General features: G+C 36.7%; 40 protein-coding genes and 1 riboswitch (2 of these 41 running past the window's edge). Of the genes, 17 read left to right on the plus strand and 23 right to left on the minus strand.

The window, feature by feature from the left end:
- The 8 genes from ZPR_RS15015 to ZPR_RS15050 form a co-directional block, all read right to left on the minus strand.
- Positions 1-2005, minus strand: the 5' portion of a protein-coding gene (locus tag ZPR_RS15015) for a tetratricopeptide repeat-containing sensor histidine kinase (RefSeq protein ID WP_013072577.1). 20 nt of this gene lie to the left of the window's left edge; 2005 of the gene's 2025 nt are visible here — the first part of the coding sequence; the start codon lies at positions 2003-2005; its stop codon lies off the left edge, out of view.
- Between the two features lie 114 nt (positions 2006-2119).
- Positions 2120-2323, minus strand: coding sequence for a hypothetical protein (locus tag ZPR_RS15020; RefSeq protein WP_013072578.1), 204 nt, complete (start codon positions 2321-2323; stop codon positions 2120-2122).
- A 216-nt stretch (positions 2324-2539) separates the two neighbouring features.
- Positions 2540-3391, minus strand: a complete 852-nt coding sequence (locus ZPR_RS15025; protein ID WP_013072579.1) for a M57 family metalloprotease — start codon at positions 3389-3391, stop codon at positions 2540-2542.
- Positions 3392-3534: 143 nt separating this feature from the next.
- On the minus strand, positions 3535-5355 hold the full coding sequence (locus ZPR_RS22615) for a discoidin domain-containing protein (RefSeq protein ID WP_049771455.1): 1821 nt from the start codon (positions 5353-5355) through the stop codon (positions 3535-3537).
- A 29-nt stretch (positions 5356-5384) separates the two neighbouring features.
- On the minus strand, positions 5385-6806 hold the full coding sequence (locus ZPR_RS22620; RefSeq protein ID WP_013072581.1) for a discoidin domain-containing protein: 1422 nt from the start codon (positions 6804-6806) through the stop codon (positions 5385-5387).
- A 1-nt stretch (position 6807) separates the two neighbouring features.
- A complete protein-coding gene (locus ZPR_RS15040) occupies positions 6808-7473 on the minus strand; it encodes a basic secretory protein-like protein (RefSeq protein WP_041578973.1) in 666 nt (221 codons plus the stop codon).
- Positions 7474-7576: 103 nt separating this feature from the next.
- Positions 7577-9406, minus strand: a complete 1830-nt coding sequence (locus tag ZPR_RS15045) for a RagB/SusD family nutrient uptake outer membrane protein (RefSeq protein WP_013072583.1) — start codon at positions 9404-9406, stop codon at positions 7577-7579.
- Between the two features lie 18 nt (positions 9407-9424).
- Positions 9425-12637 carry a SusC/RagA family TonB-linked outer membrane protein gene (locus tag ZPR_RS15050; protein ID WP_013072584.1) on the minus strand — a complete coding sequence of 1071 codons (3213 nt, stop codon included), beginning with the start codon at positions 12635-12637 and terminating at the stop codon, positions 9425-9427.
- Between the two features lie 446 nt (positions 12638-13083).
- Between ZPR_RS15050 and ZPR_RS15055 the strand changes: the two genes are divergently transcribed.
- From ZPR_RS15055 to ZPR_RS15065, 3 genes are all read left to right on the plus strand, one after another.
- The gene (locus ZPR_RS15055) at positions 13084-14310 is read left to right on the plus strand and encodes an MFS transporter (RefSeq protein ID WP_013072585.1); all 1227 of its coding nucleotides are present in this window, start codon (positions 13084-13086) and stop codon (positions 14308-14310) included.
- A 238-nt stretch (positions 14311-14548) separates the two neighbouring features.
- Positions 14549-14983: a hypothetical protein gene (locus ZPR_RS15060; RefSeq protein ID WP_049771456.1), complete on the plus strand. Its 435-nt coding sequence runs from the start codon at positions 14549-14551 to the stop codon at positions 14981-14983.
- A gap of 34 nt (positions 14984-15017) precedes the next feature.
- Positions 15018-17420 (plus strand): WG repeat-containing protein, encoded by a 2403-nt coding sequence (locus ZPR_RS15065; protein ID WP_041578974.1) that lies wholly within the window; start codon positions 15018-15020, stop codon positions 17418-17420.
- A gap of 229 nt (positions 17421-17649) precedes the next feature.
- Here the strand turns inward: ZPR_RS15065 and ZPR_RS15070 are convergent, their stop codons facing one another.
- The 4 genes from ZPR_RS15070 to ZPR_RS15080 are packed head-to-tail and all read right to left on the minus strand — an operon-like array spanning position 17650 to position 23467.
- Positions 17650-19104 (minus strand): SusD/RagB family nutrient-binding outer membrane lipoprotein, encoded by a 1455-nt coding sequence (locus tag ZPR_RS15070; RefSeq protein ID WP_013072588.1) that lies wholly within the window; start codon positions 19102-19104, stop codon positions 17650-17652.
- Positions 19105-19107: 3 nt separating this feature from the next.
- A complete protein-coding gene (locus ZPR_RS23725; RefSeq protein WP_013072589.1) occupies positions 19108-20580 on the minus strand; it encodes a TonB-dependent receptor domain-containing protein in 1473 nt (490 codons plus the stop codon).
- Positions 20568-22205, minus strand: coding sequence for a carboxypeptidase-like regulatory domain-containing protein (locus tag ZPR_RS23730; protein ID WP_013072590.1), 1638 nt, complete (start codon positions 22203-22205; stop codon positions 20568-20570). Before ZPR_RS23730 ends, ZPR_RS23725 begins: the two co-directional genes overlap by 13 nt.
- 5 nt (positions 22206-22210) lie before the next feature.
- Positions 22211-23467: an alkaline phosphatase family protein gene (locus ZPR_RS15080; RefSeq protein ID WP_013072591.1), complete on the minus strand. Its 1257-nt coding sequence runs from the start codon at positions 23465-23467 to the stop codon at positions 22211-22213.
- A gap of 166 nt (positions 23468-23633) precedes the next feature.
- Here ZPR_RS15080 and ZPR_RS15085 point away from each other — a divergent pair, with 166 nt between their 5' ends.
- Positions 23634-24233: a TetR family transcriptional regulator gene (locus ZPR_RS15085; protein ID WP_013072592.1), complete on the plus strand. Its 600-nt coding sequence runs from the start codon at positions 23634-23636 to the stop codon at positions 24231-24233.
- On the opposite strand, the gene ZPR_RS24105 is transcribed toward ZPR_RS15085, so the two are convergent.
- Positions 24211-24468: a CBU_0592 family membrane protein gene (locus ZPR_RS24105; protein WP_041578975.1), complete on the minus strand. Its 258-nt coding sequence runs from the start codon at positions 24466-24468 to the stop codon at positions 24211-24213. The two genes, ZPR_RS15085 and ZPR_RS24105, sit on opposite strands and share 23 nt — an antisense overlap.
- A 352-nt stretch (positions 24469-24820) precedes the next feature.
- On the minus strand, positions 24821-25276 hold the full coding sequence (locus tag ZPR_RS15095) for a hypothetical protein (protein ID WP_013072594.1): 456 nt from the start codon (positions 25274-25276) through the stop codon (positions 24821-24823).
- A gap of 305 nt (positions 25277-25581) precedes the next feature.
- Here ZPR_RS15095 and ZPR_RS15100 point away from each other — a divergent pair, with 305 nt between their 5' ends.
- The 4 genes from ZPR_RS15100 (at position 25582) to ZPR_RS15115 (ending at position 29776) form a co-directional block, all read left to right on the plus strand.
- On the plus strand, positions 25582-26748 hold the full coding sequence (locus ZPR_RS15100; protein WP_013072595.1) for a hypothetical protein: 1167 nt from the start codon (positions 25582-25584) through the stop codon (positions 26746-26748).
- Positions 26749-27018: 270 nt separating this feature from the next.
- Positions 27019-27429, plus strand: a complete 411-nt coding sequence (locus ZPR_RS15105; RefSeq protein ID WP_013072596.1) for a Fur family transcriptional regulator — start codon at positions 27019-27021, stop codon at positions 27427-27429.
- A gap of 304 nt (positions 27430-27733) precedes the next feature.
- Positions 27734-28927, plus strand: a complete 1194-nt coding sequence (locus ZPR_RS15110) for a GTP-binding protein (protein WP_013072597.1) — start codon at positions 27734-27736, stop codon at positions 28925-28927.
- A gap of 39 nt (positions 28928-28966) precedes the next feature.
- Entirely contained in the window at positions 28967-29776 is an 810-nt protein-coding gene (locus ZPR_RS15115) for a hypothetical protein (protein ID WP_013072598.1), read from the plus strand.
- 305 nt (positions 29777-30081) lie between these two features.
- On the opposite strand, the gene ZPR_RS15120 is transcribed toward ZPR_RS15115, so the two are convergent.
- Together ZPR_RS15120 and ZPR_RS15125 are read right to left on the minus strand one after the other, a co-directional pair.
- Positions 30082-31494: an alkaline phosphatase gene (locus ZPR_RS15120; RefSeq protein ID WP_013072599.1), complete on the minus strand. Its 1413-nt coding sequence runs from the start codon at positions 31492-31494 to the stop codon at positions 30082-30084.
- Positions 31495-31781: 287 nt separating this feature from the next.
- Positions 31782-32930: a hypothetical protein gene (locus ZPR_RS15125; RefSeq protein ID WP_013072600.1), complete on the minus strand. Its 1149-nt coding sequence runs from the start codon at positions 32928-32930 to the stop codon at positions 31782-31784.
- Positions 32931-33037: 107 nt separating this feature from the next.
- Positions 33038-33249: riboswitch (cobalamin riboswitch) on the minus strand.
- A 30-nt stretch (positions 33250-33279) separates the two neighbouring features.
- Between ZPR_RS15125 and ZPR_RS23445 the strand changes: the two genes are divergently transcribed.
- From ZPR_RS23445 to ZPR_RS15145, 5 genes are all read left to right on the plus strand, one after another.
- Positions 33280-33444, plus strand: a complete 165-nt coding sequence (locus ZPR_RS23445) for a hypothetical protein (protein WP_013072601.1) — start codon at positions 33280-33282, stop codon at positions 33442-33444.
- Positions 33445-33944: 500 nt separating this feature from the next.
- Positions 33945-37019 (plus strand): SusC/RagA family TonB-linked outer membrane protein, encoded by a 3075-nt coding sequence (locus tag ZPR_RS15130; RefSeq protein ID WP_041580043.1) that lies wholly within the window; start codon positions 33945-33947, stop codon positions 37017-37019.
- 17 nt (positions 37020-37036) lie between these two features.
- Positions 37037-38539: a RagB/SusD family nutrient uptake outer membrane protein gene (locus ZPR_RS15135; protein ID WP_041578976.1), complete on the plus strand. Its 1503-nt coding sequence runs from the start codon at positions 37037-37039 to the stop codon at positions 38537-38539.
- Positions 38540-38551: 12 nt separating this feature from the next.
- Positions 38552-40276, plus strand: coding sequence for a GMC family oxidoreductase (locus tag ZPR_RS15140; protein WP_013072604.1), 1725 nt, complete (start codon positions 38552-38554; stop codon positions 40274-40276).
- A 3-nt stretch (positions 40277-40279) separates the two neighbouring features.
- Entirely contained in the window at positions 40280-40978 is a 699-nt protein-coding gene (locus ZPR_RS15145; protein WP_013072605.1) for a gluconate 2-dehydrogenase subunit 3 family protein, read from the plus strand.
- A 120-nt stretch (positions 40979-41098) separates the two neighbouring features.
- Here the strand turns inward: ZPR_RS15145 and ZPR_RS15150 are convergent, their stop codons facing one another.
- The 7 genes from ZPR_RS15150 to ZPR_RS15180 form a co-directional block, all read right to left on the minus strand.
- A complete protein-coding gene (locus ZPR_RS15150) occupies positions 41099-41995 on the minus strand; it encodes a carbohydrate kinase family protein (RefSeq protein ID WP_013072606.1) in 897 nt (298 codons plus the stop codon).
- Positions 41996-42166: 171 nt separating this feature from the next.
- Complete coding sequence (locus tag ZPR_RS15155; RefSeq protein ID WP_013072607.1) at positions 42167-43909, minus strand: RagB/SusD family nutrient uptake outer membrane protein; 1743 nt, start codon at positions 43907-43909, stop codon at positions 42167-42169.
- A gap of 12 nt (positions 43910-43921) precedes the next feature.
- Positions 43922-47074, minus strand: coding sequence for a SusC/RagA family TonB-linked outer membrane protein (locus ZPR_RS15160; RefSeq protein WP_013072608.1), 3153 nt, complete (start codon positions 47072-47074; stop codon positions 43922-43924).
- Positions 47075-47084: 10 nt separating this feature from the next.
- Positions 47085-48698 carry a glycoside hydrolase family 32 protein gene (locus ZPR_RS15165; RefSeq protein WP_041578977.1) on the minus strand — a complete coding sequence of 538 codons (1614 nt, stop codon included), beginning with the start codon at positions 48696-48698 and terminating at the stop codon, positions 47085-47087.
- 26 nt (positions 48699-48724) lie between these two features.
- Complete coding sequence (locus ZPR_RS15170; protein ID WP_013072611.1) at positions 48725-50044, minus strand: sugar porter family MFS transporter; 1320 nt, start codon at positions 50042-50044, stop codon at positions 48725-48727.
- A 240-nt stretch (positions 50045-50284) separates the two neighbouring features.
- Positions 50285-53014: a hybrid sensor histidine kinase/response regulator transcription factor gene (locus ZPR_RS15175; RefSeq protein WP_041578978.1), complete on the minus strand. Its 2730-nt coding sequence runs from the start codon at positions 53012-53014 to the stop codon at positions 50285-50287.
- Positions 53015-53838: 824 nt separating this feature from the next.
- Positions 53839-54261, minus strand: coding sequence for a DoxX family protein (locus ZPR_RS15180; RefSeq protein WP_041578979.1), 423 nt, complete (start codon positions 54259-54261; stop codon positions 53839-53841).
- A 752-nt stretch (positions 54262-55013) separates the two neighbouring features.
- Here ZPR_RS15180 and ZPR_RS15185 point away from each other — a divergent pair.
- The 4 genes in view from ZPR_RS15185 to ZPR_RS15200 are tightly spaced (at most 29 nt apart) and all read left to right on the plus strand, a layout consistent with a single transcriptional unit that may run on beyond the window.
- On the plus strand, positions 55014-55547 hold the full coding sequence (locus ZPR_RS15185; protein ID WP_013072616.1) for an RNA polymerase sigma factor: 534 nt from the start codon (positions 55014-55016) through the stop codon (positions 55545-55547).
- Positions 55544-56323: a HEAT repeat domain-containing protein gene (locus tag ZPR_RS15190; protein ID WP_013072617.1), complete on the plus strand. Its 780-nt coding sequence runs from the start codon at positions 55544-55546 to the stop codon at positions 56321-56323. The genes ZPR_RS15185 and ZPR_RS15190 overlap by 4 nt, the downstream gene beginning before the upstream one ends.
- A gap of 21 nt (positions 56324-56344) precedes the next feature.
- Positions 56345-57160: a DUF4097 family beta strand repeat-containing protein gene (locus tag ZPR_RS15195; protein WP_049771460.1), complete on the plus strand. Its 816-nt coding sequence runs from the start codon at positions 56345-56347 to the stop codon at positions 57158-57160.
- Between the two features lie 29 nt (positions 57161-57189).
- Positions 57190-57671, plus strand: partial view of a DUF4097 family beta strand repeat-containing protein gene (locus ZPR_RS15200; RefSeq protein ID WP_148211741.1) — the 5' portion only. Its footprint extends 214 nt past the window's final position; the window shows 482 of its 696 coding nt (coding positions 1-482); it begins with the start codon at positions 57190-57192; the stop codon falls past the right edge of the window.

Below are 57671 nucleotides of genomic sequence, written 5' to 3' on the forward strand. Positions count from 1 at the left end.
TCCTATTTTGGTTTATTGGTATCTCTATTTTAATAATAGTTCCTTCCCGGCCACTTTTAAAATTTATTTTACCATGAAGGTTTTGTACTCTGGATTGCATGTTCTTTAAACCAATACCTTTAACATTGGCCTTTACGTCAAAGCCATGCCCATCGTCTTTTATCATTGCCAAAAGCATATTTTCCTGTTTTCTAAAGATCACTACAACCTGTTTTGCATTGGCATATTTAGTCACATTATAGGTAGATTCCTGCATAATACGGAACAAATTAATTTTGATCTTGCTGCTTATTTTATCCCATTCTATAGCGCTGTCGTTGTTTAAAACGACTTCAAATTTACCTAAAATAGACTGCTCGTTTAACAGCTCGTTCACCAAGCTTATAAACCCAGATCGTGAATCAAAAATATTGGCGTCAAGATCATGAGAAATACTTCTTACTTCTTCCCCAAGTCGCTTTAACTCGTTTATATAATTATCACGAACTTTTATCGATTCCTTATCTATTTTATTGTTCAAACTACTTAAAATAAGACGAATACCAAATATTTTACCCAGTATACCATCGTGCAATTCGGCTGCAATACGTTTTTTTTCTTTTTGGCGACCTTCTTCCAGTTTATTTTGTTGATCAATTAATAAGTTATAGATCTCCTCGTTGGATTTTTGTTGCTGTTTTTCTAATTTCAGTTGTTTGTTTTTTATTTTTTGATGGCGAACCACAAATCCTAATATCAAAATGATTAATAAGAACGCTGAACCTAATATTATCCATTTTCGTTGCGCACTTAGATATTCATTTTGGGCAATAAATTCATCTGTTTCATATCTAATCCGGGCGAATTGATTACGGGCTGCCCTTTCTTCTTTTTGCAGGCTATCCTTAAGGGAAATATAGCGTTCCAGGTGATCATAACTACGACCTTTATCTAATCTTGCCTGTAATCGCAAAGATTCTAACAATCCATGTACATTTCCTTTTCGCTCTGCCAACATTCTTGCTTTTTCAGTATACTTCAGGGCTTTTTTCGGGTCTTTATCTTCATAGTATTCAGCAAGATGCATACTCGAAAAAATTAATCCGTTTTCATCATCAATCGACTCCCTAAGATGCGAGGCTTTAAAAAAGTCTTCGGGAAGATTTCCTTCTTTTCCTATCTTAAATTCTGCAAAAGCTTTATTATCAATAATCTTTGCATAAAGCTGTGGTTCTTTTTCAATTAGTTTAGAAAATTTTAAAGCTGCGGCATAGGCTTTTAACGCATCCTGATAACGCGCCATATTCTCATAAACTACTCCGATATTATTTAAGGTTGATGCCTTTTGATAAGTATTATCACCTAATTCCTGCTGAATTTCATAAGCTTTTGTATGGTAGGTAAGTGAATTTTCATAATCATTCATCTGATTATAAACCACGGCAAGGTTATTATAACAACGGTAAATATATTTCTTAGCACCTACAGGTTTAAGAACCTTAAGTGCTCGAATAGTGGTCACTTCGCTTCCCACATAATCTTTAACGTTTGTCTGAAGGATAGCCATATTAATTAGCAATCTTGCAGCATTAATAGGTTTATCTTTGGCAAGATAAAGATCACTTGCTTCTTGATAAGCATTATAACTTTCCCGATAACCGCCAATTTCAGAAAAAAAGAAGCCCCGATCCCAAAAAGCGCCTGCCAGTCCTATACTATCCTTTAAATTTCTAGCGTATTTAATCGCTTTCGTATTGGCCGTTAAAAACAAGGCCGAATCGATAGCCGCACCATAGTAGGACGCCTGGAGATAATTTTTCTTTTTTAGAGTATCGTTTTTTAATATTGCCGTTTGCTGTAAAAAGGTTGCGAGGTTCTTTTTACGTAATGTGATATCTAATGAATCATTTTTAAAATCATCTGATATCCTGACATCTTTAGCAGAAATTTTTTCATCTGTAGATTGATGTTGCCTACAGGATAATATCAATAAAACAATTACTATAAAAAATAAATTCTTCTTCAAAACTTGATGGTTTAAAGCCCAAATTATGAAGTGTGTTGCTTATAGTGAACGATTAAAATTTGGACGTTGATCAATTTAAGAATTTATTATCAATTATCAACGCCCTAACTTTGGCTATTCTTCTACATCTTCTTCCGGTGGGTCTCTTCTTTCCTGTTCATTTTCTTCGCGACCCGTAAAATCGTCAGAATAGGTTTCTTCAAGATCAATAATTTCAGTTTGTTGTGTAGCTTCTGGTTGAGGTAAGGATTCGGGTTCACAGGAATATGTAGTTGCCAGTAAAACCCCAAAGGTGAAAAGTGTAAATAAATTTTTCATGTGTGGTTTGTTTAAATTAGTTTATCTAATTCAGGTAACTCTCCCCCATAGGAGAAGTTATAAGAAGTCTTTGTGAGAAGAGAAAAGAGTATATAGAGCACCCGGCTTTAGGCTGCTTGCCTAATATTTAAAAGGTAGATATGGGTAATTGAATAGAAAATTGAGTTCCTACCGGGTGTTCTAGAACTAACTAAAAATTAACAATAATAAACATGTTTAGTAAAGATATTCGAGTGCAATAATATCATAGTATCCAAAGTTTCCGCTCTCGTTTGCACCAAAGCAGGCAAGCATAACTGAATCTGGATCATAACCTGTAGGTGTTCCTGGGATATGCACTGCTCCATCCGGATCAGCAGACTCTCCGCTTTGCCCACAACTTTGTCTGGAAAACCAGTCGGTATGTCTTAAACCAAGAGTATGACCGATTTCATGTGTCATCACATGCTCATTTGTTGCGGTACTGTAATTCTCCATTCCCGAAAAGATTTGCACCCATTTGTATGGATTTCCGCCTGAAGGGAATCCGGCAACACCACCGGCCTGTCCATTGGAATTTTTATATACTACAATATCATAAGCATCGTAATCAGTACCAAAGGTAAGTGTAAAAGTTAGCCCCATATCCAAAGCATTATAATTCGCTACAGCCCTTTGTAATGCCTCACGCATTTTAGAGGAAAGATTCTGACCATAGCCTGTACCGGTAAAGCCTATAATATTTATGGTTCTTGGGCTATTGACCAAATTATATGTACGATATTGTTTAGAGGTAATATCTGCTGAACTTAATTTATTCAATTGCTCTTCAGATATTGCAATATCATTTTCGATTAAAAAGGAAGCTTCCTTTTTACCTCCTGGTAAGACAAGCTCAAAGGGCTCTACGTAATCGGAATTAAGGTTTAGGTTGGCAACTTTCTCTATGATCTCTTTGGAAACTTGTTGTGAAGCCGGAGCTTCATTATTAAGCAGTTCCTGAGTTTCTGGAGTTGCATCTTCTTTTTGACATGAAGCAAACAGTAATCCAGTTGCCATCAAAACGAGTGGTAGTTTTTTTAATTTCATAAAAGTAGGTTTTTAATTATTACTCAAATTTAACCTACTATACTTCAGGTATTTGAAATTAAACCGTAGAATAATTACGGGAAACCCGTAAATAAAAATCCCCGGAAAAACTTCCGGGGATTCGAAAAATAAGCAGGACTAATTTACTCCAGACCGATAAGTCGCCATTCACTCATTTGGAAAATTGAGGAATCACCATATATATCTAATACAGTTAACTTATAATAGGTGTAAGCAGTATCGTTAGAGAAATTAAATTCTTTAGTTTTATTTCTGCTTTCGAATGACTGATCTGTACGGCTATCTAATTCATCCCAATTCTCTCCGTCATTAGATCCGGAAATCGTCCATGAAGCGGGATCCCGGGATGGAGCGTCATCACCAGAAGTTAGAGTATACCTCACCACTATTTTTGCTTCAGGCAATTCCTGTTGCATCCAAAGTCCAGATTCAAAATCAAAAGCTAAGTATTTTGAATTTGTATCACCGTCGATCAAGCTTGCAGAAGTCTCATCAGGATTACTGGTGTTTTCATTATTTACAGTAATCGTTGCATTTACGGTATAATCTACTGGCTCTGGGGCGGTAAGTGTTTCGAGTACTAATAATCTCCATTCACTTAACTGAAAATTATAATCCCCATTATATCCTGTAATATTCAATCTATAGTATAAATAGCTTATATCATTATCAAAATCGAATTCTCTTGTTTGATTTCTATCAGAGAAAGTTACGTTGGATTTTTCGTCCAATACCGTCCAGTTAGTACCGTCATTAGAGCCTAAAAGTTGCCAGGCATTAGGATCTCTAGAGGGCGCATCATTTCCAGAAGTTAAGGTATACTTATTAACGGGCTCTGGTGCGGTAAGTTGCTGTTGTAACCAAAAATCACTTTCCCCAATTATATTTTGAACATTTCCTGTAAGGTATTTAGAATTGGTATCATTATCAATCAATTTTGGAGATCCTTCATTTGCTCCTGCCCCGCTTCCATTTTCTTTACTTACGGTGATACTGGCTCCAACTGTAACATCGCGAAGTTGCGAGACAGCCTCAAAAGGATAGGCTAAATCAGGAAATGAAACACGAGCCTGCAATAATTCGTTCTCTACATCTTCTGTCCAGTTAAAAGCGCTCTCAGCTATAGGTTGAAGATCTTCTCCAGCCGCACCACTCATAAAGTGAACAAATTCTCCTAAATTCATGCTTCTTGCATAACGATCCCCATCTTTGGGAAAGTTTTGAGAAGTAATATTATAAAAATTATTCAAAAAAGAAGTTTTTCCATAAGTTTCGTAAACTGGCAGAAACCAATCCCTAAACCAGTATACACCGTTAATTTGGGTAGTTGAGTACCGATCTTTTACGGTGGTCGCTTCAGCTTCCATATCGATATTTAAGTAAGTATCGTATACAAAGATTTTATTGAATTCGTCCATCCATAAATCTTCTGCTGGAGAGCCTTCAACACCTTTAGCCGAATATTCAACCAGCTTTCCTATTTGTGAAATAATTAGCGTAGTCTTCTCTTCTTCCATTTCAGCATCATTTAAAGGAATATCAATAACTCCTCCATTTACATCAGATTCAAAGTCTGTTAAAAATTCTGCCCGATCTGTTACTCCTGTATGAAAAACAGCATATAAAATATTATTACCTACATTGTTGTAAGCACTTATAGCATTATCCCAAACATTCTGGGTAAATAGGAAAGGCCAATCTATAGCCCTATCTACGTAATCATCGTAATAAACGGCAACGTTTGTTTCATAATATTGTCGATTTAAAGACTCTTCATGGCCAAACCAGTTTTCATTAAATCCTCTGGCCGGAGCATTTGCCCCATCTGTATTTACAACAGCATCTGGCATTCCTTCAACGATACTACTATCATCTGTTTCACAGGAAGTGATCCCCACCATAAGTAAGGAACCAAGAAGTATTTTAAAAGTATTTTTTTTCATAACTCTATAGTAAAAAGTTAATTATCATTTTAGTCATTAATGTATAATAGGCTCCATTCACCTATTTGTAGATCGGTACTACCTGCATTCTCCGTTATTTTCAATTTGAAATAAGAATAGTTCATATCCTGATCGAATTGAAAAATTTTATTTTGAAAACGTTCCTCAAAAGCTATATCTGTTTGCACATCAATGCTCTCCCAGTTTTCTCCGTCTAAAGAACCTAACAACTCCCAGCTTTTAGGATCTCTTTCTGCAAAATCATTAGCAGATGAAATTGCATAAGCATTAACAGTAGTAGTCTCTTCAAAAGATAAAATCGCCTGGAAATCATCAGAATACGGTCTTAGAAAAAATTTAGTGCTTAGTAAACCATCCGTAAGTTTTAAAGATCCTTCCGGAGCATCTGCTCCATTTAAATTTTCAGCACTTACGTTTAAGGTACCTTCTAAAGCAAAATTTATCGGCTGATTCTCTTCTGGAGTTTCTGAATATTCATAATCCAATTCAGGGAAATCTTCACGAGCTTTGGTAAGTTGCTCTTCATAAATTGAGCTCCAGCCAAAAGCGATCGTTGCTTGTTCCTTAAGATTATGATTCGCAGCGCCACTCCAAAAATGAATAAACTCTCCCATATTCATTCTTCGTGAAAATCTGTTGTGAGCAGCATTTGTTGGAAAATGATCAGCTAGTAGATCATAAAAATTATTCAGCAATGCAGATTCTCCATAATTTGAGTAGATAGGATAAAACCAATTTCTAAACCACATCGTACCTGGACGAGGATAATCATCTACATTATTCATAAAATCATCATAGGTATGTTTGGCGAACTCTTCTTTTCCTATTCCTCTATAAACATCGTATACAAAAATCTCTGCCCATTTACTGTCCCCCCAAATATCCCATGCCGGATTATATTGAATGCCGTTGGTAGCACCTTCAACAATATGGCCTACTTCATGGATCATCATGCTTAAACCTAAATCTGGATCTTCTTCTTGCCATGTATAAGGCCCACAGTCTACAACATTTCTAAAGTCATGACTTTCGTCCATAAATGTTGAGGGATGCCCTCCAGAGTATTTATTGGTATGTAATATGGCATATAACTTTTTATCTTGGCCATAAGAACCGTATACGGTTTTCACATACTCCCATACATCTGAAAATGTAGTATTAGGCCATGTAATCGAACGGTCCACTTCACTATCATAATACAATGCAAGATCATCATCTTCGTAAACCAGTTGAACTAACTCTGTATGATCAAACCAATGCTCCTGCCACATAGCTGGAGCTGCATAATCGTCTTGTACTTCTTCAACTGTTTCTTCTGCTTCCTCGCGATCATCTTCAGGTGATACTTCATGCTCACTTGAGGAACATGAATTCATAAAGAAAAATAGCGTTAAAACAGAGAAAACAATATGGTATGGAAATTTGATCATATTAAATTTCAGGATTTTTTGAATATTGATCCCACAAAGAATCTATCCCTTTACCCGTAAGTTTTATCCAAGAATCCTCTGAGTATGTTTTAGATCTCATTTGTTCGTCTAGTTTATAAACAATAGCATCATCGTAATTTTCACTTAACCAAACTAAAAATCTGGCGGTAATCCGATAACTATTGGTATAACTTTGATTTTCATTAAAATCGGTTAAAGACCATCCGGCTCCCGGATTATCCACTCCATATTTAAATCGCACATAATCTGCTACACCTTCAGAAAGCCAAACTGGCCCACCACCCTGTGGGTATGACTGAATAAGATGCATCACCTCGTGCGTGATAAGATCAATATCAGTTGGTTTTTGTTTTAACCACCGGCTACTTACTGTTATTTCTCCGTTAAAAGCATAAGCCACACCTGTGTAAGAAGTATCGATATTAATGGTAATATGCTTTTGGGCACCTGGATTAAAATCTTTTAAAAGCTTTGGATAAACTGTAAATACGGTAGAAACAAATTTATCCTCGGTTCCCTCTTTTAATGTGGAATCAAAATTTTTAAAAGTAATCCTAAGATTGTCTTTAGAATATTCCTCAACTTCCTGAGCATTTACTTGGAAGTTGACAAAAAAAAGAACCATCACTAATTTTATTATTTTCATCTTTAAATATTTTAGTAGAGTTATCCGCACTTAAGTCTCCTCCCACGCAATACACGTGGGAAAGAGCCTTTGTGAATAAACTAACTCAATTCAAACTTAAAACTTACCATCCTGGATTTTGCATAATAGCAGGATTTGCATTGATTTCGTCCTGAGGAATAGGCCATAAATAATGTCTTTGATTAAATATCCTATTCTCAAAAACGACTTCATTATAAAAATTAGCTTCTTCTTCCGCGTTTATATCAAGACCATGAGCAGGTCCATCGAAATACAATTCACCATTTTTCCAGCGTCTTACATCAAAATATCTTACACTTTCAAAGGCTAGCTCTACTCTTCGCTCTTTATGAATGGCTTCGCGCATGGCATCCTGAGTACCAGGAACTGCTATACCTCCTTCACCATAACCAGGTATTCCTGCTCGTTCCCTAATCGCATTTAGATAAATAAGAATATCTGGGTTACCGGGATCTACTTCATTTAAAGCTTCGGCATAATCCAAATAGATTTCAGCCAGTCTTAACATAGGTATAGTTCGGTTTTGATTTGATCTCGCTCCCGTAATCATATTTTTACGCACAATATATCCAGTAGGAGGATAGTCGTTTCCTCCTGCTGCACGTCCAGAGTTACCATTATACCAAGTCTCTGTAATGATATTGCCCACAGAGGTAGTATTAAGCCATAAGCTATTGTTATAGGTTATCCCCACATAAAATCTAGGCTCCCTGTTTACCCACTGGTTATAGGTTGATCGTTGTGTAAAGTCATAAGGAGCTCTGAAATCAGAAAAACCAGTTTCCATAAAACCAGAATTGGGATCGTCGATTGATCGTCCATTACTCATAAAATAAGCATCGACCATCTCTTGCGTAGCACTTAATCCACCTGCACCCTTTACTTCACTATTACTAATTCCTGAATGTAAAGGCGTAACATCGTAATGATAATAAATTGTTCCTCGCGTTCTTGCATAAATAATTTCTTCATTCCAGTCTTCCAACATTACATCCCGGGTAGAAAGGTAAGGGCTAAATGATCCAGTATTATCATTTTTTCTGAATAACTGAAAGGTTCCTGGAACGAATTCGTCTATAAATGCTTTGGAAGCATTTGCAGCCTGCTGCCATTTAGAGGTTTGGACAGACTGATCTATTAATGAAGTTCCTTCTTCGTTTACTAATTCTGAATAATCGGTATTTCCATTAAATAATGGGCTTGCATTCAACAATAAAGTTTTCTCTTTTATGGCGAGTGCAAAAGGACGGCTCATCCTTCCTGCATTTTGTCCTTTAAAAGCGACACCATCAAGGCTATTGGCTGCTGCATCAAGTTCAGAAACAATATAGTCTACGCATTCCTGCATGGTATTCCTGTTTAAACCTTCAAGATCTGCATCCGGTGATATAGGTTGATCACCAATAAGTACAACTGGCCCCCACGAACGTATGAGATTATAATAGAAAAAAGCACGTAATATTCTAGCTTCAGCCACAAAACGCTCGACACGGTCTGGTGGACAATCCTGACATTTATCTATATTTTCGATAAAAGTAGAAGAGGCTCTGATTCCCCGATAGAAATTGGACCAAAGCGAGTTAACATTGCCTGTTGTGGCGTTCCAATCCCCTATATTTAAATAATTCCCCATGTGAAAGGACCAAACATATTCGGCTTCATCTGAGGCTCCTGTCCAGGGCCCAGAATGTTCTGTGGTAGTATATCGTTGAGCCATTTCATTAGGAATACGGCTATAAATATTCGCTAAATACGATTCTACATTCACTCGTTTTGCAAATGTTGCTTCAAATGTTAGGCGATCATCCGGCACCTGATCCAAAAAATCATCATTACAGGAGATCAATAACATAAATAGTAAAAGTCTTAATGTATATTTCATTTTAATAAGTTTAGATTTTGTTACGCTCATAATTCCTCGATTTTAGAATTAAAATCTAAAGTTTGTACCCAAGGATACTACCGATACGTTGGGATATTGGCCTCCGTTGTGTCCTGTACCATTATCAGTATTGAGTTCTGGATCCCATAAATCAAAATTAGTAAAGGTTAGCAGGTTAGTTCCTCTCAGATAAAATCTTACATTTCCCAGACCTATTCTTTCTGAAATAGTATTGGGTAAAGTATATCCAATTTCAGCAGTTTTAATTCTTAGAAAATTTTGATCTCTCTGCCACCAGGTACTTACCTGAGTATTATTACTTTGCCCCACTCCGGAAGATCCATAAGAAAGCCGGGGAAAAGTGGCGTATGGATTATCATTTTCTGGAGTCCATCGGTCTTCAGCAATTGCAAACAAATTACCACGACCACCATCTCCCGAGAATGGTTGTAATCCTATGCCTCTAATCTGAATATCCGCTGCATTTTGTCCCTGGAAAAACACACTTGCATCAAAACCTTTATACTGTGCACTTAAACCAAAACCGTAGGTGAGATAAGGAATATCCCCTTCACCGATTTGTTGTTGATCGTACGCATCTATACGACCATCACCATTAAGATCTTTATATTTTATATCTCCCGGCATAATTTGGCCGAACTGTTCCGAAATTCCTTCTCCATCATTAGGGGTAATAAATCCGTCTCCGTCAGTGTCATCTTCCAAAGTATATAAACGTTCGGCCACATATCCCCAACGCGCCAGTAACCCAGAACCTCTGCGATCGAGCCATGGATAGGGTTGTTGCGGTACTCCGTTTTCGATTACTTTATTTTTATTATAAGAGAAGGTTCCTCTAAAGCTCAGGCTTAATTCGTTAAAGGTTTTGTTATATTCTATTGTTCCATCAAAGCCTTTATTTTCACTATCACCTAAATTCCCGTAAGGATCACTAACAAGCCCTATATAACCAGGAACGTCGGAACGTTGTAGAAATGTTCCCTTATTGCGTTCTCTAAAGACATCAACTATTAATTTAAAGCTGTTTTCAAAAGCATTAATTTCAATCCCTAAATCTTGTTTTCTGGATTCTGCCCAGGTTACATTAACGCCTTGATAGGTTTCGGCTATTCCTCCAAAAGAAGTTCCTGCATTTTCTCCAAAACTATAGCCGTCCTCCCCGGTTTCTACCCGACTTAAATAAGCAAACCTTCCTGCTCCAGAAGCCGAACCCACCAAACCATCAGAATACCTTATTTTAAAATAATTAATAGTATTTGATATAGACTCAAAAAATTTCTCATTGGATAATACCCAACCAAAGGCTAATGAAGGAAAAAAACCGTAACGATCATTTGGACTAAAGTTTTCTGAACCGTTATAACCGGCATTAGCTTCCACGAAATATCGATTATCATAAGAATAAGTAGCCCTACCCGCAAGTCCCTGATTCCTATAAGGTATAGACCCTACAAAATCTCCAGCGAAAGCATCAACAAAGTCGGTTCTGTTAAATAATAATAAACCTGTTACCTGGTGTCTACCAAAATTGCGGTCGTAATTTAAACTCGCTTCCAGATAAAATCGGCGATTTCCTCCGTTTTCCCTGCTATAACCTAAAAAGTTCCCCCCTTCAAAAGTCTCATTAAGAATAATTTCACCATCTTCAGTATAAGGATATTCCTGATTAACATAATAAGTACTTTCTCGCTTACTCCTAATAATATAATGCTGATTAAACGCATCGAAGGAGAATAAGCCGCTTAAAGACAGGCCATCGGTTAAAAAATTTAAATCCTGGGTTAATCTTAAGTTAGAATATAACTGGTTTTTATTTTCAGAGCGATAACCACGTTTTGTAACATCAGCGTAAGGGTTTCGTAAATCTCCATTCGGACTTATTCCGGGAACATACCCTCCGGGATATAACACAGGATACTCAACAGGTGGAACGAGCATTGCCTGAGTAAAAACAGAATTCGCTCCTGTTCCAGACGGATTATTACCATTAAATGTAGGCCAGTAGGGATAGTTACCATCCGAGATATATCCTTGCACTCCCAAGTGTGCTTTTGTTGTGGACGTAATATCTACCGTAAGGTTAGAGGTGAAATTATATCTTTTATATTTTGTATTCGAATCATAATCTTCCAAGCCGTCAGTTGTAAACATTCCTTTTTCATCATAATAACCGATAGAAATATAATACTTGGCAGCTTCTGCCCCTCCGCTTACATTAGTGGAAATACGACGATTACGACCAAAATCATTGAATATTTCTTCAAACCAGTCCACATTAGGATACAATAACGGATCATAATTATTCGCTGTCCGTTCTATTGTTTCCTGAGTATATCTGGCCGGTTGGCCTCTAGTGGTTAAGGCCTCATTAGCAAGTTCCATATACATTACCCCATCAGCTAAATCTGGCATACGGGTAAAGGTGGAAATCCCTTCATTATAATCTACAGATATTTGAGGTTTTCCCAACTCGCCTTTCTTTGTTTCAATTAAGATCACTCCATTTGCTCCTCGTATACCATAAACAGCAGTGGCAGATGCATCTTTTAATACTGTAAAAGACTCGATATCCCGAGGATCGAGGTTATCTAAAGAACGTTGCACTCCGTCCACCAATATTAGTGGAGCATTACCACCGCTAATATTGCTAATTCCTCTAATCCAGATATCTGCTCCATCATAACCAGATAACCCCGAACGTTGTACACCGGTTAAACCGGCAACTCTTCCCGCCAGCATTGTGGACAAATTAGCGACCGGTTGTTGTAGTTCGGCCGGCTCTATAGTAGATTGTGCCCCTACTACACTAATTTTCTTTTGTTTACCATAGCCTACAAGAACCACCTCATCTAATGATTGTAGATCGTTTTTCATGGATACGTCCAGAACGGATCTTCCATCTACAGCTTGTTCCAGGGGATTCATACCTACATAAGTGAATACTAATGTCGCTCCTTCTTTCACCGTAATGGTATAATTACCATCGAAATCTGTTTGCGTTCCATTTTGTGTTCCCTTTTCCATTACCGAAACTGCCGGTAAAGGCATCGAATTGTTATCTGTCACCGTACCTGAAACAGTAATCGTTCCCTGTCCATAAAAATTCTGGACATTCAGAGTCATTAAAAAAAGAAGTAATAACGCGCTTTTAGGAATCTGCAGTAAAGCATTATCCTTAAAACCACAGATTTTGTTAAAACTTGCTTTCCACCCTTTTTGTAAGAGTAATTGTTTTTCCATGCTTAGTTAGTTTTAAAATTAACATAAAATCAACTAAAATATTTTAGTTAATCGTTTTAGCCAAGAAAATACAATAATTCCACACATTCAAGTAAAAAGTTAATTTTAACATAATTAATTATTAATATTATAAAAAGCTAAATACGTAATTACTGAAATTTTAAAATCAAGAACATCGTAAAATTAAACCCTCAATGAGGACTAATCACACTTCAGCTGCTATAAATAATAAAGAAACTCTGCTATTACGATTACCAAAACAACATTCTGCCGTAGCGACCTCTTAAAGTTCCCAAAGAATGATACCAACACAAAGATTTGGAATATTCAACATCTCAAATAAGCATGTAATTATATTTTTTAAAAGAACTGAAAGACCGCTCTATAAATTTCGACTCAAACCTCAAAAATTAAGCTTTTATTTGTTGCACTCTTAACCCCAACCAATGCATTTAAGACAAGCCTCAGAGAACCGAAAACAAATCGCTACAGTCATCACTTTTTTTACCATTCCCCTATCAGGATTCATGACCGATATTTATTTGCCTTCCTTTCCATCAATGGCACAAAACCTTTCGGTTTCTGAAAAAAGTATTCAGCTTACATTAACCTGTTTCTTTTTAAGCTACGGTTTTGCCCAATTAGTTGTAGGTAGTATTTTAGATAGTCTAGGCCGTTATAAACCAATATTATTTTCTTTAATTGCTTTAATCATTAGCAGTCTCGCGATTACCTGGACAGATCAGGTTTGGCTCATCTGCTTTTGGCGAATCGTACAGGGATTAGGAACTTCGTTTATCGTTGTGGCAAAAAGAGCCTATTTTGTAGATCTTTACGATGAAGAAAAACGGAAGTACTTTTTAAGCTTTTTTACTATCGTTTGGTCATGCGGACCTATAATTGCTCCCTTTCTTGGTGGCTATTTAGAGAGTTTATTTGCATGGCAGGCCAATTTTTATTTTCTCGCTATTTATGCAGGAGCTTTATTTATAGCTGAATTATTTTTTAGCGGAGAAACCATTAGAAATGTAAAGAAATTTAACCTGAAAAAAACTTCGATGCTTTATATGGTTATGCTTAAAAACAAAGCCTTTGTATTTGGGATTTTAATTTTGGGAATGGCCTACTCTACCGTTATGGTATTTAATATTGCCGGCCCATTTGTGGTAGAACATCACTTTGGTTTTAATGCTGTAACCACCGGCTACTGCACGCTTATTCTTGGAATTTCCTGGATGATAGGGGGAATTATAAGCAAGACGTTTTCTAAACAAAACTTTTCTAGAAAATTAAAAGTATCGGCTTTTACACAAATCATACTACTTGTTCTATTTGTGATCGCTGCTGCTCAATTAGACCAGTTATATCTTTTAATCATTTTTGCATTTTTGATCCATATTGTATCGGGCTTTATTTTCACCAATTACTTTACACAGAATATGATCTATTTCCCGAGCAATGCAGGGATAGCAGGAGGTTTAATTGGCGGATTGCTTTATATTATAACCTCTATCATAAGTTTTTTAATATCATCTTCAGGAGAGATCGCGAGTACCTTCGATATGTCCATACGCTATTTAGGTGTTGGCATTCCGCTGGTTTTGGTTATTTTTTATTCTACTTTTTTAATTCTGAAAAAACAACAGAAAAAAGCTAAAATCACAACAGTCTGATCTTTGAACTTTAAGCCAAATTGAACTATAAATTGAAGGTAATTTTTAATGCTACACATTACTACCGACTAATTGATAGACTTTTTATTAAAGGCTTAAAATAAGTTATGCCTGGAGATCCTTTCATTTTCACGGAATTCAGGGATGTGGCCCTTTATTTATTCCGCTACATTGCATAATATATACAAAGCATCATTGGCTATGATCATTTTCCGGATACTCTAAATTGATAATCAAATTGAAAAAACCAAGGTCTCTTTTGAACAGGCATGTCGTCATACTAAGTGCGGGGTTATTCATAGCTTCGCTATGCTTTAAAAGCTACTGTATAGAAGATAATTGTGCAGATGCTATAGGATCTTTTATTCTTGGAACAATAGGCTTTGTAATGGGTGGTGCCCTGATCTGCTGGTTAGCAAATCCCTTTATATTTTTGTCTTGGATTGTCATTAAAAAGTTTCCAGTACTCTCGTGGATACTAAGCGGAATTGCCTTATCAACAGGCCTTTTATTTATGACTTTTGACCGTATCATCATAAACGAAGCCGGACATTATAGTCCAATAACAGGTTATGCTTCAGGCTACTGGATCTGGATTATTAGCATAGCTATAATATTTTTATGGAATAGTTATAAACTTCTGTATAAGCGGTTTGGTATATTAAAAAAATGAAACTATAGAATTGATGGAAATTTGCTTCAACAAAATGTATAAACGCATCCTATTAAAACCAGTTCAAAGAATTCAGATTGTATTTTTTGTATTTCTTATAATTTGTTTTGAGTCCTGCTCTTTACCTAAAAAAATAAATACTACGGTAAAACCTGGAAAAGGAAAAACCCCAGGTTTAGATACGATGGTATATTCTAAATCATCTGTATTTGAAAGAGGATTTGCCCATGTAGAAAATGATAGTACAAATTTCTATATCGATACCACCGGACAGCGTATTTTCGATACTATTATAGATGAATATCATCCCATAGACAGTATTATTCCAACCGGCGCCGGCTATGTTAGTTTACGCAAAAACCAAGACCGCTTGTTAAAAATTGTTAGCAATAAAAATTCCTACGGGTTGGTTGATGATAAAGGAAAAGAAATTATTCCAATAGTCTACGATTTAATTCAATTTCATTATAAACGCTATCTCTCACTTTATAGAAAACAAAAAATGACCTTTGCAGATAGTTGGGGGAACCAGTTATTACCCTTAAAATTTGAAGAAGTAAGATTTTTAACCAACAGGTACTTTGATGTAAGTAAAGGAAATAAGTGGGGTGTTTATGATAGCAAAACCGATAAGTTAATCATCCCAATCGCCTATGATGATATTGACTATTGTGGTGGTTGTGGTCATAAGTCATCTTACATTTATGCCAAGAAAAATGGTAAGTGGGGAATTATCGATTTTAATAATAATATATTAATTCCTTTTAACTATGATCATGCGCATTCTAATATGCGAAGTGACCAGTGGGTCGCTTCATTTAAAAAAGAGGGTAATAATCTTATTATAAATATTCCTTCAAGTAAAGAGTTTGATGATTCTGAGTTTAATTCCCTGGAAATTATAAACGGAGTACTCATTGTCGAAAAGAACGACAAACAAGCGATAGTTAATAAACAAGGCGTACAAATTTCTGATTTCGAATATGATGAAATATCAGCTTTGTATACTAGCTTTCAAAACGAGGCTTACCTTTCTGTAAAGAAAGATGGCAAATACGGTATTCTCGATACCCTTGGAAAAACTATTGTTCCCCCTATCTATCGGGAACGAATTATCCAGATAGGTGATTATTTCTACATCAAGCAAAATGGCAAATATGGCGTATTAACTAAAGAAAATGAAGAATTACTCCCCATAAAATACAAGCAAATCACCGAAATCATCCGACAAACTGCTGAAGGAAATGAAAAGATTGTGTTTCAAATAAAAAATAATGAACTTAAGGGCCTATTTTTTCCTGAAACTGGCGCACTGATCCCTCCCATATTTGACAATGTGCGAGTTTATCATAAAGATCAGGCGTATTATGATAGTGATTTTCCTCCGCAGTTGGTACAAGTCGTAAAAAATAATAAAATAGGCTATTATACGATCAATGGTGAAGAAAAACTATCTCCTTCTTATACTGATATTAGTTTTCTCGGAAAAGATATGGCTATACTGCGTAAGGATAAAGAAACTCAAACCGGCCTATATGATATCAGGCAACAAAAAGTCATAATTCCCTATATTTATGATAACATGAGCAAAATTTCCCATAATCCAGAGCTGATCATGGTTATCAAAAACCAGAAAAATAATAAACCTGCTTATGGAATTTTTAACACCAAAGGCAAGGAAATACTTCCATTACAATACCAAAGCATACAACAGCTTTACCAGCAAAACTTTTTATTGCAGCAACAAGATGGTGATTATTTACTCTGGAATGCCCAAAAGCAAGAAAAAGAGGTATTAGCCTTCCAAAAGGTGAGCACCATAGAAAATTATCCTATTTTAATAGTAGAAAATGAAAAAGGAACAAATCTATATGATGTAAAAACAGGAAAACTATTATTGGATAATATGATGAGTAAAATCATTCGTCTAAACAATGGCCAATTCGCAGTATTTGCTAAAAATGACCAGGACCAACTAAAATACGGATATGCCAATAGCCAAGGAGAACTTGTTGTTCCTCCAATATACGAGCCCGATAATGCTTCCACGGTTTATGATCTTCAGTATCGAAATTATTTCCCACTCTTTAAAAAAGATGCTGTTTCAGATCGAAAATTAATTGGTTTTGCCGACTTTGATGGAAAGATTTTAGTAAAACCTGTATACCATAGTGTTTTCCCTGAGGTTAATGGGAATGGTTTCATCACCGAAATAAACAGAAAGTTTGGATTGATTTCAGCGTCTGGAAAAGAGCTTTTACCCCCAAACTATGATATTAACCCGTTTAGTTCCTATCGTCCTTATGGCAATACTGCAGAATTCAATTTCCCCCTCATGTTTGGTAAAAACGGACAATGGCAATACATTCAAAAAAATGGTAATATTTTACCGATAAGCTCTAATGAGGTGATTGAATTTATAAAACGCAGGCAGTAGTTTCTATAAAAGCTTTCATTAAAAAACTCAAGAAATTTTACTCTTATCAATACAATTAAAAATGTTAGAGAGCCACTTAATCCAAACCGCTATAAAAAAACAGGAAGCATTAAGCTTCCTGTTTTTATGCAATTATCAACCTGAGTTTAAAAATTAAATGCTCTGATCCCGACAGTTATCGAAACAGCACCTCATCATTACTATTTAAACCTGGCGAAGATCATTTATTTTAGTTAAGCAACCACATTTGGGCATTGATATCATCACCTTCAGAAAATTGTCGGTTAATGGCTTCCTCCAGATGCTCAGCGTTATTTGTTGCTTCATCCATTGGATACATCCAACGCTTAGGAATTCTTCCGTTGTTTAAAATCCCTGCTCCGTCAGTATTGAATTCTGGAAATCCAGTGCGACGTTGTTCAAAGAATATTTGCCACCCGGTATTCATAAACATCGAAATATACTTTTGCTCCAAAATCTTTTGAATTTCATTACCAGCATCTAAATCAATACGATCATTATCAAAATAATCTTCAGGCATTGGTGTCTTGAAAAAATCAAAAGAAGCCGCTACTCCATTTCTATAATGTGTTTCAGGATCTACAGCAATCCAGGAACGTACCGCAGCTTCAGCAATAATAAATTCCTGCTCCCAGTAGCTCATTAAAATGCTAGGCTCGTTAACGGGATCGAAAAAATATCGCTCTGCAATCCTACTCGCTTCTCCCGAAACAGCTTTTGAAGTATTTATATTTAAATCTTCACTACCCTTCAATCCTCCGTAGGATTCAAAGTCATTCATATCATCATCAGCCGCAGTTGGTTTAGGTTCTGCAAACCTAAATAATCGTGGATCTTCAAAATCTTTCAATTTATCGACAAAATTTTGTTCCATATAATAGGCTGTTTGTAAATCGTTATCATTAAAATATGGATAACGGTTATCCTGAATATTAAAATAATTTAAAGCTCCATTATCAGAATTTGATGTCATTAAAGGATATTGAGCCGGATTATTAATGATTTCCTGAAATCTTGACCTAATATTTAAATCACTATCTCCCGTCTTATTGGATAAACTCATCAATACCCTTAAATAATAAGCATTAATAAGTTTTCGCCACTTTAATTTATTCCCCTTAAAAATAATATCCCCTACAATAGGTTCTTGATTTTCGGCTAACGCATCAGAGACCGACTTTAGATCATCCAGTACGCTTAAATAAATACTCTTTTGAGAATCATACACCGGTTGATAAATAGCTTCAGTAGCTAAAACAGCTTCAGTATAAGGCACATCTCCAAAAGTACGGGTAAGATCGATTATAAAATAGGAATTGAAAAAACGTCCCAGAATTTGATAAATCTCGATCCCTGCTTTTTCAGATTCTTCCATCATTTTTTTAACTTGTTTCAAATCGTCATACTTTCCAAAACCCGAGCGCTGCCAATTATAATATTGATTAGAGTTAACGCCATTAGTATAGGATAAATATCGACTGGCAAGCGCACTGGATAGACTAACATTATTAAATGCTTTTGTTTGTATGTTGGTTAATAATAATTCTGGACTAACCGAAGTCGCCCGATTAGGGTCTTCCTGCAAATCCTCAATTTTACTACAACTGGTAAAGTAAAAAAGTGGCAGTAGCAATAATATGATAATAGCAATAATACGTTTCATGATTTAAAATTTTGCGTTTAGGTTAATACCAATGCTTCTGGTGGCCGGTGCCTGTAAATTATCCCTTCCGGGATCTGGATCTACATTTGGTATTTTAGAAGAAAGCCATAAATTACGCCCTATAAAAGATAAGCTTAGATTATCAAAAGGTAATTTAGACAATATATTTTCTGTAAAATTGTAACTTAAGGTGACCTCTCTAAGCTTAATAAAATCCTCTTTATAGTAGTGGTAATTTTTATTATAACCATTACTGGTGGTCTGCATAAAGTTGATGTAGTTTACAGGAACATCATTAGGAGCGTAGGTTCTGGTATCATTCAAAATATTTCCGTTAACATCATAGCTAACATTCCCTCCTACTACTTTAACTCCGTTTCCTATAAATGTACTTTCTCCATTATTGGCATCATCACGATATTGATTAACCGTACCTGGTGACGTACCTCCCCACCACATTTTTTGATTGGTGGTTGAATACATTAAACCGCCTAAACGGCCATCAAAAAGAAAAGATAAGGATACATTCTTATAAGATATGGTATTTGAAATTCCATAAGTAAGATCTGGCTCATTATAGCCAATAAACCTGGAATAAGGATCTGATACGGGATAGCCGTTTTCAAAAATCACCTCTCCCGCTTCATTGGTTTGATATACCCCTGCGTAAATTTTATCTGTACGATCGCCCACACGAATAAATCCATCGGTTTGTTCACGATCACCATAAATTTCTTCCTGATATCTGCGATACTGACTTAAGTTAATTTGGGTATTCCATCTAAAATTTTTGGTCTTTACCGGTGTACCGTCCAGTACAACTTCAATTCCTCGACGCTTATATTCGTCTCCATTCAACAAAATACTATTGTATCCGCTACTCTGGGAAATAGAACTGTAAATTAAATTATTATAATCCCTGGTTTGGTAATAAGCGACATCTATTCCTAAACGGCTCTGTAAAAATCTGGCGTTCACACCTACTTCCCAGGTATCAGAGGTTTCGGGTTTTAAGTCGGAAGATAAAAGCTCATTTCCAAAATAGGTAGAAGGTGTACCATTCCAACTGGTTCCCTTGTCGTATGCCTGAATGTGATTATAAGGATTATTCCCTATTTTACCTTCAGAAACCTGGGACCAGGAACCCCTTATTTTTCCAAATGTCATCCATTCTGGTGTATTCAGCAATTCGGTAAATACCAGTGAAGCGGATATAGAAGGGTAAAAGAATGAATTATTAGCTTCTGGTAATGTAGACACTTTATCATTTCTCCCGGAAAGGGATAAATAAAATGTATCATAAAAATCAAAATCTACAAATCCATAAAAACTGTGAATAGTCTCTTTTTCTTCCCTATTGCTGGCGATAAAGGTGACTCCAGCATTATTATCCAAATTGTAAAATCCGGGAATATTTAAACCATCTGTAGCCGTAGAATGGTTGGTAGACTTACGGTAATAATTTACATATGCCAATTCCCCCAGAAACCCCCAATTTGATTTGCAATTTGATTTTCATATTTCAAACCAAAATCAGTAGTAATATCAAAATAAGTAGCATCAACTACCGTAAAATTACCTCTTGAACGCGCACCATACCCAATATAACTCTTGGGCTCCTTATAAGTCCTGTTTAAGCCATAAACATTAGTGCCTCCACGACCTTTTAAGCTTAAATGAGGAGTAAGTTTATATTCTATATTTAAATTTCCAAAGACATTATCTTTACTATATCCACGCTGATATTCATAGGCCTGAAAATAAGGATTATTATAATAGGAAACATTGAAATGACGCTGCTGGTATCCTACTTCACCTTCTCTCCAGTAATTTCTTAAATCACGGATATCCACATCTACTCCCGTCCATAGCACGAGGTTATACAGGTAATTAGTAGGTCCATAACCAACTTCAGGAAAATTATCCGTATACTGTTTATTGTAAGTCAATGCAGAATTTATCGAGAGGTTTTCAGAAGGATTTAAACTTCCGCCAAGGTTAAAAGACGTATTATTTAAATCGGTATTAGGAACAATACCTTTTTGATAAACATTAGAGATAGATGTTCTAAAACTCGCTTTCTCACTTCCCCAGTCTACGCTTACATTATTAGTCTGAATCAATCCTGTTCTAAAAAAGTTTTCGATATTATCTGCTCCTCTGGATACATACGGTAACGGAATAAGTTCTCCGGTATCTGGATTAACTTCACTATTATATTGTGGTGTTTCAAAATAGCCACTAGGAGTGCTAGAATCTAATTGATCTAAGCGTGGCCCCCAAATCCAGCCACCACCTTCAGTTCCAGAGCCACTTCCGTTTACGTAGGCATAAACACCCTGATTTCCGTTTCCATAAGTGGTTTGAACCTCAGGAACTTTTATAAACGAAGGCTGGAACATGGTCGAATTATTTACGGTAACCGTAAGTCTTCCTTTTTTTCCTTTTTTTGTGGTAATCATTATCGCGCCGTTACGCCCTACCGATCCATATAATGCCGATGCTGTAGCTCCTTTTAAAACACTTATGCTTTCGATATCATCAGAATTAACCTTCCATAAATCGGTAGTACGATCTGGAATACCATCAATAACTAATAACGGACTCGCCCCTCGCAGACTAATTTGTGGATCCTGAAATAAATCTGTAGAGTTTTGAATATTTAATCCCGCAACCCGTCCGGTAAGGGAATTAACAAAATTAGGTTCTTTTGCTTTTTCCAGTTGCTGCCCATCAACTTCCTGAACAGCATAGCCTAAAGCCTTTTTCTCTTTCTTAATTCCTAAAGCGGTAACCACAACTTCATTCAATTGGGAAGCATCTTCTGCTAAAACAACATCAATAATTGTTTGATCTTTTACAGCTATTCTTTGGGTGCGAAAACCCATGAAAGAAAATTCCAACGTATCACGGGATGTTGCTTCAATGCTGTATTTCCCATCAAAATCAGAGATGGTCCCCTCTGATGAATTAAGTAATAGTACGTTAACTCCTCCTAAGGGAATTCCATCATTATCAGTGATTTCACCGGTAATTTGGTTTTGGGAAAAACCGATAGTCGTTGCTAGTAAAAGCAACAGTAGCGTAATTTTTTTAGTCATAATGCTTAATTATTTGTTTGGGTTGGTGTGATCCATGTATTCAATCTATGATTGGGAGTTTCCATAAGTATTTTATAGATATCAGCTTTCTTCCCTATATTAAATTCAGCTGTTCCATTTTTTATTTTTGCACTCCCTAAAAGCTCATATTCATCCTTCGCGCCATATTTAACGTTATTGGTCCTGGCCACATAAAATTTTGCCGGAGTATCAGTATCGGAAAGTGCTTTCCAATTTAGTTTTAAAGTAGCTCCATCAAGATTCGCTGAGAGTCCTACAGCATCCACCATTCCCAAAAGGGGAACCCCATCCAACTCTTCTTTAACTGAAGTTTCCGGATAAAGCTCAAGAAAAGAAATCATTGTGGGCAGTATATCCACGATACCCGGGATTTGCTCCTTAAAATAGCTATTCCCCTTTTTATTCATCGCAATCCAGGTGCTGCGTTCACGATCAGATTGCCCCCCATGACGTTTTCCATCTTTAGCAGTTCGACCATGGTCTGTGGTTACGATAAAAAGCCAGTCTTCATTAAAATTGGACTCTCTATATTTTATAGCTTCATAAATTTTTCCAATAAGTTCATCCTCAAATGTGATCGCATTATACAGTTGGGGACTATCCCCATACCCATGTCCCATATCATCAGAAAACTCCAGATAAACCCAGGTTAAATCAGGTGCCTCATTTTGGATATACTCTGCAGCCTGATAAGCTACTTTCTTATCTATATTCTTAATGTACTCCCGGTATGGATCATGAGGAAAGTTTAGGGTATCTTTTTCGAAACCATCAAAAGCGTAGTCTATCTTTAGAAAATTCGTACCTACTAGATTCTCACCTAGCAGTTTGGTACGGTTATCTTCCCAGGTAGAAAAAATAGCGGTTTGTTTCTCTGGAAAATCATTGGTAAAAAGCCTAAAAATACTTGGATAATTATAGTTAGGCTGTTTAATTTCATTTCCATATACATTGTGTTTATTAACCCAAACGCCAGTTAATAGACTATTATAACCCACCGCAGATATTGTAGGGGTTTCTGAGTAAGTTCCTTTTCCTCCGCCTACATAAGCTTCAGAAAAATCACCTTTTAGTGAAATTGCATCAAGATTTGGTGTGCTTGTCTTTGGAATCATATCTGCTGCGATCCCATCTACAATGATAAAAACGAGCTTTTTTTCTTTTTGGCGATCTTCCTGTGCAATCATCTGATAGCTACATAAAAGAAGCATCATGGCCATGGAAGTGATTTTAAATTTCATGACAATTATTTTAAGTTAAATTTTGCACTCCAAATGTATAGTGAAGATTCAATAAATTGAATGAACGTTCAATTAATAAAAGTTTACTTTAATGTTCCCTTTATGTTACTAATTATGCAGCATTAGCTTTTGTTAATCAAATTGGTATATTTGCTTAAAAAGTCTAGTGGGGCGTAAAAGTTTAAGTGTAAAAAGGCGTAAGGAGATTATTCAATCCTTTTATAGAATTGCTAAAAAAATTGGTCTCGAAAATACCTCAATTGCCAAAGTTGCAGAAGAAATGCAAATTAGTAGCGGACTGGTGATGCACTATTTTAAAAGCCGCGACGAACTTTTAATTGGCCTTAATGAATATATTCTGGAACGTCACCTAAATATGGTCAATGCTATAGAGTATGGAGTTATGGATAATAGAAAAAGCCTGGAAAACTTTATTACCGACCTATTCTCCAGAAAGTGGAATAAATATTTTGATGATGGTGTTTTTTATAGTTGTTATGCCTTAATTTATCGCAAAGAAGATTTTAATACCAGTTTTAGAAAATATCTGGAAAAACTTCACCAGGTATTACAGATAAAATTACTCGAAGCTAAAAATCTAGGAGTGATCTACAACGATAATATACCTGAAATTACGGAAGTCATTTTTGCCCTCATCGATGGATCCTATTACTACCTTGGAATGTTTAATCAAAAAGATCAAACTTATGAGCAACAGGAAAAACTTTATATTAAATACGCAATTAAGCTTTTGGATTTTTCTTAGGATGTTTTATAATCCTATATATAGCAAATAAAGCTATTAATGCCCATACAATATTCACAAGGATATTCGGAAAATCTTTCAAAGTTGCTGCATTGATAACCAAACACAGCCCTCCTATAACATTTAGTATGTGATATAACGGCCTTTTGGCTGATAAATACCCTGCGCTAAGAAGAAAATAAGCAATGATAAAAATTATTGCTCCGCACCAACCTATAAAACTTATGAATGTCATTGTAAAAATTTATACAAAAAATTTAAAAATTCAGCTTTTATACTAATAGCGTTCCACTCACGCATTATAAGTCAATATATCAAATTTTAAATTAGAATTCTTGATTCAAGAGGGTAACCATCCCTGTGTTATTATACTCCTTATCATTGCCATTAAAGAAAGTTTTTGCAAAGGATCCCAGGATCCGAATCAAGAGACAAGTCTTAAAAAAAGAAAATTCCACCAAGCTGAAAATTGGATAAACCAAAATCTACTCTAAACCTTTCAAATTCCGTGCGACCTTCTCCCTCTTCCTTAATTTTCGCATAACGCAAAAGGCCTGTATTCACTTCAAAAGCAAATCTCTTATGAATCAGATACGAGAATCCGGGACGGATATTTGCACTATAACGCTTATAAGTAGCGTCCTCAGCTCCAGAATAAGGAATTTTTTATGAAAATATTCAATAGAACCCTTTAGGTTAAAAGCCAATTTGTCGAAAATTGGAAAATAACGCTGAATAGTGGGAGCGATGCCTATACCATGAACTGAACCCTCTTCATTATCTAAATTGGTGTAAGTATAACTCAAACCTACACCTACCAACCAATTATCCGAAAAACTATAAGTAAGATTTGGGGATACTTCCAAATTTATAGCATCAGAATCTGTAGCAAATTCATAATAGGAAGTGTAACTGTTTAAACTGGAAAATGAAAAATGACCGCCCAGTCCCCAACGACCTTTTTCAATAAAAATCTCACTTTTTTCCTGAGCATAGCTTAGCTGAGATAATAGAATAGCTGCTAAAAATAATAGTCTTTTCATGATGTATTTTTGACAGGTCAATTATAGCTGATATGATCTGATAATGATATTGGTGGGGATTAAGTTTAAGTTAAATAAACTGTTAAGCCTAAAAAGAAATGGTATTCACTATTTGAACAGAAAGGAAGTTCAGTTTAAGCTTTTTTGTCTCTATCATTTTTAGCGACCGCAAATAAGAATACTTCTATTCCACCTAGAGAATCGTTTTAGTTTTTAAAGAATTTTGAATATTGAATTCATTAATTTAAATAAAGCAACAAAGTTGCGTTTAAAAATAAAAAGAGTTATTGTTGCAAAAAAAAACAATGACCAAATTTTATGTAAAGCGTATGGGACAGTTCGCCCTACTGCTATTTTTATTCAGTGCTTGCGATAGCGATGATGACTTTATGATTGACACTGGTGCCGAGAAAGTACCGGAACCACCAAAAGAAATTGAACCTGTAGGGTATCTGGCTCCTCTTCAATTGCCAGATACCATAAAACTTACTTATGGGGAAGATTTTATTGGTAAACTGCCAGAAGAGTATCAAAGTCAGAATGTAAGTTTTGAACTGCAATTTCACAGTGAAAATATCGAGATAAGCAGTGAGAAAAACCTGGAGCAGGTATTGGGAACGGGAATTTATGTAGAGGAAACGACAAATAAATTGATGATCGATAGTCAGCAACTCTACCCTAATAATTTTAGTTCTTCGGTTAATGGCAATAGGTTACCTGAGGCCTATGAAGTAACATTAACCGCTAGCGCCTCCCCAACTTATTTACCGGTTAGCAAAACATTTTTCCTTAAAATTGCTCCCGCCAGTGTTCAAATTGAAGAAATGGATAATAGTATGGCCATTCCTTTTGCCTATCAAATGTATAAGGATAGTGATGCTATAACTTATCATCTCTCGACAGCAGGTTTAGGTCTCGAAAATACAAAATGGCAATTACATCAAAACGGACGACCAGATCAGAAAGTAATACTACAGGATAACAAAGTATCATTTGCTGAAAAACCTGGAGATCCAGATCAGGAAGCAGAGTGGACTTACGACCTGGTTGCATCTTTAGAACGCAACGGATTTACATTGGCCACACGACAGTTTCGTATACGCTTTATTCCTGAAATAAAATTCCTGTACGGTATGTATTATGCAGATCTAAACCTAACTATTTATACCAATCGATTACATATCCCCCTACATAAAGCTTACCAGTCATCTGCTCCCCAAATATATCCTGAAAAATATAAGAAATCCTTTTCTATACTAAGCATAGAAAAAGATGGGACTGTATTTAGCAACGAGGAAGAAATCATCAGCATAGATCCTGAAACAGGACAGGTTAAGGTTGCTCATAACCACAGTTTAAACGCGGGTGAGTATCTTATTAAAGTTGAAGCGCAAACAACTACAGGATTAAGTTTTAAGACCACTCTTACCTTGATAATGTCTCAGGCTTCAGAAGACAACCATGAGCATTAAATGAATTACTCTTTTCATTCTATTTTTTGATATTAAAGCAGGCTATTGCGGCCTGCTTTAATATTTTAAAACATTAAGCAATAACTACATGACTCCATGCAAAGTCGGTAAGCTTTAGATCGAAAAAGCGTTGTGATAATTTCTATGAAGTAAGAAACCCATTGGCGTTAACCACTAAGGAATAAGGATTAACCGAATTAGTTATTGAGGAATTAAAAATTTTCTGTTCTTTAGATAAAGCTTAAATTTACCCTACCAAATAGGATGATAATGAAAACTGCTGAAGAAAAGAAAACCCGAAATACGAAACATCAAAAAGCCGTTTTAGAACTTTTGAAAAACGCAACAAAAGCATTAACAGCAGATGAAATAAGAGAAAAATTAGCCGATAATATTAATAAAACTACGGTTTATAGAATGCTCGATCGTTTTGTGGAGGCCGGAAAAATTCATTTTGTTACCGGACAAAACGGAAAATCATTTTACGCGTTATGCAAAAGCTGCAAGGAAGAACCTCCTAAGCATATTCATAATCATCTGCATTTTCAATGTGAAATTTGTGGAAAAGTAGAATGTCTACCCGAAACCTTAAAAGTACCGCAACTTGACAATTACACGATCAGAGAAACACAGTTGTTACTTATTGGTACTTGCAAACGCTGTATGAATAGCACTAATTAAACTAATCGCTTCTTAAAATTTAGGGGTTGTTGGAACACTTACTAATTCCGATTTTTCAAGTGCCTGGTAAAACATATTTTCAGGCTATACCTGCATATTCTTGTCCAGATTTACTGGAATGATATTTAAATGCTAGTCTTTAAATTATATTTTTAAAACGAATTAAATGCTCCATAAGAGGTTAGAAGAAAAGACTATATAATGGCTGTTTCATCAATTACATATTACCAAAAAAATATAATGCAACAAAGTTGCTTTAATTAATTCTCTTTTATACTTTTGAGGCATGTCAAGTAACAACGATATGCAAAAACTTCCGGTTACCGTACTTAGTGGCTTTTTAGGAGCAGGAAAAACAACGCTACTCAATCATTTACTTCATAATCGCGAGGGAATGAAACTGGCTGTGATTGTTAACGATATGAGCGAGATCAATATTGATGCGCAATTTGTCGAAAATCAGCATACGCTCTCTAAAACCGAGGAAAAACTGGTTGAAATGAGCAATGGTTGCATTTGCTGCACCCTTAGGGAAGACCTGATGATCGAAGTGGCTCGACTGGCAGAAGAAAAAAGGTTTGACTATTTAATTATTGAGAGTACAGGTATCTCTGAACCGATTCCTGTGGCGCAAACCTTTAGTTTTCAGGATGATTTGGGCCAGTTTAATTTAAAAGACATCAGCTATATCGATTGTATGCTCACAGTGGTTGATGCCTTTAATTTTCTGAATGACTTCTCGAGTGCAGAGCTTCTAGAGGACCGACAATTGGCCAGCGATGAAGAAGATCATCGTAGCATTGTAAATTTACTGACAGATCAGATTGAATTTGCAAACGTCATTCTGCTAAACAAAACCGACCTGGTATCATCGGAAGAGTTACAGCGGGTTCATAGTATCATTAAAGCTTTAAATCCTGACGCGAAGATTATTGAAACCCGTCATGCGCAGGTTGATTATAAGGAAGTTATTAATACCGGTTATTTTGATTTTGAAAAAGCAGAAGCTTCTGCCGGATGGATCAAAGAACTGGAAAATGAGCATAATCCGGAAACGGAAGAATACGGCATCAGCTCGCTTACCTTTAAACACAAAGTACCTTTCCATCCCGAACGCTTATTTAATTTTCTCATGGAGAATTTTCCACATGGAATAATCAGGAGCAAAGGATTATTTTGGTTGGCTTCTCGCCCAGATCAGGCGCTTATTTGGAGTAGCGCCGGGGGATCCTTTAAAACAGATCCTGCCGGAGTATGGTGGGCATCAATGCCATTTAATCAGCGCATCGATCATCCGGTATTTCTAGAAAATCAGGAAAACATAGAGCAAAATTGGGATCCCAAATTAGGAGATCGTAAAAATGAGTTGGTCTTTATTGGCATAAATTACGATAAGGAAAAACTCGAAGAAAATTTAAATAACTGTCTTCTAACGAATTCGGAAATGATCACATGGCAATCAGGAAGTTTACAGCTTCAGGATGTATGGCCTGTTTAAAATAACTAAACCAAAAAATAAGTACTAAAAATCAACAACATGAACTACAAAATCTTACCTCTTTATGCTGCAGTAGCCCTGCTTAGTTTTTCTTCCTGTAAGAATCAGGATAAAAAAGCAAGTGAAAATGTGCAAGTTGAAGAAACATCTCAGGGAGATAGTATTTCGCAGATTACGATTGAACCTTTACTGGATTCTCCTGCTTTTAGTGATGCTAAACTTTCTTTAACTGCCCCATCAGGTGATCAATTTTCCAAAAATACGATTGATTTTAAGTTTGAAGTAGAAAACTACGAACTAGGAGCGCAAACAGATAAAAACGAGATTACTAAAACTTTAGCCAATTCAGATAAAGGACAGCATATTCATTTTATCGTGGATAACAATCCTTATTCGGCGCACTACGAACCCAACTTTTCTAAAGACTTTTCTGAAGGTACACACCATATTGTTGCTTTCTTAAGTAGATCCTATCATGAATCGGTTAAAAACGCAAATTCTTTTGTCGCAAAAACCATTGAAGTAGGGAATTCACCTCAACGACAGTCCAATGTAGATCTCAATAAACCCACCTTAATTTATAGTAGACCAAAAGGAGAATATACCGGTAAAGATACCCAAAATCTAATGTTGGATTTTTTCCTGTTAAATACCGAGCTTTCAGAAAACGGCAACTATGTTAAAGCCACCATTAACGGCGAAAGTTTTGAGATTACGAAATGGCAACCATACATTATTAAAGGGCTACCTAAAGGCGAAGTAAAGATCAGGCTACAACTTTTAGATGCAGATGGCAAGCCAATCGAAGGCGATTATAATGATGTAACACGTAATGTTAGCCTTAAATAAAGAAAAAATCAATAACACAAGCCGGTAAAGTTTCATAATGGTTGGTTTTACAATTAATCACTTTTTACCTCCATCTTTACCGGTTATTTTTTAATGATGAAAAGGGGATTTTCAATCCCCTTTTTTATATATAACCGAATTTATATTCAATAAAATACCGTAGTACGCTTATTCATAGCATCTAATTTTGGACATTGAATGAATTTTCAAGGAAAGTTTGTATCGAATCACCAAAAATAGAAGCTTCGATACAACATCTCTTGCAAAGATTTCAATCAACCTCCGGTAATTATTTCTTGATTCCACTAAAACTTATCCTCTACTTCGGCGACTTCTAACATAAAGTCATGAAGCTCATAGTTTTTTACAAATGGCTTTAGTTGATCGCTGCCCGGGCCATAAGCGGCCAATTCTACGTAATCCCCAGAATGATCCATACTTATCCAGCCTATAGAGGTATATTTCTTCTGCATTTCAGAAAGAGGCCCATAAGGTAAATTACCGGTGTTATATAAACCTCCATTATTCTTTTGATAATAATTGAGAAGCACTTTTGCTTCTTCTTCGGTTATGGTTTGATCGCCATTAACACTCGCAACCATTTCCCTTATCGACGAAAATGAATTTGCTTTCTTTTTAATTTCCTCAAGCAACCAGGCATTGGTATGGGTGAAATCCTGTAAGTTGCTAAAGTTTTGATCCACATACTTCCCTTTAATTAAACCGGGATTAGCGTTTCCGTGATCTGTAGTAATAATAACAAGGGTCTCCCTGTCTTTTTCTGCAAAATCCATAACCTCTTTGATCGCTTCATCAAAAGCGATCTGATCGTATAACAATGCCGCAGCATCATTAGCATGTGCTGCCCAATCTACCTTTCCTCCTTCTATTTGTAATACAAACCCCTCATCATTGCTTTTAGATAAGTGTTGCACGGCTTGTTTGGCCATTTCAGCTAAGGACGGGTTTTTTTCTTTTAAGTTAGAATCATGAGCACGATCTATCGCGTACGGTAAGGCCTCATCTGAAAAAACGCCCAGGATTTTATTTGATCCTTCATAATCCAAAAGTTCCTTCCTCGTTTTAAAAACCTGGTAGTTTTTATTTTCAAATTCGCTGTAAAGATCACGGCCATCCTCCCGCTTATCGGCTGCAAAATTTTCGTTACCACCGCCCATCATAACATCAAATTCAATTTCAAGATAATCTTCAGCAATTTTATTCTGGTCTCCACGATTCTTTTGCATCACACAAAAACCGGCGGGAGTAGCATGGGTAATAGGAACGCTGGTCACACAACCTACTTTTTTACCAGATTTCTTAAACTTTTGTAGAATAGGAAGATGCTCTTCCCCGTTTGCTGAAACATTTAAAGAACCATTGGGAACTCGTTTTCCACCGCCCCAGGAAGAGCTGGCAGCAGCAGAATCAGTAACCATTGAATCTGCAGAAGCGGTGTCCATAAGGGCACGACTAATTTTTCCTTCACGGTATAAATCCAACCAATGACTTCCCGTACCATTCTTTACCTGTAAAAGCCGATCTGCCATATTTAGAGTACCGCTGCTCATCCCATCGCTTACCATAAATATGATATTCTTCGCCTTTTTTGGTGTAAAATCACTTTTGTTGTTCAGCCAGACACTTGGATGAAAATCGCTTACCAATCCCCCAAAAGCAAAAAGACTACTATTTTTAAAAAATTCTCTTCTTTTCATTTAACGCATATTAGTTGCATTAAAAATAAGGTGTTTTTTAGAAATCCATATTATATAGATGTTAACTTTTCTTTTTTATTCTGTGACTAACTTTAGTTGGCGTTCATAAGAAAGCATCTAAAAAAATTTAATGACAATTCCCCACCTGCAGTAATGAGGTCGTTTATGACATCTACTCCCCTGCTTTTATATAAAGGAGGTATAAACCGGATTAAGAAAACACCTAATATGTTTTATACCTTCTTAAGTTAGAGTTTAAAATTCATTCAGCGCTGTTGAATTGAACCTTATTCCAACATAGATAAATCTGCTGCTCCTTTTATTTCCGTGGAAATTTCTCCAAGCCAGCCTGCATTTCCCTGAGCTCCGGTATATACTTTAACAAAATCTATTCCTTGTAACTTCACAAGATTCATCTGCTCATCTACTGCCCAGTCAATATCCATGGTATTTCCTCCATAACTGGCATAATCTGCATCATAATTATCTACATACCCCCATTCCAAAGCATCAATACTGGCAAATCCATCTAAATTAATCTTAGGAAATACTCTGGTGCCCTGAAAGCTCATTTTGCTTCTTTCTTCTATGAATAATGGATAGTAGTTTTGAGTATGATATGCATTAATCATTACACTATCCTGTACGGCTTCACTATCTACCCAGGCTACATTGGCATATTCTCCCGGATTCGAGTAGGTAATTCCGTAACTAAATAGCGTTCCCTCTTTATAGTGAGCACTTCCGGCAAGTTCGTACCACTCATCATCAGCTAATCCATTTCCATTCGCGTCGAAAGACACCTTTACGATACCAGGCTCAGATAGGCCTTTCATTGCATTTCCATAGATAATGAAATCCTTATTTTCTTCACGATTTATAATTGTATGATCAAAACTGAAAATAATATAACCACCCCAGGCTCCTAAAGAAAGTGTAGCTGTTTTATCCCCTATTAAATCTATAGCATCTTCCATAGATCCATAAGTAGAGTTTATATACTGCCCCGGCGCCGGTTTATATGCAATTATCTTTGAAATAAATTCACTGCTATTCTCCGTTACCGGTCGATAATAAAGATCATAAGGATCATTGACCTTCAACCTGTAAGTTCTATGAATAGAATCAGAAATAGTGGATACCACCAGGTCGAGGATAAAATTACCGGCTTCCGTCGGGACAAAATTAAGACGTGAATCCCCAGAAAGATGCTGCCCCTCTAACCTCCAGTTAAAACGGGCTTCTTCCGGAAGATTTAGAATTTCAGGTTGGATAGTTAAAGTATCGCTACCAAGAAGTAATTCGTATTCTTTTTGATAGGATGAACTAGTAAATCCCATTGGAATACTAATCTCGTCATCATCATTATTACATGAGCTGAATAGAAAAAGTCCGCTAATAAGGATTAACAGTGAAAATGATAATTTTTGATGCATTTGTTTGTATTAAGATTAATAATTAAGTATCAACTTATTTACAAAACAAAACAAAGGGGTCTAAGGTTAGAATAGAAATCTACCCAAAGCAATAACTCCCGAAAGCTTTGTTTTTAAAACTTTCGGCAGGTCTTCTGACTCATTCCTCTTTCTAATCCTTCCCATCACTTATGACAGTGGAATACAACTAATAATTTAGAAAGATTTTCCGGCATTTTATCCGGAAAGAATTTACAGCAGCGGGAACTGTTCAGGGTTTACACCTGATTCCCTTTTAATACCATCCCAAGGAACAGTAACCGAAAATCGAGACAATGTTAACTTAAAAATTAGGATAACGTGCTATACTATGTATAAAAATTTTAGCTTTTTTGATCGTTATGGAGTGTATATGATGCGCAAAAACTATCTCAGCTTAAGCTCAAGAAGTAATTTAATCGATATTTTTTTGAGACCTAACGATCCTATCGCGATGATTAGTAAATGGGAACTTTTTATATGGATCATCGATTAAAAGCAGTAAATAGATGATTTATATAAGCATCCCCCTATTAATTCTTCATTCTGTTAGTTCAGGGCTTATTGCAAATCTTTAAAGCTTGGTCTTATAAAAATGAATTTATGTCTTTAAGTTTTTCAAAACTTCCGATAATACTTCAATATATTTTCTATTGTGCAATGATAGTATACCTCGAAAGAATGACAAGTATTCAGTTAAATAATTCCATAATATTATTTTTTTTAGACACTAGCGTAATTAAGGCTGTTAAATTCTAATAAAATACCAAATTAATTTCATTATAATGATTTTTATGTTAAAATAACAATCAATAACACTACAACGTTGTAGTTTTTGTTGTCCGTCGATTCACAGCTGTTGTTCGTCGATAATAATTTTTGAGATTTATAAGTATCAATAATTTCATTTTTGTAATAAAACGTTTTAGTAACATTTTATTATTTCCTTTTTTTCAAATTCTTAACCCAATTATGAAATTTTTAATCCAGATTTTTATGAGCAAACGACTATTTAGAGGGATGCTTATAGCGGTACTATTTTTATGTGCCCAGGTTTCCCTAGCCCAAGAAATTTCGATCTCAGGTACAGTAACCGATAATGCCGGTCCTGTCCCTGGAGCGAATGTAATTGTAAAAGGTACCACCAACGGTACACAAACCGATTTTGATGGTAATTTCTCTTTAAAAGAGGTATCTTCAAACGCTGTCTTAGTAGTAAGCTTTTTAGGTTATGCCACGAAAGAAATTCCGGTTGATGGCCGTGAAGAAATCAATATTGTTCTGGAAACCGATCAGGAATCGCTAGACGAAGTAGTAGTAGTGGGATATGGTACCCAACGAAAATCAGATCTAACAGGTGCTGTATCTACTGTTAGCAGTAAGTCTATTCAGGAAATGCCGGTAACGAACCCTGAGCAGGCGCTTGCAGGGAAAGCAGCCGGAGTAAACATCAGTACAAATTCCGGTCGCCCAGGTGGAAACACCAATGTTAGAATTCGTGGTAATAATTCCATAAATGGAGATAACGGTCCATTATACGTTGTAGACGGTGTTATAGGAGCTGGTCCTATTAACTACCTCAATCCTAATGATATTGAGTCCATCGATGTTCTAAAAGATGCTTCGGCTACCGCAATATACGGAGCCCGGGGAGCCAATGGGGTAATCGTAGTAACCACAAAAAGGGGAAGTTCTGGTGAAGGACGACTAAACTATAGCAGCTTTGTTACTATAGGTTCACTTGCTAATCGTGTGGATGTACTAAACGCCAGGGAATTTCTACAGGTAGAAATGAATTCCTATCAAAATGCTGAAAAATATGACCCGGAGGGATGGGACGCAGGTCGTTACGAAAATCCCATGAATTATAGAACTGATGATGCAGCCCGTCTTTTCGATGAGAATGGGAATCCTCTATACGATACCGACTGGCAAGATGAAGCCATGAGGACAACCGTTAGCACAAATCATAATCTCTCTTTCACCAAAGGAGATAAAGATAATTCGTACGGAATCTTCCTTAATTATGCGAATCAGGAAGGCTTGTTATTAAACTCTTATTTAAAGCGATACTCTGGGCGATTTGTAACCGATAACAAAATAAATGACTGGTTAAGTGTTAGCGGAGGTATGACCTTTAACCACGTAGAAGAAAACCGAGTGGACGGAGGTGTTGGAGGATTAACCCCATTGCGTATGATCGTGGAAACCCTTCCAATTGTTCCCGTTCAGTACGAGGATGGTTCTTATGGCACTAATGCAGATTATCCAAACATGGAAGGAGGAGAAAATCCCGTAAATTTATTACGAAACAGAGAAAATATCTTTAAAACACAAACCTTCCTTGGAAATGTAGAAGCGCGAATATCATTTACTGATGATTTACAATTACGTAGCAATATAGGAGCAAACATTATAAATACCCAGGAAAGCTTTTACAGCGGCCGTAATCTAAGACAGTTAAGTGCCGATTTTGACGGGGAAGCTTCCATAAGAAATACACGTAGTAATTACTGGCAGTTTGAAAATTACCTAAACTACGAGAAACAATTTAACGAAGATCATAGGTTAACAGCACTTGCGGGTATTGGTTGGCAACAATATGATTATGCTACCTCCTATGCCGGTGCCAGAGGTTTTTCTGACGATTTTTATAAATATAATAATCTTTCAGTAGGCGCCAATCCATTAACCCCTCAGTCTGAAGTTTACAAATGGGCAATGAATTCTTATTTCGGAAGGGTAAATTATAGCCTGATGAATAAATACCTATTTACAGTTACAGGACGATTGGATGGTTCCTCAAAATTTGGTAGTGATAATAAAAGAGCTTTTTTCCCATCTGCCGCATTTGCCTGGAAAGTTTCTGAAGAAAATTTTCTTGAAGACAGTAATACCATTTCAAATTTAAAATTACGTACCAGTTATGGTGAAACCGGAAACTCTGAAATAGGAGTTTACCAATCTCTTGCTACCATGAGTTCCAATGTGGCTATCCTTGGCGGTGAAAGAGCACCAGGGGTTGGTATAGGAACTCTTCCAAACCCTAATCTTAAATGGGAAAAAACTGCACAAATAGATTTTGGTATCGAACTAGGTTTGTTTAGAAACCGAATCGAATTACAAACCGATGTGTATTATAAGAAGACCACAGACATGCTGTTAAATGCACCAGTACCTTTTTCCAGTGGTTTTTCTAACATCTATACAAACATAGGAAGTATGGAAAATAAGGGACTGGAAATAACCCTGGACACCAGAAATATTCAGACTGACAATTTTAGCTGGACCACCACTTTTAATATCTCATTCAACAGAAATGAAATATTAGCCCTGGGAGAAGCTAATGACGATATTTTCCCCGGACCTTATTTTCTATCAAACACCAATGTCTTAAGAGTAGGAGAATCTGTAGGATCCTTTTATGGACTTATTCGCGAAGGGACCTGGGGACAATCTGAAGCTGCAGAAGCTGCCGAATATGGAGACTTACCCGGAGATGTGAAACATACCGACATCAATGGAGATGGTGCTATTAACGATGCAGACAGAGTGATAATGGGAAATGGTTATGCCGATGGATTTGGAGCCTTATTTAACACATTTACCTATAAGAACTGGGATTTAACCCTGGACCTCCAGTTTATGTATGGAAACGATATTTTAAACCTTTCCAGACACTCTGGAGAAGACAGAACCGGGCAGGCAAACAGTTACGCTACTGTACTAAATGGATGGACGCCGGATAATCAAAATACTTTAATTGCTCAAAACAGGCCCGCCAGAGCCAATTATACCTCGACCGTAGATACCAGAATGGTGGAAGATGGATCTTTTATTCGTGGCAGGAACCTGATACTGGGATATAACTTTTCGTCAGATGTTTTAGAACGTATTCATGTAAATCAGCTTAGACTCTATGCATCAATGCAAAATTTCTTCCTGATCACCGACTATACAGGATATGATCCAGAAGTAAGTACCTATGGGAATGCATTTGCACAGGGAATAACATTCTTTGGTTATCCAAAACCTAGAAACTTTACGCTAGGATTAAACATTAGTTTATAAATTTTAATAACAGCAGTATGAAATTTAATTATAGATTATCCTTATATACCGGTCTATTGACCGCATTGCTATCACTAAATAGTTGTTCTGACTTTTTGGAAGAAGAAAATAAATCCAATTATACCCAGGAAAATTACTTCCAAACCCCGGAACATGCTGAATCTTCCATTAACACCTTATACGAGCAGCTACGCTTTATCACCTCTGGGGCCGGAACCTATGGAGAGAGTCCTTTTATGGCCCTGGAATTCCCAACAGGTCTACTAAATACAGAAGTAGGACAAAGTCAATTTAACCGGGATCTTCGTACCCTCTCTACCAATGCAGAAAACAACTATTTTAGTGTATGGTGGCAAAATAGCTATGAAGCAATAGCCAATGCCAATTTGGCGATTCAAAGGATTCCGGAGATTCAGATGAATGAAACTGATCGTGAACACTTTGTGGCCGAAGCAAAATTTATGCGTGCTTTTCACTATTTTAATCTGGTTCGAATGTTTGGTGACGTTCCATTGATCCTCGAACCTGTAGATGCCGGTTCAGAATTGCTTTATCCTGAACGAACAGATAAAGCTGAAGTATACACGACTATCGTCACTGATCTTCAGGAGGCCGAAGCTGCCGATCTGCCAGCAACAAATACCAGGGGGCGGATTACCAGTACGGCCGTAAAAACGATGTTAGCCGATGTGTATCTTACCATGGCCGGATATCCATTACAGGCCGGAGATGAATATTATGAAATGGCAGCGGAAAAAGCAAAAGAAATTATTGACGCCGGAAATTATTCCCTTTTCGATAATTATGACGCGCTTCATGATCCGGCTATAAAAAATACAGGAGAACTAATTTTTCAAAGCCAGTACCTTGCCGGTGCTAATATCACCAATGCAGTAACTCAATGGTTATTGCCAAGAGCTCGTAATATTTCTGCATATGCAGACGAATTTGGAGTAATGTTTCCTACCCGGGCTTTTCTAGATACCTATCAGAATGATGACAGGCGAATTGAAGAAGAAGAATTTTACTATACCTCTTATCCTTCTTATGAAAATTCCGATCAGATTGTAGATTTTGGAACACCATATATTTACAAGTTTTTTGATGAAGACGCGGTCTTAAGAAGTGCGCAAAGTGAATTAAACTGGACTTTCTACAGATATGCGGAAATTTTATTAATTTACGCGGAAGCAGGTTTCGAAGCCTACGGTGCAACTCCTGAAGTATTAGCTGCAATTAATCAAATCAGGGATCGCGCCGAATTACCTGATTTTGATGCAAGCATCACGGCAGAAGATATCTGGACGGAAGGCTTACATGAACTGGCTTTTGAGAATAAATACTGGTTCGACATGCTAAGAAGACGCCAGGTATTAAATACAGAAACCGGTAACTGGGAAAATTTTGTAGGTCATTCATTTTCTTATGGCCCTACCCTAACCGAAAAGTATTTATTATTTGCGATACCTCAGCGTGAGATTGATAATAACCCCAAACTGGAACAAAATCCAGGTTGGTAGAACTTTATATCTATGTCATTTCAAATAAAAAAAACAGCCAAAACCTACGATGTATGCATCGTAGGTTCTGGTGCTGGTGGAGGTATGGCAGCCAAAGTACTGGCCGATGCCGGTTTTAAAATTGCCATGCTGGAAGCCGGTCCTGATTTTGATCCAAAAAATCCCGATCAAAGAACCCAGTTACGATGGCCCTGGGAGTCCCCAAGAAGAGGAGCCTCTACTACACGACCATTCGGAGATTTCGATATGGCCTATGGAGGCTGGGAACTTGATGGAGAACCTTATACAAAAGCCGCAAATACCGAATTCGACTGGTTTCGCTCCAGAATGTTAGGTGGTAGAACCAATCACTGGGGAAGAATATCCCTGCGTTTTGGCCCTTTGGATTTTAAAAGGAAAGACTATGATGGCAAGGGAGACAACTGGCCTATTGGTTATAAGGATGTACAGCCATATTATGATAAGGTAGATAAATTAATAGGTGTTTTTGGAACCAAAGAAAATATTCCTAACGAACCTGATGGTTATTTTCTGCCTCCACCAAAACCGAGATTGCATGAACTTTATATTCAGAAAGGTGCTGCTAAAAGCGGTATCCCAATGATTCCTTCTCGCCTTTCTATTCTTACACGAACGGTAAATAAGCAACGAGGGGCCTGTTTTTACTGTAGTCAGTGCTCCAGATCCTGCTCGGTTTATGGAGATTTCTCATCCTCATCAGTACTTGTAAAACCTGCGTTAGAAACAGGAAATCTGGATTTGTATGTAAACGCAATGGTGAGGGAAGTCATCACCAATGGCGAAGGAGAGGTTCAGGGAGTATCGTATATCGATAAAGAAGACCTTAAAGACTACACGATTAAAGCCCGTGTAGTCATACTGGCCGCTAGCGCCTGTAGCTCAGCAAGAATCCTTTTAAACTCAAAATCGGCTAACCACCCTGAAGGCCTTGCCAATTCAAGCGGTGTGGTAGGACACTATCTTCACGATTCTACAGGTTCTTCGAGAATGGGATTTCTACCCGACCTTATGGATCGTAAAAGATACAACGAGGATGGTGTTGGAGGAATGCACCTGTATACGCCCTGGTGGCTAAACGGTAAGATGAATTTAGGATTTACTCGTGGATATCATATTGAATATTGGGGAGGTATGGGCATGCCTTCTTATGGTTTTGGTTTTAATACTACAGAACTGCAAAACATCACGGGTTCCACTAAAAGTGCCTATGGAAAAGGCTTAAAGAATGATATAAAACGCTTTTACGGTGCCACATTTGGAATGGCAGGCCGTGGAGAAAGCATTCCCAGAAAAGAAAATTATTGTGAAATCGATCATCAGGTAGTAGATAAATACGGTATCCCTGTTTTAAAATTCAATTATTCATGGAGTGAAGAAGAGGTAAAACAGGCAGCCCATATGCAGGATACTTTTGAGGAGATCATCCATCAGATGGGCGGGGTACCACTGGGTAAAAAAGCAGGAAAAGAGACCAGTTATGGTCTTGAAAACCCCGGTCGTATTATCCATGAAGTGGGAACCACCCGAATGGGGAATGATCCAAAAACTTCGGTGGTTAATTCGTATAATCAGGCTCACGATGTTCCCAATCTTTTTATTATGGATGGTGGTCCTTTTGTTTCTCAGGCAGATAAAAATCCTACCTGGACGATACTGGCACTGGCATGGCGTGCATCAGACTATTTAACTCAGGAATTAAAAAATGGTAATATCTAAATTATGGATAGAAGAGAATCGCTAAAAAAAATGTTCATTGGTGGAGTAGCTTCCAGTGTTATGCTTAGTAGCTGTGTCCAGGAAAAAGAAAAACCCATTGAAAAAGGAGATATCATCGAAGAAGCTCCGGGTTATGGCCGTACACCTGCTGAAGCTTCCAGAGATGAAGCGCTAAGAAGCGGAAAATTCTTTAATGATGAAGAAATGGCAACGATTACCGTTCTTTCTGATATTATCATTCCTGAAGATGAAGATTCGGTAAGTGCATCGGTAACCGGTGTACCTGCATTTATAGAATTTATGGTGAAGGATATCCCCGCCTTACAACTTCCCTTAAGAGGTGGTTTAATGTGGCTAAACCGGGAGAGTCATAAAAGATTTGATAAAGGGTTTACCGACATTTCTGAAGCGCAGCAAATAGAAATTATCGATACTATTGCTTATCCAGAAGACCACTTTAAAAATTCCCCGGGTCCTGTGTTTTTTGAAGAATTTAAAAAGTTAGTGATTACAGGATTCTTCACCAGCAAAGAAGGTATCGATTATCTGGATTACCAGGGAAACCGGCCAAATGTATGGGACGGAATCCCCGAAGAAGTACTACAAAAACACGGAATGCAATACGATGAGAAACTTCTAAAAGTTGCTATGGATCCCAACACGCGCCATGAGGTAATGAACTGGGATAACTATCTGCTTTAAGCTGTAGATATCAAATTTTTAATGTAAGAAGACTGAAGAAAACTTATTATTTTCAATAGTCCTAAAATAAAAGCCCCGTTATCATGACGATACGGGGCTTTTTAGCTGAAAAGAGAGATTTCAGCATAGATTAATAAATGATTGAAGCATTTCCCCTGTAATAACTGGATTGGCCCCCTCTTGCCCGGCTACCAGCGCGCCCATTGCACAAGCCTGATCGAGTGCCTGTTGCGGTTCTTTTCCCTGCAACAGCTTGGCAATTAATGTTGCAAGAAATGAATCTCCTGCCCCAACGGTATCTTTTACCTGTACCTTGTAACCAGAATTATAATAGAGCTTTTTATTATGCAGAAACACGGCACCGTGTCTACCTTTAGTCACGCATATTGATGTTGCATTAGATTTTCCTGCAATAAAATGAAGATTCTGTTCCAGGGAATTATACTTAGAGCCTAGCAAAGCTGCAATTTCAAAAAGCTCATCATCATTGAACTTTATAAACTCTGCATGTCCTATCAATGACATCAATAATTCCTTTGAATAATGTGGAGGTCTCAGGTTAAAATCCAGCACACGAAACTTAGCTTTCTCAATCAGCTCGAACAAAGTATTTCTACTTATCTCATCACGGCAAACTAAACTTCCGAATATAAAAACATCTGCATTTAAGACAGATTCAGACATTTCATCTTTAAGCTCGATCTTATCCCATGCTGAAGGATATTCAATTTTATAAGTAGCAGATCCATTGGCAGAAAGGCTAACATTTACAATCCCGGTATTATGCTTTTCATCTTGTAAAATATTCCCGGTTTCTATATGTCTTGAGTTAAGATAGCTAAGCAATTCATCTCCTTTTTCATCCACACCAACCTTACTAATCATCTCTGTCTCTATCCCCATACTGCTTAGTCTGCTCGCTACGTTTAATGGTGCGCCACCTATTCTTTCTTTCGCAGGAAAAACATCATAAAGGATTTCTCCAAAACACACTGCTTTTATTTTTTTTGTTATCATTTCTTGATTAAGAATTTAAAAAGGGAACGTAAATATCTTCGGAGCAAGCCCCGAAGCATTTAATTTGAACATGATATTTTTATTTCGAGGGAGCATTTACTCTCGATTATCGAGTAAAAAAACACGAGGCAAACCCCGTGTTTTAAAGCAATCCAAAACAATCATCAACAATTAATATCCAGCGTTCTGAACGTAAAGTCCGCCTGTAAAATCAATTTCACGTTGTGGGATTGGATAATATTCATCTCTCCCTGCTGTAAATACTGCGTTGGCTAAAAAGTCTCTTTTAGTCTTTTCTTCATCCAGGTAAGCATTCAGCGTTTCTTCGGCTTCGCCCCATCTAACCAAATCAAAAAATCGTGGCCCTTCCATTCCAAATTCCAGCCTTCTCTCAAATTTTAGTGCTTTCCAGGCAAATTCTTTATTCGGGAAAGAGGTATATAATCCTACATTGTAGATATCTGAAGCTCCGGCAGCAATCGGTTTTTGTATACTCGCAGCGGCTCGTTCTCTAACTTTATTTATCAAAGGCAATGCTTCAGTATATCGATCTAACTGAATAAGGGCTTCCGCTTTAAATAAAAGTACATCTGCATATCTAATAAATATTACGTTTCTTGAAGTTCCAACAAAAGGACCTTCTTTTATATAGCAGGAACAGTCTGGCGCTTGCTGTTCCTTCATATTTCCAAAGAAACCATAAACTCCCGGATCTCGTGCCCAACTAAACTTATAGATCATATCCCCCTGTTCACTCACGGTATTTCGATATTTAAAAGGGCGCCCTGGTATTCCTACCGTATGATCCAATCTAGTATCTACGGTTAAGCCTGAAGATACGGCTACAGTTCCGTCTGCCTGAACATTGTTTAGTATATCTGATTGATTGAAGGAATCTAATAAAGGCAGGCCATTTGCATCTGTTCTAAATGAATTTACCATATTCTGACTGGCGAGATGAAAGCCGCAACATCCATAAAGTCCGGTGCCATGAGGAGAATTTAAACCTGTAACGAAGCTTACCCTTCCAACTCTGGTACCATCATTAATAGAGAATTGTGCTGCCCATATAGATTCTGGGCCATTTTCATAATCCACAAGAAAATTATTCGCGTAATCGGGCTCAAGACTACCAATAACCTCATCTGTATAGTTTATAACTTCCTGAAGCAAAGAACTATTTATGCTAACTACCTGATTGTTTTCGTCCTGCTCATAAGCCTGGTATAACTTAGTTTTAGCCAGATAGGCAGCAGCGGCACTCCTGTCTGCACGCCCAACTTCATCCTGCTCCTCCAGCAAATTATTATAGGCAAAAAGAAAATCGTCAGCGATCATATTCCATAATTCATTATTTGGCAGATCATTTCCTGTATCGGCAATTTCATCTTTGGTAAGATCTTCAGTGATATAAGGAATCTTTTTGAATATTCTTTTCAGCATGAAATGGCAATGAGCACGCAAAAACCTCAACTCTCCCTGTCGGGTCGTTTTTACTTCGTACTCGGCTTCAGGAATATCATTTATTACGCTTAACGCAAAATTTATTCTGGAGATCGCTTTGTAATAATTGGTCCATGTTCTTGGTGCCATCAATTCTCCCTGATCTGGAACCGTTAGATAATATTGTTCATATCTATCAACCTCGCCAACATCACTTCGGCCTCCTCCTCCTTTATAGGAATCATCAGAGCGAACACTCCCATACACCCACATGTGGGTTAAAGGACCTATCATATCATCATTGGCAATTCCTGCATAAGCAGCAATCACAAGAGATTCAGCATTTTCAGCTGTTGCTACATTTTCGTTGGAAAGCACTCCTTCTGGTTCATATTCTAAAAAATCTTCTGAGCAGGATATTAAAAAACCAGAAAGCAACAATCCTGTTATGATATATTTTATATTTTTCATGAGTATCATTTTTTAAAAATTCATGTTTAGGCCAACAGAAAACACCGTTGGTACTGGGATTCTATTCACATCTGTTCTTTCAGGATCTGAACCTATATAATCATTAGGTGTAAACCATAACAAGTTCTCTCCCTGTAGATAGATTCTAAAGCTCTCTAAAACACCAATTTTTTCAATTAAAGTGTCGGATAGGGAATATCCCAGCTGCGCATTTCTAATCTTGAAATATGAATTTTTGCGGAACAAATAATCTGAAGTTCTCAAATCATTAAAGGCAAGCGATAAAGATGGAATATCGGTATTGGTATTATTTGGTGTCCAGGCGTCTAGCACTCCCATTCCCGCATTTTCCCTACCCTGAACAAAATTGTTCCAGGATATGTAAGGATCCTGACCAATTCTTCCCGTCACTCCAGATCCAAATACCGAGAAATCCCAGTTCTTATAACCAAGATTTATTCTTATACCATATTCTAAATCTGGTAAGGTTGTTCCTATAAAATCACGGTCATCTGTATCTATAACATTATCTCCATTAAGGTCTTTAAATTTGATACCTCCCGGGCGAGCCCCAACCTGTTCTGGCGAGCTATCTATATCTTCCTGACTTTGGAAGAGACCATCAGATTTATAGCCAAATATCGAAAATTGAGAATGTCCCAATATAGAATTTTGTGCTGTTCCCGGGAATCCTGCCCGTACTTCTTCTGGAAGAAAAGTGATCTCGTCCCTAAAAGAAGAGAAATTAGTTGAAACTGAAAAAGTAAGTTCATTTTCGAAGGTAGTACTATACGCAAGGGCAAACTCCCATCCTCTGGTTTTGGTTGTTGCACCGTTTAAAACCCGTTGCTGACCTTCCCCAAGTACTGAGGGAATTGGAGGCGTGGTTAAAATATCTACCGTTTCCCTGGTAAAATAGTCAAAAGAACCACTTAATTTATTATCAAAAAGTCCAAAATCTACCCCAAAGTTCCATTCTTTGGTCGTTTCCCATTTAAGATCTGGATTCTCTGCCTGCACAGAAACAAAACCAGAGGGTAAATTTCCTGTATTATTACCATTAATATCATAAGCAGTACCTATATTATAATATTGCTCAAAGAAACCACTGGCATATTGCGAAAGTGTTGAGCCATATCTTGCTTCATATAGTCCGAATCTGGCAAGATCGCCAATAGACTGATTCCCCACTTCTCCATAACCTGCTCTTAATTTTAAATTGGTAATGGTTTCTATTTCATTAAAAAAGTCTTCATTACTTATCCTCCAACCTGCTGTTACCGCCGGGAATACTCCATATCGATTATTCTTTCCAAACCTGGAAGAACCATCTCTACGCACTGTAACAGAAGCCAAATATCTATTACTAAAAGAATAATTTATTTTACCAAACTGAGACAGTAATCGGTTACCAGAAGAGCTTCCGTTAGCCGTTCTTGCGCCTGTCCCGGCATCCAATACAAAATAAGATTCTTCTTCTACGGCAAAACCTTCAGCTCTTGCAAGAACACTGTCAAAATCATTTTTAACAGACTCCACTCCCAGAAGTACCCCAAAGTTATGATCTCCTAGTTCCAGTTCATAATTTAGCGTATTTGTAAACACCACACTGGTGTATTTATTGGTATCAAAAGTCAGGCTGTTATTCGTTCTGGTAATAAAGCCGTTATTTACGCGTGGTTCTATATCTTTTCTTTTAAAATCATTAAAGTCTACCCCCAAACTAGATCTAAAGCTTAGATTTTCTAAAAGATCGGCTTCTACATAAATGTTTCCAAAGAAATTATTTTTCTCTGTATTATCCCATCTATTTAAATATTGTATCAATACAGGGTTGTTCCTATCTGAATATCCTGCTCCAATGGGTCCTGCAAAATCCCCATTACTATCATATACGGGTATTGTTGGTGCCAGAGATACCGCTAAACCGGGAGTTGGTGCACTTCCCACATCTGGAGATGCCAGTGTTTCATCTGAAGTTGAGAATTGTGTATTTACACCAACACGTACCTTATCATCAAAGAGATTTGCACTTGCATTGATCCTGGCCGTTAAACGATCATAATTGGTGTATTTAAGAATCCCAGTATTTTTAAGGTGTCCAAGATTTACCAGAAATGACGATTTTTCGGAACTAGCAGCAACAGTTAGCTCATTATTATAAACATATCCTGTTTCGTAAGTTGCTTCCTGCCAGTCTGTATCTCCCGCCGGAACCGTCTCATCTCCACCCACAAAAGGTCTTACGGTAACGCTATTTAGTACAGGATTTTGGAAATCATTATTCCAGTCGAAATTATAGATCTCACCATAGCCTGATGCAGGATCGGCACCATCATTTACAGAAGCCCTCCATAAAACCTGTCCTCGTTGAACCGAGTTAAGCATATCATAACGCTGTTGTTTTTCAGATTGTACAGAAAAATTTGAATTGAAGCTTACACTTACTTTTTCTGCACGCCCGGCCTTATTCTTGGTAGTCACCACAATTACACCATTCCCGGCCCTTGCTCCGTAAAGGGAAGAGGCAGAAGCATCCTTAAGTACCTGGATAGATTCAATAGCATCTGGATTTATAGAAGAAAAAATTTCCTGCCGCTGTGTAGGGACTCCATCTATTACATAAAGTGGATCATTGTTCCCTAAAGTGGTTATACCTCTAATAAGCACCCTGCTACTTGCTCCCGTAGGATCTCCAGATTTTTCCACAAAAAGGCCAGGAACCCTTCCCTGTAGCGCCTGCATAGTATTTCCTGAACTTCTACTTTGTCCTTCTATAGGACCTGTTTGAACAACCGTTATGGCTCCGGTTACATCTACCTTTCTTTCCCTGGAGTATCCTGTTAATACAACTTCATCCAGTAAGGCAGAATCTGCCTTTAAGGCTACATCTATTTTTGTATTACCATTTACGGGTATTTCAGTTTCGCTGTATCCAACAAATGTGAAGACCAAAATGCCATCTTCAGGAACATTTTTTAAGATGTAATTCCCATCAAAATCGGTAGATGTTCCATTACTTGTTCCTTTTACAAATACAGATGCACCGGGAAGAAGCATTCCTTCCTCTGCTGTGGTTACTGTTCCTGATACTTCAATCCCCTGTGCCGAAAGAAAATTCAGCGAGAGTAGGAACATAAAAAATAAAATCGAATTTAATTTCATAATGTTCATTTTAGTTAAATGTTAGTTGGTAGGCTTCTATTTCATTTAGGGTAAACGGGACATCCATTGATTGTACTGAAAGCGTTTCCCAGGGACGATTTGGGAAGAAAATTTCAGTCATCACTGTTTTTCCTTCATCAAAGAATAATTCAATAGAAGTTCTGTCTATTATGATCGTTCCATCAAATTTATTTGCCGTTGAAATTCGTGGTGCTGTTGATATTTCTGAAGTGAATTCTTTAGAGAAATCTGTCTGACCTGCTTTAGATCTATTGATAAAAAACTCGTTGTTGGAGTGATCATATCCAAAAAGAAGCTCATCTCCTACTGAATTTGAAAGTTTAAATTGGTATGTCGTTTTCTCTAAATCAGAAATTTCAAATCTTATTTCTGCACTGCTAAGCGCAATTTTTTCAGCATTAATGATCTTGGTTAATCCATCAATCTGAACATTTTGAGCTTTATATTTTTTACTACGATAGCTTTGCAACTCTTTTACCGGCACTGAGCTAATAAGGTATTTACCATCCAGTTTTTCAAGTTTTAGCTCTCGAGCAACAGTCATGGCACTACGCCAGGTTTCTGTAGGTACTTTTTGCGCATATTCCCAGTTGGACATCCATCCCAAAAACAATACTCTTCCGTTCTCCTCAGGAATATTAGCCCAGGTAACACCCGCATAATTATCTTTTCCGAAATCTATCCAGTATGGGTGATTCGAGTCCAGATTACTCATTTGTTCTACCGGAGTAAATTTTTTACCGTCAAAATCACCAATAAAATATTGCGTTCCAGATCCTCCATTATATCCGCCGGGATTAAGACTTTGAATTAGTACCCATTTTACCTCATCGGTACCTTCTACATACATTGGGAAGAAATCTGGGCATTCCCAAACTCCGCCATGTGCCCCAATACCTTCACCAAATTCAGATTGGCGAGTCCAGTTTTTAAGGTCTTTAGAAGCATAAAATAGTGTTTTATCGTGTGCGGCCAAGACCATAATCCACTGTTGGTGAATTCCATCCCAGATCACTTTTGGATCCCTGAAATCCTTAATACCAGGATTTTCAATTACCGGATTCGCCTCATATTTAGTCCAGGTTTGACCTTCATCCAGACTGTATGCGATGGCCTGCGACTGGTAATCTATAGCTCCTTTTTCTTCTCCTTTTGGATCATGGTAAGTAAACATGGCTACAATTGGGGTTTTACCATCTTTACCAAAACCCGATGTATTGTTTTTATCTACTACGGCACTACCAGAGAAAATATATCCTTTCTCGTCTGGGTAGATCGCGATTGGCTGTTCTTTCCAAGAAATCATATCGCTGCTAACGGCATGGCCCCAATGCATAGGCCCCCAAACATTATCATCTGGATAATATTGAAAAAACAAATGAAAATACCCGTTAAAGTAAAACATACCGTTAGGGTCGTTCATCCAGTTATTTTTGGGGGTGAAGTGAAAATTAGGCCTAAAATCCTCATCTTTCTGAATCTCGACAGAAGTCATTTTTGTTTGATTTTTTATAGGTGCTGCATGCTCTTTGGTTTCTTTACATGACGTAAAAAAGCTAACAGGAATGATCATATAGACTAGTAAGTAGACTATTTTTTTCATATTTGATTCGTTGTTAATTGGTTTATTTATTTGTTTATAGAAAGTTGTTCACTTAGCTCTTCCAGGGATTTTCCCTTCGTTTCTGGCATCATAAAAATCACGAAGACCAATTGCAGTACCATCATAAAAGCGAAGAAGGCAAATACATATCCAGGACCTATAGTGCTAAAAAGAAATGGAATACTTGATGGAATAATTGCTGCGAGTACCCAATGCGTTGAAGAACCAAATGCCTGGCCTGATGCACGTAAACGGTTTGGAAATATTTCAGAGATAAATACCCATATCACCGCTCCCTGTCCTATGGCGTGGGATGCTATAAAAAGGAAAAGGAAAACCGGAACCCACATTCCTCCCCAATTCAAGAAAAAAGCGGCAGCTACAAGAGAAAGAGAGATTATATAACCTATGGAGCCATAGAGTAAAAGTTGTGTTCTACCAAGTCGATCTATTAAAAAAACTCCCAGAAGCGTAAACAGAAGATTCACCACTCCAATTCCAATACTACTTAAAAGTGCAGTGCTTTCCCCTAAACCGGCAGATTCAAATATTCTTGGAGCATAATATAAAAAGGCATTTATCCCCGAAAGCTGGTTAAAAAAAGCTATCAAAAATGCAAGAATCAAAGGAAAACGATACTTTTTCAGAAAGATATTTTCTCCTGTTTGTTCTTTAGCATCTAACTCCTGTATCTCACGCAACTCCTTTCGAGAATCGATATGCGGATTGATCATAGATAGCACTTTTTCTGCTTCCTCAATTCTTCCTTTGGAAATTAGCCACCTTGGGCTTCTAGGAATAAATATGACAAATAGAATGTATAGGAGCGCGGGCAATGCTTCTATACCTATCATCCACCGCCAGGGTTGAGCTCCGGTATTACGCAACAAATAGTTCGACAAGAATGCTATTAAAATACCCAATACGATATTAAACTGATAAAGAGACACCAGTCTTCCCCTTTTATTGGCTGGTGAAATCTCAGATACATAAGCCGGTGCGGCAATGGTTGAAGCCCCTACTCCAAGGCCTCCAAGAAAACGAAAAATTGCAAAAGAAATAGGATCATTAACAAGGCCTGATCCCAAAGCAGATACAAAATATAGTATTCCTATTATTACAAGTGTGTTCTTTCTTCCCCATTTATTGGTGGGAATACCTCCAAAAATAGCACCTACCACAGTTCCCCATAAGGCCATCGCCATCACAACAGATCCATGAAAAGCATCTGAAGTATTCCATAGTGCCTGAAGCTGCTTGTCGGCTCCTGAAATGACCACAGTATCAAAACCAAATAAAAAACCAGCAAGTGCAGCACTTATGGACCAGGTTAGAATTTTATTCATAACTTAATTTTTATGTCTAAAAACTAAAGTATGCTTAAAACCCACCCTTATATTTTAATAATTTCGCAAATGATTTTAATAATGTTAAGGATAAGCAAAATTTCATATAAAAAACTAATAATCAGAAATTTAAACCACTTTTAAAAATAAACCGAAAACGATATAGTTTTAATTATGATACATAAATTTCAATAATGTATCATAATTAAAAAACCAACTACAAGGTTTGAGATTTCGTGATTAAGAGGTTTTTAACTCTTTAGGAGAAATACCATATTCCTTCTTAAAGGATGTTGAAAAATATCCCGGGGAGGAATAGCCAACTTCATAAGCAATCTCAGAAATATTTAGCTTTGAATTCTGGAGTAAATTTTTAGCTTTTTTAAGGCGTAGCGAATTAATGTACTCATTAACACTCATACCTAACAGCGCTTTTACTTTTCTATACAATTGCACTCTCGAAATCTCTAAACTAAATGCAAGATCTTCTACAGTAAAACTTGAATTTTTGAGGTTAGCATCAATGAGGGCATTAAGCTCTTTAAGAAAAAATTGCTCGGCTCCGGCAAAGTTCTCTCCATTCACTTTATCTATACGGTTGGTATAATAATATCGTAGTTTTTCCCGATTAAATAAAGCCGATTTAATGGACTCCATTAAGATCTGATTATTGAAAGGCTTAGTAATATAAATATCTGCCCCTGCTTTTAGGGCTTTAAGCCTCGATTCCTTATCACTTAAAGCGGTTAATATGATAGTAGGAATATGGGAAGTTCGTAGATCGCTCTTTAACTCCCGGCATATCTGAAATCCATCTTTATCTGGCAGGTTAATATCACATATCATCACATCTGGAATAACTTCAAGGGCTTTTTCAACACCATCCACGCCGTCAGAAACGTAAACCTTATATTCTGAGCTTAATTTTTTCTGAAGCAAAAAGGATAGTTCGAGATTATCTTCAATGATCAATACCGATTCCGCATTTTCCCTCAAGTTTTTATTAGCACCTATCTCTTCAGGAATTAGATTCTCCACCCGGTTCCTCTCAGAAGAGGTATCCATCCCCTTTTGAACTTCAGAAATAACATACTTTTTTAAATGAACATCACCTTTTAATAGCGAAATTTTAAATTCGGCTCCCTGGTTGGAAGAAACACTAATATTCCCTTTATGTAATTCCACAAACTGGCGGGTAATATACAGCCCAATACCAGAACTGGGCCTGGTATTGTTACTAGCCTGCATATACGGATCAAAAATACTTTGGAATTCTTCTTTCGGAATCCCTATACCGGAGTCCTTAAATAAAATTTCAACTTTTTCCTCCTCCTCTTCTATTGTAATATGAACTTTTCCATTTTTAGGAGTAAATTTAAAGGCATTAGAAAGGATGTTAAAAAAGACTTTATCCATCATTTCCCTATCTAGATAAAGCTCAAGATCTTCGCTTTTATAGGAAAATTTAAGATCAATAGATTTTTTAAGCGCTTCGCTTTTGAAATTATCAACTATATTTTTCAGAAAAGGAACGATTTTGGTCTTTGTAACCCTTAAATCGAAACTGCCATTTTCGATTTTTCTGAAATCCAACAGCTCATTAATAAGACGTAGCAATCTTCTGGAGTTATTTATAATAAGATTGGTCTCATAAGAGATCTCCTGCGATTCTTTAGAAGGACGTTCGGATATTGACTCAATTGAACTGGTAATAAGCGTTAATGGCGTTTTGAATTCATGCGACAAGGCCGTGAAAAAATTGATCTTACTTTCATTAGAAATTTTCAATTTTTCTGCGAACTCTTCAATTTTATTTCGCTGTGCCAGGATCTCTGTATTACTCGACTCCAGATTTCTTTTATGCTTTCTAAGCTTAACAACCAGATAAATACTCCATATGCTTAGTATTAAAAGCAGGACTAATAAAAATATCATTAACTGGATAAGCTTCGATTGCGAATTGTACGTGTTAATTTGTTTATCGATTACTTCCTGTTGGTGCTCAATATCATTCTGCTGTTGGTTCATTTTATCGAACTGGTTCTTCATGATCCCAACATTTACAGAATCTATAATAATCGTCTTCAGTATATTATTCTTTTCAATGCTTTGTTGATTGATCAAATCCTCAGCCAATTTTATTGCCTCCATTCCCCCGGTAGGATAAAGCACTGTGGCCTCCAGAATACGATCTTTAACTAACTGAATTCCTCCATTAGGGCCAAAAAGTCCATCTACTCCAATAATATGGATATCACTTTCCAGAGATTTCTCTTTTACCACCTCCCAGGCTCCCAGGGCCATTCGGTCATTATGTGCAAAAATGTACTTTGGGATTTCGGTGGAATCTAAAAGCTTTGATAATTCCTCTTTTATGGAGGCTTTTTCCCAATCGCCTTTAATGATATGGGATATAGTTAAATTAGGAATCTGGTTTATCGCCCTTCTAAAGCCTTCACTTCTTTCATGGGCAGGTGAAGATCCTTCCTGACCGGTAATTTCTATGATTTCAGCGGGTTCACCTGAATGGGAAATGATATATTTTGCGGCATTGCGCCCCACTTCTACATTATTTGCACCAATATAAGCTGTAAAATTGCTCCCATCTATTTTTCTGTCGATAACAATAGTTGGGATGCCTGCATCCATCGCCTTTTCTATAACAGTAGTAATGGGATTAGACTGGATAGGAGACACAATAAGCACATCTACATCGTCTTTAATAAATCCTTCTATCTGCTTAACCTGTTGGGCAACACTGTTCTCAGCATCCTTAATTTCAAGAACAATTTCTGGGTGAAGCGATGCTTCCAGTTGCATGGATTTATTCATCTCACGGCGCCAATTGTCTGTTGTCATCGCTTGCGAAAAACCAATTCTATACTTCTTCGTCTTATTACTTTCTTGACTGCAGGAAAGAAATAAAAAGAAAAGGAGGTATAGAAGAGAAAACCTGTACAGAAACTTCATTGATTACTATTTAACAAGCTTCTAAAATAGAATTTAAAAATTATTTAACAATAAAAAGAGGTGCCTAATTTGTAAACTCTTGTACTTCTACGCCACCTAAACGCTCTAAAAATCATTAAGTTGAATAAATATACCACTCGTTTTGGGTTCATAACTTTTTTTTAATTTCCTTAACAGTCTTTTGCTAGAAAATGACTTTTAATATTTTATTTTTTCCATCAAACATTGCTTGGAAAACATTTAATATACCTTCCAATTGAAGAGGTTAAAATGACTGGCTATAGAATGATTCCAACAACTTTTAAAGTCACAGATTGTTTTATCTTTTATAAATTTTAAGCAGATCAGTACACTACATCTGCGTAAATCAATAAATACACTTATTAGGAAATTACTTTTTGCTTCGAGGCATCCTTCCCTAGCCTTTGATTCCATGGGTCGAGTAAACTACGCATCAATCCTCAATACAAAAAGAGGTGAAAAAATCGATATTTGTGAGTTTCAAAGCACTTATAGACCGTCTTCGGTTTGCAGAAAGCAAATGGCAGAATTTAATCTTGGTAATGTTTCCGGATAAAGTTATTCCTTAATGTTTTATTATGTTCAATCACTGGTAAAACAATGCAGCATGGCGAAAAAGAGAAAGAAAGTGAAACAGCTAAATTAAAAAATAACCGGCCCATGGACCGTTATTGTATCTTAAACTTTCGACCTTTTTATGAATTGCCTCTAAAAAATATAATAATCCGTTACTGATGATTATTGAAATTCACCAAGATTTTCAAAAGCTTTTATGGTTTCTACCTCTAGAGCATACACCGGGTTTATTTATTAAACTTTTCAATTAAATACCTGTCTGCTCCCGTAGACCAAAGAGCTCCATAGACTAATAAAGGCTGAAACAACAAACGGATAAAACGTTTGGTATCTGTATCCAATCCAAAGGCATCAATCCTATTCGTATACTGGGATATGTTTCCCGGAAAAATAAGAATATAAAACAAGGCTAACATCAATCCGGTACTAATTCGTTTTTCTTTCCATAAAATCATTAATACCCCCAGAGTTATTTCAACAATCCCAGAGGAAAGCACCGTTACGTCCATTAATGATTGATTTGCTGGTAACCAACGGGGCACCTGAGCCTGAAATTCTTTTCGCTTAAAAGTGAGGTGTGCTATACCGGCAAATACCATGGCTGAACCCATTAACAGTCTAACCACATTTCGTGTTCTGATACTTTTCATTTCTTTTTTCTAAAAGATAGTATAGAAAAAGAATAAGCGCAATTTTCAAATAGGCTTTATCAAATATTTCACATTATGCTACTCTTTTAATAGCTGAAATAACTTAAAAGTATGGAACTTGGGACGGTATTCTAAACTTTTTTGCCTTAGAAATACCCTTCTTTCACTTGTTGTGAAGTACTAAGCTGAGTATCGGTTTTATAACCTTCAATGGTTTTGGGCACTGCTGGTAAAATTTTGGTATTGATCATATTTAACTGAAATACCTCATCGAAATCTGTATTTGGACTGGCAATTCAAAAGTGTTTTTCACATATTCTACATAGAATATTCGTAATATATAATAGCCTCGTATTATCCGTGCTCTTACTTTCCGTTCCAAAAAATTTCTATAATTACATCTGCTATCTAATTTAAATCATTTATAGGCAATGCCAGAAGCCAGAATACACGATCCCTATACTTATGAGCATACCTCTAAATTGCAAAAAGTTTTCCGGTGCCTATAAGATTGCCTCAGCTTATTGAGGGTAATACAATATACCTGTAACTAAAATACTTTATAAAAAAATAGGCGTTGTGAAACCTTTTTAAAAATCTGAGGTCTTTATAGTAAAAGAGCTTAGGGCAATGAGGCATGTATCAAAACATCATTTTTTATTTCGAGGCATTCCGCTCCCGATAGCTATCGACAAGAGACAGGAACCCGAGCATTTAATCTCGATTATCGAGGAGTAAACAACATCAAAAACTTGAAAAACCTAACCGACGAAGAATTGATGAGCATGGTTGCTAAGGATCATTTGGATGAGATGCGGATACTTTATGAACGATATCATCAATGGATCTATAACTTTTTTATACAGATGATTCGCGATAAAGATATCTGTGAAGATTTAATGCAAACCACATTTTATAAAGCTATCAAATATCGCAAATCATACCAGGGTGGAAAGTTTGATTCCTGGATCTTTAGGATTGCCCGCAATCTTAGTTACGATTATTTTAAAGCTCAAAAAAACCAGTATCAAAATGAGGACCATACTATAATTCACCAAATTAAAGAAGACGAAGAGGATACGAATGATGATATCATAAAACTCAAAATGGTAATGCAAAAATTAACCCCTGAAGAAAGAGAAATAATAGTCCTTAGTCGTTTTCAGGAAATGCGCTATCTGCAAATAGCAGAAGTTTTAGGCAGTACGGAAAATGCGATCAAAATAAAAGCTCACCGTACCCTAAAGAAATTAAAAAAATTATTTTTTGAATCTGTAGAGATATGAATTGTAACGAAATAGAACAACGAATTTTTGATTATATGGAAAGACAGCTTTCTGAAAAAGAAATCCATGAATTCGAAAAGCATCTAAGCCAATGCGAAGCTTGCAGAAAAGAACTGGAAGAAACTAGAAGGCTAACGGAAACCATCAAGGTTGTTTCTTCAGAACAACCAAAGACCGGACACTTTACCTCTTTTGAAGACATGCTACAACGGGAAAAGCAGAAATTAAAAAATCATGAACCCAAAGTACAGGTACTATATTGGAAAACAGCTTTTCAAATTGCCGCTTCTATCCTGCTTTTGCTTGGAGGCTATCTTTACGGAGAGCATCGCGGCAAGGCACTGGCACAAAAACAAATCGTCCAGTTACAGGAACAATCACAGCAGCTTAAAACCAATATGACTTTAGCTATGCTTGATAATCGTTCTGCAAGTAAAAGAATACAGGCCGTCAATTATACAGAAGATATAAAAATGCCAGACAATCAGGTATTGGAAGCCATTATCGGAAGATTACAAAAAGATGATAATATCAATGTAAGGCTGGCAGCAGCTGGGTCATTATCGAGATTTCAGGAGAATCAGCTCGTAAAAGATGCTTTTATCTCTACGCTGGAAACCGAAGAGAATCCTGAAGTTCAGATTGCAATCATTCAGTTTCTGGTGCATGTTAAGGAGGAACGTTCGGTAAAGCCCATGAAAAAACTATTAAATCAACCCGAAGTACCGCAATACGTAAAGTATCAGGTTAATCAGGGACTTGCACAAATTTTATAATCAATCAAAAAAACAAGAGTAATGAAAAAAACAAGCATATTATGTATGTTGCTTATGCTTATTGGTAGCGTAGGCATGGCCCAAAAGGAGTTTAAAAAATCACTAAGCGGTATCTCCAGAATAGAAATCGAAACCAACACTTCCATATTTATAAAAAAGGGAGTATCAAATGAGTTTATTATCAGGGAAGGTTGCAGCAACTGTAAAAGTGAAGAAGAAGAAACGGGATCGACCTGGAATGATAAAGATTCTTCAATTGATGAAAAAGCTAAAGGTCTCACTCCTATTTACGCTGGTGGGGAGGATAATACCGGAGTGGGGATGTATATGGAGAAAGATGGGGAAAGTTTACGGATAAATGACCTTAAATCTTTTTACAATCGCAGGGGATTGACTATAAGCGTTCCGGCCTCAGTAGCCCTAAAGATAAACTGCGGAAATTTAGGTAATGTGAAGATTGAGAATTTAAGCAACGAGCTAGAAATAAATACCAATATAGGCTATATAAAACTAAACAATGTGACCGGCCCCATAACAGCACACAGCACTACGGGAAACATTGATGTGGTATTTAGCAGTGTTAATCAAACCGCTCCGATTTCCATCAGTTCTTCTACGGGTATGATCGATATAAGTTTACCCTCCAATACAAAAGCATCGGTAGAACTCAATTCTACTATGGGATCGGTATATTCTAACTTTAACCTCATCAAGCCAAGGGAAGACGGACTTAAGGCCATTGGCGGTCAAAAAGCCATTACGGGAGATATTAATAATGGAGGGGTAAAAATGAGCTTAAAAGCTTCTGTTGGAAACATTTATCTAAGAAAAAAATAATCACATTTATTAATCAAAAAACGAACATTATGAAACATCTAATCGTATTAACAATGCTCATTCTTTTTACTTCGGTTACCCAGGGCCAAAGACAGGTTGAAGAACAATTTAAAATAGCTAAAATAGAACAGATCAATTTAAACTTTAAATTTGCTTCTGAAATCAAAGTGGTACAATGGGATCAAAAGAATATCAATGTCAAAGCAAATGTTCTGATAGAAAATGGGGAAGGTAATGATGCTTACAGTTTAAAAAGTGAGACCTCTTCTAAAGACATCACTATTTATTCAGACTTTGGAGATTACTTCAAGCAAAAAAATAATATTGTACTCAATAATTGTGATCATAAAACTGAAATTAATTATGTGGTTTATGTGCCTAAAAACTGTAGGCTTAAAATAAAGAGCATTACCGGAAATGTTATTTCAGAAAACTTTTCAGGTAAACTGGAAACAGATTTGATATCGGGAAATGTGGAACTAAAAAAGTATGATGGAGAGCTTGCTTTAAA

The sequence above is a fragment of the Zunongwangia profunda SM-A87 genome, assembly GCF_000023465.1.
GTDB classification, from domain to species: Bacteria; Bacteroidota; Bacteroidia; order Flavobacteriales; family Flavobacteriaceae; genus Zunongwangia; species Zunongwangia profunda.

Coding starts and splice junctions, on each gene's coding strand:
- ZPR_RS15175 (WP_041578978.1), bottom strand. CDS start 53,014: ATGAAGTTTCTGTACAGGTTTTCTCTTCTATACCTCCTTTTCTTTTTA.
- ZPR_RS24105 (WP_041578975.1), bottom strand. CDS start 24,468: ATGACATTCATAAGTTTTATAGGTTGGTGCGGAGCAATAATTTTTATC.
- ZPR_RS15135 (WP_041578976.1), top strand. CDS start 37,037: ATGAAATTTAATTATAGATTATCCTTATATACCGGTCTATTGACCGCA.
- ZPR_RS15095 (WP_013072594.1), bottom strand. CDS start 25,276: ATGAAAAGACTATTATTTTTAGCAGCTATTCTATTATCTCAGCTAAGC.
- ZPR_RS15160 (WP_013072608.1), bottom strand. CDS start 47,074: ATGAAATTAAATTCGATTTTATTTTTTATGTTCCTACTCTCGCTGAAT.
- ZPR_RS15055 (WP_013072585.1), top strand. CDS start 13,084: ATGCATTTAAGACAAGCCTCAGAGAACCGAAAACAAATCGCTACAGTC.
- ZPR_RS15100 (WP_013072595.1), top strand. CDS start 25,582: ATGACCAAATTTTATGTAAAGCGTATGGGACAGTTCGCCCTACTGCTA.
- ZPR_RS15115 (WP_013072598.1), top strand. CDS start 28,967: ATGAACTACAAAATCTTACCTCTTTATGCTGCAGTAGCCCTGCTTAGT.
- ZPR_RS15040 (WP_041578973.1), bottom strand. CDS start 7,473: ATGAAAATAATAAAATTAGTGATGGTTCTTTTTTTTGTCAACTTCCAA.
- ZPR_RS15045 (WP_013072583.1), bottom strand. CDS start 9,406: ATGAGCGTAACAAAATCTAAACTTATTAAAATGAAATATACATTAAGA.
- ZPR_RS15145 (WP_013072605.1), top strand. CDS start 40,280: ATGGATAGAAGAGAATCGCTAAAAAAAATGTTCATTGGTGGAGTAGCT.
- ZPR_RS15050 (WP_013072584.1), bottom strand. CDS start 12,637: ATGGAAAAACAATTACTCTTACAAAAAGGGTGGAAAGCAAGTTTTAAC.
- ZPR_RS15080 (WP_013072591.1), bottom strand. CDS start 23,467: ATGAAATTTAAAATCACTTCCATGGCCATGATGCTTCTTTTATGTAGC.
- ZPR_RS15105 (WP_013072596.1), top strand. CDS start 27,019: ATGAAAACTGCTGAAGAAAAGAAAACCCGAAATACGAAACATCAAAAA.
- ZPR_RS22615 (WP_049771455.1), bottom strand. CDS start 5,355: ATGAAAAAAAATACTTTTAAAATACTTCTTGGTTCCTTACTTATGGTG.
- ZPR_RS15020 (WP_013072578.1), bottom strand. CDS start 2,323: ATGAAAAATTTATTTACACTTTTCACCTTTGGGGTTTTACTGGCAACT.
- ZPR_RS15110 (WP_013072597.1), top strand. CDS start 27,734: ATGCAAAAACTTCCGGTTACCGTACTTAGTGGCTTTTTAGGAGCAGGA.
- ZPR_RS23730 (WP_013072590.1), bottom strand. CDS start 22,205: ATGACTAAAAAAATTACGCTACTGTTGCTTTTACTAGCAACGACTATC.
- ZPR_RS15065 (WP_041578974.1), top strand. CDS start 15,018: ATGTATAAACGCATCCTATTAAAACCAGTTCAAAGAATTCAGATTGTA.
- ZPR_RS15180 (WP_041578979.1), bottom strand. CDS start 54,261: ATGAAAAGTATCAGAACACGAAATGTGGTTAGACTGTTAATGGGTTCA.
- ZPR_RS15140 (WP_013072604.1), top strand. CDS start 38,552: ATGTCATTTCAAATAAAAAAAACAGCCAAAACCTACGATGTATGCATC.
- ZPR_RS15130 (WP_041580043.1), top strand. CDS start 33,945: ATGAGCAAACGACTATTTAGAGGGATGCTTATAGCGGTACTATTTTTA.
- ZPR_RS15120 (WP_013072599.1), bottom strand. CDS start 31,494: ATGAAAAGAAGAGAATTTTTTAAAAATAGTAGTCTTTTTGCTTTTGGG.
- ZPR_RS22620 (WP_013072581.1), bottom strand. CDS start 6,806: ATGATCAAATTTCCATACCATATTGTTTTCTCTGTTTTAACGCTATTT.
- ZPR_RS15190 (WP_013072617.1), top strand. CDS start 55,544: ATGAATTGTAACGAAATAGAACAACGAATTTTTGATTATATGGAAAGA.
- ZPR_RS15025 (WP_013072579.1), bottom strand. CDS start 3,391: ATGAAATTAAAAAAACTACCACTCGTTTTGATGGCAACTGGATTACTG.
- ZPR_RS15070 (WP_013072588.1), bottom strand. CDS start 19,104: ATGAAACGTATTATTGCTATTATCATATTATTGCTACTGCCACTTTTT.
- ZPR_RS15195 (WP_049771460.1), top strand. CDS start 56,345: ATGAAAAAAACAAGCATATTATGTATGTTGCTTATGCTTATTGGTAGC.
- ZPR_RS15165 (WP_041578977.1), bottom strand. CDS start 48,698: ATGAAAAAAATAGTCTACTTACTAGTCTATATGATCATTCCTGTTAGC.
- ZPR_RS15150 (WP_013072606.1), bottom strand. CDS start 41,995: ATGATAACAAAAAAAATAAAAGCAGTGTGTTTTGGAGAAATCCTTTAT.
- ZPR_RS15170 (WP_013072611.1), bottom strand. CDS start 50,044: ATGAATAAAATTCTAACCTGGTCCATAAGTGCTGCACTTGCTGGTTTT.
- ZPR_RS23445 (WP_013072601.1), top strand. CDS start 33,280: ATGTATAAAAATTTTAGCTTTTTTGATCGTTATGGAGTGTATATGATG.
- ZPR_RS15155 (WP_013072607.1), bottom strand. CDS start 43,909: ATGAAAAATATAAAATATATCATAACAGGATTGTTGCTTTCTGGTTTT.
- ZPR_RS15125 (WP_013072600.1), bottom strand. CDS start 32,930: ATGCATCAAAAATTATCATTTTCACTGTTAATCCTTATTAGCGGACTT.